General features: G+C 67.2%; 47 protein-coding genes and 2 pseudogenes. 20 read left to right on the forward strand and 29 right to left on the reverse strand.

The window, feature by feature from the left end; all coding sequences use genetic code 11:
* Positions 1 to 1000 (reverse strand): hypothetical protein (locus WD271_15695; protein MEX1009264.1); only part of this gene is annotated, 1000 nt, incomplete at its 3' end.
* 528 nt (positions 1001 to 1528) lie between these two features.
* On the opposite strand from WD271_15695, the gene WD271_15700 reads away from it, so the two are divergent.
* On the forward strand, positions 1529 to 1936 hold the full coding sequence (locus tag WD271_15700) for a hypothetical protein (protein ID MEX1009265.1): 408 nt from the start codon (positions 1529 to 1531) through the stop codon (positions 1934 to 1936).
* 139 nt (positions 1937 to 2075) lie between these two features.
* Here WD271_15700 and WD271_15705 read toward each other — a convergent pair whose 3' ends face one another.
* The 9 genes from WD271_15705 to WD271_15745 form a co-directional block, all read right to left on the reverse strand.
* Positions 2076 to 2630 (reverse strand): AAA family ATPase, encoded by a 555-nt coding sequence (locus tag WD271_15705; GenBank protein MEX1009266.1) that lies wholly within the window; start codon positions 2628 to 2630, stop codon positions 2076 to 2078.
* Between the two features lie 230 nt (positions 2631 to 2860).
* A complete protein-coding gene (locus tag WD271_15710; protein MEX1009267.1) occupies positions 2861 to 3685 on the reverse strand; it encodes an aminoglycoside 3'-phosphotransferase in 825 nt (274 codons plus the stop codon).
* Positions 3686 to 4112: 427 nt separating this feature from the next.
* Positions 4113 to 5552 (reverse strand): phosphoribosylaminoimidazolesuccinocarboxamide synthase, encoded by a 1440-nt coding sequence (locus tag WD271_15715; GenBank protein ID MEX1009268.1) that lies wholly within the window; start codon positions 5550 to 5552, stop codon positions 4113 to 4115.
* 419 nt (positions 5553 to 5971) lie between these two features.
* A complete protein-coding gene (locus tag WD271_15720; protein ID MEX1009269.1) occupies positions 5972 to 7525 on the reverse strand; it encodes a FadD3 family acyl-CoA ligase in 1554 nt (517 codons plus the stop codon).
* A gap of 135 nt (positions 7526 to 7660) precedes the next feature.
* Complete coding sequence (locus tag WD271_15725; protein ID MEX1009270.1) at positions 7661 to 8617, reverse strand: TIGR03564 family F420-dependent LLM class oxidoreductase; 957 nt, start codon at positions 8615 to 8617, stop codon at positions 7661 to 7663.
* 7 nt (positions 8618 to 8624) lie between these two features.
* Positions 8625 to 9062 (reverse strand): nuclear transport factor 2 family protein, encoded by a 438-nt coding sequence (locus WD271_15730; GenBank protein ID MEX1009271.1) that lies wholly within the window; start codon positions 9060 to 9062, stop codon positions 8625 to 8627.
* A 22-nt stretch (positions 9063 to 9084) separates the two neighbouring features.
* Positions 9085 to 9843: an SDR family NAD(P)-dependent oxidoreductase gene (locus WD271_15735; GenBank protein MEX1009272.1), complete on the reverse strand. Its 759-nt coding sequence runs from the start codon at positions 9841 to 9843 to the stop codon at positions 9085 to 9087.
* A 26-nt stretch (positions 9844 to 9869) separates the two neighbouring features.
* Positions 9870 to 10277, reverse strand: coding sequence for a cobalamin B12-binding domain-containing protein (locus tag WD271_15740; protein MEX1009273.1), 408 nt, complete (start codon positions 10275 to 10277; stop codon positions 9870 to 9872).
* The gene (locus tag WD271_15745) at positions 10277 to 11869 is read right to left on the reverse strand and encodes a methylmalonyl-CoA mutase family protein (protein ID MEX1009274.1); all 1593 of its coding nucleotides are present in this window, start codon (positions 11867 to 11869) and stop codon (positions 10277 to 10279) included. Before WD271_15745 ends, WD271_15740 begins: the two co-directional genes overlap by 1 nt.
* A 23-nt stretch (positions 11870 to 11892) precedes the next feature.
* Between WD271_15745 and WD271_15750 the strand changes: the two genes are divergently transcribed.
* Entirely contained in the window at positions 11893 to 12678 is a 786-nt protein-coding gene (locus WD271_15750; protein MEX1009275.1) for an enoyl-CoA hydratase/isomerase family protein, read from the forward strand.
* 114 nt (positions 12679 to 12792) lie between these two features.
* Here the strand turns inward: WD271_15750 and WD271_15755 are convergent, their stop codons facing one another.
* From WD271_15755 to WD271_15770, 4 genes are all read right to left on the reverse strand, one after another.
* Positions 12793 to 13974: a CoA transferase gene (locus WD271_15755; GenBank protein ID MEX1009276.1), complete on the reverse strand. Its 1182-nt coding sequence runs from the start codon at positions 13972 to 13974 to the stop codon at positions 12793 to 12795.
* Between the two features lie 2 nt (positions 13975 to 13976).
* The gene (locus tag WD271_15760) at positions 13977 to 14726 is read right to left on the reverse strand and encodes a GntR family transcriptional regulator (GenBank protein MEX1009277.1); all 750 of its coding nucleotides are present in this window, start codon (positions 14724 to 14726) and stop codon (positions 13977 to 13979) included.
* 51 nt (positions 14727 to 14777) lie between these two features.
* The gene (locus WD271_15765; GenBank protein MEX1009278.1) at positions 14778 to 15815 is read right to left on the reverse strand and encodes a ferredoxin--NADP reductase; all 1038 of its coding nucleotides are present in this window, start codon (positions 15813 to 15815) and stop codon (positions 14778 to 14780) included.
* Between the two features lie 116 nt (positions 15816 to 15931).
* Positions 15932 to 17206 carry an amidohydrolase family protein gene (locus WD271_15770; protein ID MEX1009279.1) on the reverse strand — a complete coding sequence of 425 codons (1275 nt, stop codon included), beginning with the start codon at positions 17204 to 17206 and terminating at the stop codon, positions 15932 to 15934.
* 72 nt (positions 17207 to 17278) lie between these two features.
* Here WD271_15770 and WD271_15775 point away from each other — a divergent pair, with 72 nt between their 5' ends.
* The 4 genes from WD271_15775 (at position 17279) to WD271_15790 (ending at position 21853) form a co-directional block, all read left to right on the forward strand.
* The gene (locus tag WD271_15775; protein MEX1009280.1) at positions 17279 to 18496 is read left to right on the forward strand and encodes a CoA transferase; all 1218 of its coding nucleotides are present in this window, start codon (positions 17279 to 17281) and stop codon (positions 18494 to 18496) included.
* A gap of 314 nt (positions 18497 to 18810) precedes the next feature.
* Complete coding sequence (locus tag WD271_15780) at positions 18811 to 19104, forward strand: hypothetical protein (protein MEX1009281.1); 294 nt, start codon at positions 18811 to 18813, stop codon at positions 19102 to 19104.
* The gene (locus WD271_15785; GenBank protein ID MEX1009282.1) at positions 19101 to 21011 is read left to right on the forward strand and encodes a cupin domain-containing protein; all 1911 of its coding nucleotides are present in this window, start codon (positions 19101 to 19103) and stop codon (positions 21009 to 21011) included. The genes WD271_15780 and WD271_15785 overlap by 4 nt, the downstream gene beginning before the upstream one ends.
* A complete protein-coding gene (locus WD271_15790) occupies positions 21008 to 21853 on the forward strand; it encodes a serine/threonine-protein kinase (GenBank protein MEX1009283.1) in 846 nt (281 codons plus the stop codon). The genes WD271_15785 and WD271_15790 overlap by 4 nt, the downstream gene beginning before the upstream one ends.
* Before the next feature lie 15 nt (positions 21854 to 21868).
* Here the strand turns inward: WD271_15790 and WD271_15795 are convergent, their stop codons facing one another.
* From WD271_15795 to WD271_15815, 5 genes are all read right to left on the reverse strand, one after another.
* On the reverse strand, positions 21869 to 23614 hold the full coding sequence (locus WD271_15795; GenBank protein ID MEX1009284.1) for a B12-binding domain-containing radical SAM protein: 1746 nt from the start codon (positions 23612 to 23614) through the stop codon (positions 21869 to 21871).
* 280 nt (positions 23615 to 23894) lie between these two features.
* Entirely contained in the window at positions 23895 to 24305 is a 411-nt protein-coding gene (locus tag WD271_15800) for a type II toxin-antitoxin system VapC family toxin (protein MEX1009285.1), read from the reverse strand.
* A gap of 13 nt (positions 24306 to 24318) precedes the next feature.
* Entirely contained in the window at positions 24319 to 24561 is a 243-nt protein-coding gene (locus tag WD271_15805) for a hypothetical protein (GenBank protein ID MEX1009286.1), read from the reverse strand.
* A gap of 62 nt (positions 24562 to 24623) precedes the next feature.
* Positions 24624 to 26246, reverse strand: a complete 1623-nt coding sequence (locus tag WD271_15810; protein MEX1009287.1) for a fatty acid--CoA ligase family protein — start codon at positions 26244 to 26246, stop codon at positions 24624 to 24626.
* A 36-nt stretch (positions 26247 to 26282) separates the two neighbouring features.
* Positions 26283 to 27110, reverse strand: a complete 828-nt coding sequence (locus tag WD271_15815; GenBank protein ID MEX1009288.1) for a slipin family protein — start codon at positions 27108 to 27110, stop codon at positions 26283 to 26285.
* Between the two features lie 185 nt (positions 27111 to 27295).
* Here WD271_15815 and WD271_15820 point away from each other — a divergent pair, with 185 nt between their 5' ends.
* A complete protein-coding gene (locus WD271_15820; GenBank protein ID MEX1009289.1) occupies positions 27296 to 27829 on the forward strand; it encodes a DUF4193 family protein in 534 nt (177 codons plus the stop codon).
* On the opposite strand, the gene WD271_15825 is transcribed toward WD271_15820, so the two are convergent.
* Together WD271_15825 and ftsH are read right to left on the reverse strand one after the other, a co-directional pair.
* Positions 27733 to 27981 (reverse strand): DUF1918 domain-containing protein, encoded by a 249-nt coding sequence (locus WD271_15825; protein MEX1009290.1) that lies wholly within the window; start codon positions 27979 to 27981, stop codon positions 27733 to 27735. The genes WD271_15820 and WD271_15825 overlap by 97 nt on opposite strands.
* Before the next feature lie 44 nt (positions 27982 to 28025).
* A complete protein-coding gene (ftsH, locus tag WD271_15830) occupies positions 28026 to 30080 on the reverse strand; it encodes an ATP-dependent zinc metalloprotease FtsH (protein MEX1009291.1) in 2055 nt (684 codons plus the stop codon).
* A 94-nt stretch (positions 30081 to 30174) separates the two neighbouring features.
* Here ftsH and WD271_15835 point away from each other — a divergent pair, with 94 nt between their 5' ends.
* Entirely contained in the window at positions 30175 to 30651 is a 477-nt protein-coding gene (locus tag WD271_15835) for a universal stress protein (protein ID MEX1009292.1), read from the forward strand.
* A 434-nt stretch (positions 30652 to 31085) separates the two neighbouring features.
* Here the strand turns inward: WD271_15835 and WD271_15840 are convergent, their stop codons facing one another.
* Entirely contained in the window at positions 31086 to 31286 is a 201-nt protein-coding gene (locus WD271_15840) for a DUF1918 domain-containing protein (protein ID MEX1009293.1), read from the reverse strand.
* A 191-nt stretch (positions 31287 to 31477) separates the two neighbouring features.
* On the reverse strand, positions 31478 to 32539 hold the full coding sequence (nadA, locus tag WD271_15845) for a quinolinate synthase NadA (GenBank protein ID MEX1009294.1): 1062 nt from the start codon (positions 32537 to 32539) through the stop codon (positions 31478 to 31480).
* A gap of 480 nt (positions 32540 to 33019) precedes the next feature.
* On the opposite strand from nadA, the gene WD271_15850 reads away from it, so the two are divergent.
* Positions 33020 to 33958: a ribose-phosphate pyrophosphokinase gene (locus WD271_15850; protein ID MEX1009295.1), complete on the forward strand. Its 939-nt coding sequence runs from the start codon at positions 33020 to 33022 to the stop codon at positions 33956 to 33958.
* 32 nt (positions 33959 to 33990) lie between these two features.
* Here WD271_15850 and WD271_15855 read toward each other — a convergent pair whose 3' ends face one another.
* Positions 33991 to 34230: a hypothetical protein gene (locus tag WD271_15855; protein ID MEX1009296.1), complete on the reverse strand. Its 240-nt coding sequence runs from the start codon at positions 34228 to 34230 to the stop codon at positions 33991 to 33993.
* Between the two features lie 148 nt (positions 34231 to 34378).
* Between WD271_15855 and WD271_15860 the strand changes: the two are divergent.
* Positions 34379 to 36157: pseudogene (locus tag WD271_15860) on the forward strand (adenosylcobalamin-dependent ribonucleoside-diphosphate reductase).
* A 55-nt stretch (positions 36158 to 36212) separates the two neighbouring features.
* Here WD271_15860 and WD271_15865 read toward each other — a convergent pair.
* A pseudogene (locus tag WD271_15865) lies at positions 36213 to 36341 on the reverse strand (adenosine-specific kinase).
* 105 nt (positions 36342 to 36446) lie between these two features.
* Between WD271_15865 and WD271_15870 the strand changes: the two are divergent.
* The 7 genes from WD271_15870 (at position 36447) to WD271_15900 (ending at position 43122) form a co-directional block, all read left to right on the forward strand.
* Entirely contained in the window at positions 36447 to 36875 is a 429-nt protein-coding gene (locus WD271_15870) for a CBS domain-containing protein (protein ID MEX1009297.1), read from the forward strand.
* A 25-nt stretch (positions 36876 to 36900) separates the two neighbouring features.
* Complete coding sequence (locus WD271_15875; protein ID MEX1009298.1) at positions 36901 to 38256, forward strand: phosphoribosyltransferase; 1356 nt, start codon at positions 36901 to 36903, stop codon at positions 38254 to 38256.
* Positions 38253 to 38564, forward strand: a complete 312-nt coding sequence (locus WD271_15880; protein MEX1009299.1) for a hypothetical protein — start codon at positions 38253 to 38255, stop codon at positions 38562 to 38564. Before WD271_15875 ends, WD271_15880 begins: the two co-directional genes overlap by 4 nt.
* Positions 38565 to 38590: 26 nt before the next feature.
* Positions 38591 to 39571 (forward strand): CapA family protein, encoded by a 981-nt coding sequence (locus tag WD271_15885; GenBank protein MEX1009300.1) that lies wholly within the window; start codon positions 38591 to 38593, stop codon positions 39569 to 39571.
* 200 nt (positions 39572 to 39771) lie between these two features.
* Positions 39772 to 40212: a universal stress protein gene (locus tag WD271_15890; protein ID MEX1009301.1), complete on the forward strand. Its 441-nt coding sequence runs from the start codon at positions 39772 to 39774 to the stop codon at positions 40210 to 40212.
* A 9-nt stretch (positions 40213 to 40221) separates the two neighbouring features.
* Positions 40222 to 40407 carry a universal stress protein gene (locus tag WD271_15895; GenBank protein MEX1009302.1) on the forward strand — a complete coding sequence of 62 codons (186 nt, stop codon included), beginning with the start codon at positions 40222 to 40224 and terminating at the stop codon, positions 40405 to 40407.
* A 12-nt stretch (positions 40408 to 40419) separates the two neighbouring features.
* Positions 40420 to 43122, forward strand: coding sequence for a cation-transporting P-type ATPase (locus tag WD271_15900; GenBank protein ID MEX1009303.1), 2703 nt, complete (start codon positions 40420 to 40422; stop codon positions 43120 to 43122).
* Here the strand turns inward: WD271_15900 and WD271_15905 are convergent.
* Positions 43045 to 43986, reverse strand: coding sequence for a cation-transporting P-type ATPase (locus tag WD271_15905; protein MEX1009304.1), 942 nt, complete (start codon positions 43984 to 43986; stop codon positions 43045 to 43047). The genes WD271_15900 and WD271_15905 overlap by 78 nt on opposite strands.
* A 459-nt stretch (positions 43987 to 44445) precedes the next feature.
* On the opposite strand from WD271_15905, the gene WD271_15910 reads away from it, so the two are divergent.
* The gene (locus WD271_15910) at positions 44446 to 45021 is read left to right on the forward strand and encodes a nucleoside monophosphate kinase (protein ID MEX1009305.1); all 576 of its coding nucleotides are present in this window, start codon (positions 44446 to 44448) and stop codon (positions 45019 to 45021) included.
* 184 nt (positions 45022 to 45205) lie between these two features.
* Here the strand turns inward: WD271_15910 and WD271_15915 are convergent, their stop codons facing one another.
* The gene (locus tag WD271_15915) at positions 45206 to 46633 is read right to left on the reverse strand and encodes an RtcB family protein (protein MEX1009306.1); all 1428 of its coding nucleotides are present in this window, start codon (positions 46631 to 46633) and stop codon (positions 45206 to 45208) included.
* Positions 46634 to 46723: 90 nt separating this feature from the next.
* Positions 46724 to 47158: an archease gene (locus WD271_15920; GenBank protein MEX1009307.1), complete on the reverse strand. Its 435-nt coding sequence runs from the start codon at positions 47156 to 47158 to the stop codon at positions 46724 to 46726.
* A gap of 207 nt (positions 47159 to 47365) precedes the next feature.
* Between WD271_15920 and WD271_15925 the strand changes: the two genes are divergently transcribed.
* Positions 47366 to 47794, forward strand: coding sequence for a CBS domain-containing protein (locus WD271_15925; GenBank protein MEX1009308.1), 429 nt, complete (start codon positions 47366 to 47368; stop codon positions 47792 to 47794).
* Between the two features lie 2 nt (positions 47795 to 47796).
* On the forward strand, positions 47797 to 48198 hold the full coding sequence (locus WD271_15930) for a CBS domain-containing protein (protein MEX1009309.1): 402 nt from the start codon (positions 47797 to 47799) through the stop codon (positions 48196 to 48198).
* 34 nt (positions 48199 to 48232) lie between these two features.
* On the opposite strand, the gene WD271_15935 is transcribed toward WD271_15930, so the two are convergent.
* Positions 48233 to 48634 carry a hypothetical protein gene (locus WD271_15935; GenBank protein MEX1009310.1) on the reverse strand — a complete coding sequence of 134 codons (402 nt, stop codon included), beginning with the start codon at positions 48632 to 48634 and terminating at the stop codon, positions 48233 to 48235.
* Positions 48635 to 48930: the final 296 nt, after the last annotated feature.

The following is a 48930-nucleotide window of genomic DNA, read 5'->3' on the forward strand; positions in this document are numbered from 1 at the left end:
CGCGGCCCGTTGCCGCGACCCCCGGCGCGCGGGTCGCGGCAACGGGCAATCCCTCGAGCTCGCGCAGCGCCGCAAGCTGCGGCACTGCCGCTTCGATCGAGAACGCCTCATAGCCCATCGCGCCGATCTCGGTCAGCGCGATCACCGCGCCGAGCGCGGTGGCCAAGCGAGCTGTCGAGAGGTCCCCTGCCAACGCAGCACGAGTCAGCACCACGAATGGGACCCCCACAGCAAGCGTTGACAACACGAACGTGATCCACTGACGCGGCAACGCACTCCGGTAGAGCTGCTCGCGCACGGCGGCGACCTCTCCGCGGCGCGCGTTGAATGCCTCCAACACGAACCCGTCGAAGCCGAACAGCCGAACCTCCTTACCTCCCGTCGGCGTCACTGCCAAGGACCGCCAGTACTCAGCCTCCCGAACCGCGTTCCCTCTCTCGCTCGCCCCAGGACCCACCACACGCGCGTACTGGCGACGCAGAATCGCCCGCTGCGTCAGCAACAGCACCAGTGAGAACAACGCCAGGAGCGGCGAATACAACGCCACCAACGCCGCCGATGCTCCCGCACCCACGAACCGGGTCATCAACCACAGCTGCCCCTCGGCTGCCGCTCCCATGTTGAACAGGTACTGGTCGTAGACCGGCAACGCTGCCGCCCGCCGAATCGCTTGATCATCGAGATGATCGACACCCGGAACGGCCACCACCGCCCGTCTGACCTTCTGGCGGATCCTCCCATTCACCCGCAAAGCCACCGCATCACGAAGAGGACTCAGCAGACTCCACGCGACGAGATCCAAGACCAACAGCACACCCACCGCCAAGAGCGGAACAACGACCGAGGCCGCGTCCTCGCCCCGAGCGGCAAGAGTCGCGACACGCGACACCAGCACACCCACCGCCGCTGCAGTGATCGCAGGCAACAACCCCACGACCACCTCGACCGACCCGAGGCCCGCGACCCGCCACCAACCAATCCCGCCTAACAGTCGCAGCAAGCCAACACGATCTCGCACGAGTTCTCGCACCGACAGCTACCTCCAGCACCACCGGGACGCGGAGTCGAACCGACGCATTCAACCAGCAACAGAGAACCCCGCGTCGCTCCTTTTGGATGAAGCCTCTCTATCCGTGGTGGTTAGCAACGTCGGCGATAGAGATGCGACACGCGGAGCGCCAGAACGCGCGCTCTATATCCCATAGTCCAGGGCCCTCAAGTGGATACCGATCGGCACGTCGCTGCGGCCTTGATGCGGCCGTAACGGGCGAACAGCGACCGCTCCTGGGAGACTGGTACATGTGGATACGTGGAGATGCGGTAGCGCCCGCGGCGGCAACCGTCGAAGCCTTTCCCTCGGCCCTGCGGTCGCTCGGACCGACGAGCCATGACGCGCTGGATCGAGCTCCGTCGTCACTCGCTGACCAAGAAAGACGCGGGCCGCGGCAGAGGATCGCACCTGTCCCAGGAAGGAGTCGAACTCGCTCGATCGGAGGGCGAGAGGCTGCGCCATGTCCGCTACGTCGCCGTGAGTGAGTCTCCACGCACTCTCGAGACGGCGATTGCGATGGGGCTTGCCGTCGATGACGTCGTGGGTATCGCGGGGTCGAACGTGACGGGAGAGGTCGACTTCCACGAGTGGTGGGAGTGGCCCGATCCGTGGGCTGTCTACGCCGAACGGATCGCGACCCGGCCACGGCTCGCTGCCTACGCCGATGCCCAACTGCAGATCGTCAAACGGGCAGTCGATCGCGTGCGCGATGACGACACAGCGCTCCTGATCGGCCATGGAGGCTGGATCGAGCCAACCGTCGTCGCGGCCGTTGCGGCCGATCAACTGCAGAACTGGGGGCCACCGTTCGATCACCTCGAAGGTGTTCGCCTTTCCGAAAACGACGGGGTCTTCGCGATAGCCGCGGTCTACCGCCGAGCATGACGGACTAAGGCGCGGCGTCAAGCGGATCACCGAACAAGCGCCGGCCATGCGCACACCCAAGAACGTGCGCTCAAGATCCCGCAGCCAGGACACGACCGGCGCGCAGCGATCGGCACGTCGGTGTGCCGATGATCCGGCGTCAAAGGGCAGGGAGCCTGGCGATGACTTTGCCCTCGCCGCCAGCCGTTCGTTCCGCGACCTGAGCGATGGTGGCTTCGGGGCTGAGCTCCGTGTTGTCGATGCAACACGTCCACGATCGGTATCGAGCTCGCATCCACTGGACGTGGTCGGCGAGCCACTCGGGTGTTTGGTCGCCGCCTCGGTTTGCCACCCGGCTCTGGATCTCCGTGAGTGCTGGGTCGAGCGTCACGTGGAAGACGTCGCCGACGTCGAGCAGCAGCGCGATCAGATCGTTGATCTCGTCTGGTGTGTGAAGTCCGTTGCCTCCGATGATGACGCACTGGAACCCCGCGTCGAGGAACGATCGTGCGAGCAGGAAGCACTGGTAGCCGGCCAGGTCGAGTCGTCGCTCCTCGTGGGAAAGCTCCCAGCGAGGGTCCACCATCATCAGGACAGTGTCCGTGTCAATGACCGCCGTCGGACCGAGGTGCCGCTCAAGGGCGCGGTACCCGAGGTTCATGAGCGTCGACTTGCCGGACCCGCACGCGCCCGACAGCAGAATCGTTCTCGCCACTGGTGCCGGTCCCTTCATGCCCTCGTGCACACCAGGCTAGGACGCTCCGTTCCCCTTCCATCTCGAGTTCGTCGTGGCACGACGCGACGGCTTGTTCCACGAACGATGATCCATACAGCCGACAGCCGACAGCCGACAAAGAGGCTTGCACCGTGCCACCTGGTTGGGACGCCGCGGGTAAATCGCCGCGCGTCTCTACGGATTTGCACCCACTGTTGGTCGCGCGGTGGCTATCGACCTGTGACTCGTCGTAGCTCGTCTTCGTCACCGATGTTCCAGAGCAAGCGGTAGAAGCGTGTTCGTTCGGCGTCGGCGGCAATTCCGTACGCGTCGAGAAGCGCGTCTTGCCATACGGGTCCGTAGTTCCATTCGGCGGCCATCGTGGCGACCGCGAGATCCGCCCACGGGGCCGCGATCCCGAGGTCGCCGAGATCGACGTGCCCTGACCAGTGGCCATCGTCGGCGATCAGTGTGTTGGGTGAGCAGGCGTCCCCGTGACACACGACCAGCTTGTCGATCGGCGGCGGGGCGGACAGCAACGCCAGTGCTCCGTCGACTCCGAGCTGTCGATCCTCTGGCGCCCACGTTGCGGGGTCGAGCATCCCGAGCGCCGCGAGCTGTCGCGGAGCGACGATCCGATCCTCGACCGACCATGAGAAGGGGCAGGTGTCGACCGGTAGTGCATCGTGGAGTGCTCGCAACCCCAACCCAATCTGCGCCACCGCCGTCTCGGGCTCCTGCTTCCAGCGATCTGACACCGCGCTCTCCCCCGGCAGAGCTTCGGTCACGATCCAGCCGGCGTTCTCATCAGCGCCATGTTCGATGACGCGTGGGACGGACGCGTACATCACCGCCCACTGAAGCCGGGCGATCTCCTTCGAGAGATCAATCCCGCTCGCGTGCGGCGACCACTTCACGAAGTAGCGATGCGCGCCCCCGACCTCGTAGGTGCACCCACCGAGTTCGTTGCTCCAAACGAGTCGCAGAGGCCTACCCTCCGCGCGCCTGAGGACGGCTGCCGGCACTCGGTGATCGTCTGGTCCGGTATCAGTCACCGTAGGCGAGTGTGTCACGGCACCGGTCAATCACGGGCGCTCCTTCGCCGTTTCACCCGCCCACGATCTGCCGATCCGCGACACGCTGGCGATGCGCAGATCCGCTCAGAACGCGACGACAGAATGCTCAACCGGCACGATCGCAGAAGCGCTACAGATCGCACTCGGTCGCGCGGAGCAGGGGTTGGAGGGCACCTCGCACGGGCTTCGCAGCCGCGCGTCCTGCGACACCCGGTGACGATGACGACCTCGAGCAGACGGCCCATCCGCAAGCCCCAAGAGACGCGACGGCGCCAGGGGCCTTCGTCGCCAGAGCGGACCCCGCTCGCGCCGCTTGTCTGCGTTGACGTTCGCGGCGGCTACGCATCTTCGCCGCCGCGCGAGCGGGCACCTGGTCGCCGGTGGTCTGTGCCCAGGACTGTGTTCCTCAGACGAACTGCTTCGTGAGTTCCGCGACCTCGTCGAAGTTCTTCTTGATGTCGGGCAAGGACTGGCTGCCGTCGCGGTAGGCCTGTTTTGACATGTCCTTATCTCCGAAGCGAAGTCGCCCGGAGTCGCTATCTATGACGTCGGCGACCAACAGAGCGCCGGTCTCGTGGTCGAAGCCGCATTCGATCTTGAAGTCGAAGTACGTGCCGCCGAGTCTCGCCCACGCGTGCTCGACTATCTCGAATGTCCGGACGGTGAGGTCGCGAAGTTGGCCAAGTTGCTCAGAGGTGACCGTCGCATAGCGACTGTGCGACAGCATCTCCTCGCTGATGAGGTCGCCGGCGGCGTGGACGTCGCCGAGCTGAAGAGCCGCCTTCGTGTTGGGCACGAAACGCCGCAACACGTCGCGCGCGAAGTCGAATTCAAGGAGCGGATCATGGTTCGCGTCGTCCTTCTCGAAGACCTCGAAGACGAGATCGGCAAAGACGGTGCCGTCGGCGATGTCGGCATTCCGGTCTAGAAAGCTGCCAGTCGCGATCCGTCGAGCGACGAGTTCGAGAGGGATCATCTCGACCTTGCGCGCCCGAAAGGTGACTGCGTCGAGCCGCTCGACAAAATGAGTCGGCACACGATTGTTGTTGAGTAGTCGGAAGATGTTGCAGGTCGTCGTTGTCGACGACGCCGCCTTGCCCTCGATGACATCGTGCTTCGCTCCGTCGCCCGCCGTGATGTCGTCCTTGCTCCGGATCAACACGGTGCCGTCGCCGGCGTCGATGATGATCTTCGTCTTGCCTTCGATGGCCTGCATGAGCTTCTCCTTCTCTCGGGTCAGAACGGTCGACGTCACGTCGGGGATCGTCGTCAGCCGATCGGGGCGCACCGACCGGATCCGGTCGATCTCATCCACGCCGGCGCGCAGTCGGCGTCGGGTGCGGTTCAGCCGTGACCGCACCGTGCCGACCGGGATGTTGAGCGCATTCGCAGTCTCCTCGTAGGTGAGCGCCTCCCACGCGTGGAGCAGCAACACGTCGCGTTCGCCGGGTGGGAGCTCGTCGAGCAGTTTCGCCATCGCTCGCACCTGAAGTTGAGCGTCGATGACGTCCGCCACTGCGTTGCCGTGATCGTCCGGCTCGCTCTGCGCGACGAGGCGGTCCAACATCCTGAGTTCGCCGGCCCGCCGCCGAAAGTGCTTCCGCAATAGGTTGGACGCGATTCCGTACAGCCAGGGCAGCGCCGTCGAGAAGTCCGAGGCGTAGCGGAACCGGGCCTCGAACGCAGCGAGAAATACGTCAGCCAGCAGGTCGCTCGCATCGTCCGGACCGATCCGCCGGGCGAGATACCGGAAGACCGTCTCGGCGTGCCGATCGAAGATCTCGCCGAACCGAGCGGGTTCGTCCAGCGATTCGATTATGAGTTCAGCATCCGACCGGCTGATCACACCTCATCTTTACCGTCAAGCCCGACTTCGGTTCGCGGGATCGTGCCCGGCCTCCCCACGTGACCGCACCCGTAGCGAACCTGCAACCGGGAGAACGGCGGACGACCCGAACGCCGGTTATCTCTCGCGCCTGCCGAGAGACGCTGGACTGTCCCGAACGCGCGGACATATCGACGTGGGAATCGCCCCGAGGTGCTGGTCGAGGACGCGCCAGAACGCTCGCACCGAACATCAGACCGCGGCCGTCAGCCACGAGCGCAGATCGGCACCTCTTTGTGCCAGTCGCGAACGACGCCCAGGAGAAAGATCTCTCTCAGGGATCCTTCGCGGTGGCACTGCCGGGCGGCGTAGGCGCGAGACGGGCGACTGTCTCTCTGGGCGGTCGAGCGGTCGCAGGCGCGTTCAATGCACCGGCTCGCTCACGCTCGCTCGTGGCGCTCCGCGGCGCGGGCGCGGAGAACCTCCTTCTCGACCTTGCCTGCGGCGTTCACCGGAAGACTGTCGACGATCTCGACCGCGCGGGGCACCTTATAATTGGCCATCGCTGCACGCGCCCAGTCGATGAGCTCCTCCGCGCGCACCTCCGCGCCGGGGGCCGCGACGACGAAGGCCATGCCGACCTCACCGAGCCGTTCGTCCGGCATTCCCACCACCGCAACCTGGCCGACGGCAGGGTGGCCGAGCAACAGGTTCTCGATCTCGGCGGGGTAGGCGTTGAAGCCGCCGACGATGAACATGTCCTTCTTTCGTCCGACGATGCGGAGACACCCGCGCTCGTCGAGGGTCCCGAGGTCACCGGTGTGCAACCAGCCTTCGGTGTCGACGGCCCGCGCCGTCTCCTCCGGATCGTCGAGGTAGCCGCGCATCACGCTGTAGCCGCGCACCAGCACCTCACCCGGCTCCCCGACGCGTTGCACCACGCCGTTGTCGTCGGCGACTCGGATCTCGAGCCCCGGTCGGGCACGACCGACGGTCGTCGCGATGGTCGTGAAGTCGTCGTCGGGTGCGGTGCCGGTCACCGTGCCGGCTTCGGTCAGCCCGTAGCCGGTGATGATCGTCTGGAACGGCAGCTCTTCCTTCACCCGGCGGATCAGTACGACGGGAATGTCGGCCGCACCGGTCACCGCGACGCGCAGTGACGACAGGTTGAAGCGATCACGGTCGGGATGATCGAGGATCGACTGGTAGATCGTCGGCGGGCCGGGCAGCACCGTCACCGATTCCTCGGCGACTGTGCGCAGCACGTCGTCGACGTCGAACACGGCCTTCGGGATGATCGTCGCACCATGCATGAGTGACGCGAGACAGCCCGCCTTGTACCCGAACATGTGGAAAAACGGGTTGACGACGAGGTAACGGTCACCGGTCGCGAGGCCGACCATGTCGCACCAGTCGGAGAACTGCCGGAGCGTCTGTGCGTGCGTCATGAGCACACCCTTCGGCGCGCCCGTCGTTCCCGATGTGAACAACACGTCACAGACGTCGTCGGCTTGGACTGCGCCGATGCGAGCGTCGAGCGCGGCATCGTCAACCGAGTCGCCGATCCGCAGGAACGCGGCAAGCGAGTGGTCGACGCTGGATGAATCGTCGAAGCCGACAACGAGGTCGAGGTTCGGCAGGCGAGGTCGAAGGTCGGCCAGCGTCGCGGCGTAGTCCATGCCGAGGAACTCACCCACCGAGAAGACGACGCGTGCGCCACTGCGCTCGAGGATGTACTGCACCTCGTTGCCCTTGAAGCGCGTGTTCACGGGAACCACCGCGGCGCCCGCGCCGAGCGTGCCGAGCGCGGCGACCAGCCATTCGTAGCGGTTGGGCGCCCAGACTGCGACGCGCTCCCCCCGCTCGATGCCGGAGGTCATCAACGCGGCGGTCACGCGGCGGAAGTCGGCGACCAGCTCGGTGAAGGTGACGCGCCGCTCGCCGTCGACGACCGCCTCGGAGTCACCGAAGCGGGTGGCGGTGGAAGCGGCCATCTCCGGGATGGACGCCCACAGGAGATCGCCTCTCACGCGCTTCCGCTCATACTTGTCCGCTCTCGGTGCTGCGCACCGGGCCGCTCGGGCCCCGCTCCGCTGCGGGCCGGGGTACCCGGCCCGCGGTCACTCCGCTCACGTGAGCTCGGGCGCGAGGGTCGCGAGGAACTCCCGCGTTCGGCCGCCCGAAGCCACGAGCGCGTCGCGACCCTGCCCGGTGGGCAGGACCCGCACCGAGAGGTCGGTCGCACCCGCGTCGGCGAAGGAACGGAGCCGCCGCTCCACGTCGGCTTCTGTCCCCACCGCCGCGATGTCACCGACGTCGGTGGCGTCGCCCTGCTCGAGAAGCCGCTGGTAGTTGGGTGAGAACTCGGCGTGACCGAGGATGCGATTCGCCCGTTCGCGCGCCGCATCCACCTCGTCGGGAGCGCACACACCCACCGGCACGCCGGCGACGACCCGCGGCGAGGGTCGACCCGCGGCCGCCGCTGCCTTCGTGATCCGCGGCGCGACGTGCTCGGCGATGGCGCGCTCGTCGGCCATCCACAGGATGGTGCCGTCGGTGCGCTCTCCTGCAATCCGGAGCATCACCGGACCGAGGGCGGCGAGGAGCACCGGGGTGGGCACGATGTCGGTGATGTCGAGCGGGTTGTGAATACGAAAGCGGTCGTTCTCGACGTCGACCGGGCTCGGTCCCGCGAACATCGCGTCGAACACGTCGATGTAGTCCTCGACCAACTGCGCCGGACGCTCGTACGGCAACCCGAGCATGGTGTCGATGACCCAGTGGTGGGACGGCCCGACGCCGAGCGTGAAGCGCCCGGCGCACACCGCCTGGACCGACAGCGCCTGCTGACCGAGCGCGATCGGGTGGCGCGATTGCAGCGGGACGACCGCGGTGCCGAGCTCGATGCGACTCGTTTCCCGCCCCATCAACGCGACCGCGGTCATGGCGTCGAAGTCCTGCGGGAGTTGGGGGATCCACGCAGTTGCAAAACCTGCGAGGTCAGCCTCGCGGGCATCCTCGCAGAGGCGGTCGACCTTGCCCGCGTAGTTGCGGGTTTCGGGCCCGATCATGATCCCGATGCGCACGACCGGCCTACTCGATCTCGCGACCCGCGACGAAGCGCGCCGGATCATGAGCATTGCCGGCGTCGAACCCACCGCTGCGACGCATGAACGTGGTGGAGCGCCGGTGGATTCGCCATCCATCGGCAGTCCTGCGGTACTGGTCGCTGTACCAGGCCAGGCGCATCTCGTGGGTCCCCTGTTCGATGAAGACGTAGTGCTGGATGCCGGTCGCGGTGTCACCGTCGAACTCGACGAGCGGCACGTTGCCGATGTACTGCCCGGGTGGCGCGCTCTTCAACAGGCCCGGGAAGTCGTCGAGCGTGTACGGCGTCCCGAACGCGTTGTACTCACCGTCGGGGGTGAAGACCTCCAACCAGCGGTCCTCCTCCTTCCGTGCGCTGAACGACATGTAGCGCGCCGCGAGCTGCTGGATCTCGAGCAGATCCGCCATCTCCTGCTGGTTCATTGGCTTCTCCTCGATGTGACGGTCACGTGACCCGTCCGCCGTTCACCCCGATGATCTGCCCCGTGACGTAGCCGGCCTCGTCCGACACCAGGTACGCGCACGCGGCGGCGATGTCCTCGGGGACACCGATGCGGCGAACGGGCAGAGTGCGAGCGACGTCGTCCAGGGTGCCGCCGCCGAATCGTCCGGCCTCGGCCGCGCGCCGACTCATCGGCGTGTCGATGGCCCCGGGCGGGATGGTGTTGACAGTTATGCCACGCGGTCCGAGCTCGAGCGCCAGCGTCTTCGTGAGGGCGATCACGCCGCCCTTCGACGACGCGTAGTGGGCCATCAACCGCGCGCCCGTCTGCGCACTCGACGACGAGATGTTGACGATGCGGCCCCATTTGGCCTCGAGCATGTCGGGCAACACCGCTTGCGTGCAGTGGAAGGTGCCCGTCAGGTTCACCGCGATGATGCGTTCCCACAGCTCCGTGCTGATGTCCATGAACTTGTCGAAGCCATCCTTGCCCGCCCCGTTCACCAGCACGAGCACCGGACCCAGGGCGCGTCGCGTCTGCTCGACTGCCCCGTCGACCTGCGCGCGGTCGGAGACGTCGACCTGACACGCGATCGCCTCGCCGCCCGCGTCGCGGATGTCCTGCGCGGCTCGATCGGCCTGCTCGATGTCGAGGTCGAACACCGACACCTTGGCGCCATCGCGCGCGAGACGTTGACTGATCGCGAGGCCGATACCCGATGCGCCACCGGTCACGACGGCGGTGGACCCTGCAAACGACATGCCCACTCCTGTTGCGGATACGAACGTCAGGCGACAGCGCCCGTGAGCTTACGGACCTCCGCGACCAGCGTCTCGATCGGTGTGCCGGTCGCGAACACCGCGGCGACGCCCATGTCGAGCAGTGCCTGGACGTCGGCTTCCGGCACCGTCCCACCGACGACGACCTTGATGTCACCGACGCCGTAGTCGCGCAACGCCTCGACCGTCTTGCGAGTGAGGCCCATGTGCGCGCCCGAGAGGATCGAGAGGCCGACGAGGTCGACGTCCTCCTGCAACGCGACGGAGGCGATCGCGGCGGGCTTCTGGCGGATGCCGGTATAGATGACCTCGAAGCCGGCGTCGCGCAGCGCCCGGGCCACGAGCTTCGCGCCACGGTCGTGCCCGTCGAGCCCGGGCTTCGCCACGAGCACGCGTACCGGCAACGGCGCGGGCATCAGAACACCGCCGGCTGCTGGTACTCGCCCCACACGTCCTTGAGCTCGCGGGTGATCTCGCCGACGGTGCAGTACTCCTCGACACACTCGACCAGGTGCGGCATGAGATTCGCTTCACCTTGGGCGGCGTTGCGCAACTCGGCCAGGGCCGCGAGCGCGGCCCGGGTGTTGCGCGTGCGACGAACCTCGGCCAAGCGGTCGAGTTGAAGCTTGCGTGCGGCGTCGTCCATCGAGGGTGGCGCGAGCGACGGAGCGGGTTGGTCGCTCTCGTACCGGTTCACTCCCACGATCACACGCTCACCGGTGTCGATCTTTCGCTGAACCGCGGCCGACTCGTCGGCAATGAGCCGTTGGACATAGCCGTCTTCGATGCAACGGACCATGCCTCCGCGACCTTCGAGCTCGGCCATGATCCCGATGATCTTCTCCTCCATCGCGTCGGTCAGCGACTCGACGAAGTACGACCCGCCCAAGGGATCGACGGTGCGCACGATGCCCGTCTCATGGGCGAGGATCTGCTGCGTGCGGAGCGCGAGCGTGGTGCTCTCCTCGGTCGGCAGCGCGAACGGTTCGTCCCACGCTGCAGTGAACATCGACTGGACGCCGCCGAGCGCCGCTGCCATCGCCTGGTACGCGACCCGCACGATGTTGTTCTGCGGCTGCTGAGCCTGGAGCGTCCAGCCGCCGCACACCACGCCCGTGCGGAACATGGCGGAGCTCTCTTTCTGCGCGCCGTAACGCTCCCGCGCGATGTGCGCCCAGCGGCGCCGCCCGGCGCGGTACTTGGCGATCTCCTCGAAGAAGTCGTTGTGCGTATAGAAGAAGAACGACACCTGGGGTGCGAATTGATCGATCGTCATCCGCCCTCGGGACACGATCTCGTCGCAGTATGTCACCGCGTCCTGCAGGGTGAACGCCATCTCCTGCGCGGCGTTGGCCCCCGCATCACGGAAGTGCGCGCCGGCGACGGACACTGCGTTGAAGCTCGGCACCTCAGCGGCGCAGAATTCGATCGAGTCCGCGATCAGGCGGATCGATGGCGTGGGTGGCCAGATCCACGTGCCGCGCGCGACGTACTCCTTGAGGATGTCGTTCTGCACCGTGCCCCGCAATTGCGCCCGCGGCACGCCCTGCTTGTCGCCGACCGCAACGTAGAAGGCGAGCATGATCGCGGCAGTCCCGTTGACCGTCCACGAGGTCGAGATGCGATCGAGTGGGATGTCGCGGAAGAGGATCTCGGCGTCGGCGAGCGAGTCGAGGGCGACGCCGACCCGACCGACCTCCTCTTCGACGTCGGGGTCGTCGGAGTCGTAGCCGATCTGGGTGGGCAGGTCGGCCGCCACCGAGAGCCCGGTGCCACCTTCCTTCAGCAGGAGCTTGTAGCGCTCGTTGGACCATTCGGCGGTCCCGAACCCCGAGTACTGCCGGAACGTCCAGAGCTTGTCGCGGTAGCCGCCCGGGTGGTTGCCCCGCGTGAAGGGGAATTCGCCCGGCGCGCCGATCCGTTCGAGGTGTCGCGGATCGAGATCCTCGGGTCCGTACGACTGGTTGACAGCGAGCCCGGCCTCGGTCGTGTACTCCTCGGGTGTCACCGAGATATCGTATATTTTCCCCGATGACCGCGGCGGGCGACGTACGGCTCGAGCGCGACGGGCTCGTCACGGTGCTCACGATCGACCGTCCCGAGGCTCGCAATGCCATCGCGCGGGCGACCATGCGAGAGCTCGACGGCGCGCTCGACGAAGTCGAGGCGTCGGCGGCCCGCGTATTGGTGGTCACCGGTGCCGGTACCCGTGTGTTCGTCGCCGGTGGGGACCTGAAGGAGCTGGCGGCGGTCCGCACGCACGAGGACGCGACGGTCATGGCCGAGACCATGCGCGGCGTCCTCGACCGGCTGGCGACGCTGCCCGTTCCCGTGCTCGCTGCAGTCAACGGCGACGCGTACGGCGGAGGAGCCGAGGTGACGGTCGCCTGCGACATCCGCATCGCCGCCGCCGACGTGCACTGCGCGTTCAACCAGGTGGCGCTCGGGATCATGCCGGCATGGGGCGGCATCGAGCGGCTCACCGGGCTCGTGGGTCGCGGGCGGGCATTGGCCCTCATGACGACGGGCAGAGTGCTCGACGCCGAGGCCGCACTCGAGCTGGGGCTGTTCGACGAAGTGGTTCCACGCTCGCAGTTCGACAGCCACTGGCGTGAAGTCGCCCAGCAGATCGCGTGCGCTCCGCGCGACGCCCTCGTCGGCATCAAGGCAGCGCAGCGGGCCGCGTTCCCCACCGCGCGGCCCGACCTCGCCGCACCCGCGATCGCGTCGTTCGCGAGCACGTGGGTCGCGGAGGATCACTGGCGGATGGTCGAGGAAGCAGACCAACGCCGGCGCGCCGCCCGCGAGCGCGCCTGAGTACTCGTCGCTCGCTGCTCGTCGGGATACCCACCTCGCGGCCGCTCGCTCCTGGCGAGCGACTCACTCGCTTCGCTCGTCGTCGCCGCATCTGCCGGAGTTCGTCCCAGCTTTTCAGCAGACGATGCCGGCTTCTCGCAGTGCGCGGACTCGCGCCGGCGCGTAACCGAGGCCCTCCAGTACGTCGGTCGTGTGCTCGCCGAGGAGCGGCGCCGGACGGAGTGAGTCCCGCGCCTGAGTCGGCAACGGTCCTCGAACGTGCTCGTACCGGCCGTACGCCGGATGTTCGTTCTGCACGACGAGCCCGCGAGCGCGGGATTGCGGCTCCACGAGTGCGCGGGCGACGTCGTTCACCGTGCCGCATGCCACGCCGACTTCGCCGAGGCGCGCTTCCCACTCGCGACTCGATGCGGTGAGGAGCACGCGCTGGACGCGCTCGATCACCTCCTCGCGTTGAACGAGTCGTCCCTCGCGCGTTGCGAAGCGCTCTGCCGCCAACGCCGTATCCCCGACCGCGTCGACGAACCGACGCCACATGCCGTCGTTCCCGACGAACAGCGCGAGATGGCCGTCGGCGGTGCGGAAGTTCTGCGCCGGCACCAGCGTGGGGTGCGCAGAGTTCGCGGTGCGCGCGAAGCCGGCGTCGCCATTTCGCTGCCACGAGGCGAGGTACGTGAGCATGGAGATCTGCACGTCGAAGAGGCCGACGTCGACATGCGTGCCGATCCCCGTGCGCGACCGTTCCACGAGCGCGGCGCAAACGCCGAGCGCAGCGCTGATACCACCGCTGTGGTCGACGTAGGAGATTCCGGCCTTGGTCGGCGGTCCGTCGGGCTCGCCGGCGAGGCTCATCACGCCCGCCACAGCCTGGATCGTGTAGTCGTACCCGGCACGTTGCGCGTCGGGGCCGGTCTCGCCGTAACCCGTCAGGGAGCACGTGACGACCGCAGGGTTCACCGCGTGCAGCGGGTCGTGGCCGAGCCCGAACTTCGCCAGCACGCCGGGGCGGTAGTTGTCGATCACGACGTCGGCGTCGCGCACGAGATCCTCGACCACCGCACGGCCCTCGTCGGTCGCGAGCCTCACGCCGATCGAGCGCTTGCCGCTGTTCAGCGCCAGGAAGTACAGCGACTGCTCGCCCTGGAAGTGCGGGCCCATCGACCGCGCGTCGTCGGGATGCGAAGGATCCTCGATCTTGAGCACGTCGGCTCCGAGGTCGGCAAGCACCAGCCCCGTGTAGGGCCCGGCCAAGAAGTGGCAGAGCTCGAGGACGCGAATGCCGTCGAGTGGTGGCACGCCTAGGCCGCGCCGGGCTCGCTTGCTTCCAGCGGCTCGCCCGTATCGCGGTCCCAGTAACCCATCTCTTGGAGGATTTCCACGGCGAGGTCACCGCTCTCCGCGACGTGGTGCTCCAGCATTCGCTGTGTCTCGTGCGCGTCGTGTACCTCGAGCGCGCTCAGGATGCGGGCGTGGTGCTGCGCGGAGATGTCGGCCCACTGCGGGACGAACTCGAAGTAACGGACGGGCAGGCTGCGCGACAAGAGCCGGAGCACGGAAGCCAGCCGACGCGAACCGCCCGCCTGGTTGATGATTTTATGGAAGTCGTGGTTCCACTGCGTCTTGTCCTCCGGGTCGGTGCAAGCGACGAACGACTCGTGGATGCGCCGCAGCTGTGCAAGCTGATCGTCGGTGAGCGAGGTGGCGGCCCGACTCCCCGCCAGTCCGGCGATGAGCCCGAAGATCCGGTAGTGGTCGACGATGTCCGCCCGTTCCAACCGCGCCACGAACGCGCCCCGGCGCGGCACCGCATCGATGAGGCTCTCCTGCGCGAGCTCGATGAGCGCTTCTCGCACCGGCACGCGGCTCATCCCGAGCACCTCGCTGATCTCGTCCTGATCGACCTTGGCCCCCGGGCGTAGCGTGCCCGTGAGGATCTGCTCACGCAGGTAGGCGGCCGCAGTGTCCTTGAGGCTCGGGTGGTTGATGGGTCGGGCGCGCAGGGTCGCTTCTTCGACGATCTCGATCTCGGCCATCTCGTGGTCTCCCATCGATATACAAAGTAACCGCGTCGCGGTCGCGTACGGCGCACGACGCGCACGTCACGGCTCGTAGACCACCGTGACCGCCGAAGACGCCGGGAAACCTTGGCAGGTGAGCACCCAGCCCTCGGCGACCTCCTCCGGGGTCAACGCGTTGTTGAGGCGCATCGTCACCTCACCATCGACGACACGAGCCATACAGGTCGCGCAGCTCCCTGCTTCGCACGAAAACGGCGCACGCAGTCCGGCCCGACGCGCGGTCTCGAGAATCGTCTCGCCGGCGCGGTACTGCACTGAGTGCGTGGTCCCGTCCAGCACGATGACGACGGATTCAGTCCCCGCGTCGTCCCCCGGGAGCGTCGCGGGCGGTTCGTCGCGGCGGGCCGCCGCTGCGTTGGCGAAGCGCTCGATGAACACGCGATCCGGCGACACGTGCAGCACGGCGAGCGCGTCCTCCACGACGTCCATGAACGCTGCTGGACCACACACGTAGAAGTCGGCGTCGATGGCTGTGTTCACGAACTGCGTCACCGAGTCGGAGTGGACGAATCCGTGCTCGACGTCCAGGTGGTGCACGACCTCGACCCGGTTCGGGTACGTGCACGCGAGCGCGTCGAGCTCGTCGGCGAAGATCACTGATTCGGCATTGCGGTTGGCGTAGAGCAACCGCACCGATCGGTCCGCGGTGGTCAGCGCGCTCTTGATCACCGAGATCACCGGCGTGATGCCGCTTCCGCCGCTGAACGCGACGAGGGGTGCGGAGCGGGGACGCAGGGTGAACACGCCTGCGGGGCGGGTCAGGGCGAGAACGTCACCCTCGGCGACCTCGTCGAGCATCCAGTTCGAGACGCGGCCGCCGGGCACCCTCTTCACGGTCGTGGTGAGGTCGGGGTCGGTGTGCGGCGAGCTCGACATCGAATAGCAGCGGAGAAGGTCCTCGTCGCCGATCCGCACGCGGAACGTGCAGAACTGCCCGGCCTCGTAGGCAAAGTCGTCGCGCGCCTCGGCTGGTACGTCGAAGACGAACGACTTCGCGTCGTGCGTCTCCTGCACGATCCGCTTGACGCGCAGCGGATGGAACCCGTGGTCGGGGCTCATCGGCCGGCCGTCCGGCCACACCTCCGCTGCATCTCCATCACATGGGTCGATTCCGCTTCGGCGTCCCGGCCGTCCGGCCACGCCTCCGCTGCATCTCCATCACACAGGCGATTCGATCAGGCGGCGGCGGGCACCTTGTAGACCACGCCACCTTTCATCACGAACTGCACGTCCTCGGTGACCGTGATGTCGTCGGTGGGGTCGCCGGGCACCGCGATGACGTCGGCCAGGAGGCCGGGCACGAGCCGACCACGATCGTCGACGTCGACGAGCTCCGCGCTGGTCACCGTCGACGCCACGATCGCATCGACGGGCCGCATGCCGCGCTCGACCAGCGCCCACAGCTCCTTCGCGTTCTGGCCGTGCGGGATCGCCGGCGCGTCGGTGCCGGTGGCGATCTTCGCACCGGCGTCGATCAGGCGCGCGATCGTCTTCTTCGCGATCGGGAAGACCTCCGCCGCCTTGGCCTGCAACTCAGGTGCCGCTTTCGAGGTGTCCATGGCCTCCGACAGGTACGAGGTGGGGACGATGAAGGTGCCGCGCTCGAGCACGAGCTCCTGCGTCTCCTGACTCATCAGGGACGCGTGCTCGATGCAGTCGATCCCTGCCTCGACCGCGGCCCGGATCCCGTCGTCGCCGTGCGCGTGCGCGGCCACCCTCAGCCCGCGCCGATGGGCCTCGTCGACGATCGCACGCAGCTCTTCGTCGGAGTAGTGCTGCGCGCCGGCCGTGCCCGTGAGCGACATGACACCGCCCGACGCGCACACCTTGATGAGCTTGGCGCCGTACTTGATCTGGTAGCGCACTGCGTGGCGTACCTCGCTGACCCCGTCCGCGATGCCCTCCTCGACCGTGAGCGGGAGCACCCCCGGCGCGAGGCCGGCGAACATCGTCGGGTCGAGGTGACCGCCACTCGGCGTGATCGCGTGTCCGGCAGGGAAGATCCTCGGACCCGGGATCCATCCCGCGTCGATTGCCCGCATGAGCGTGACGTCGAGCAGGAGGCCGCCAGTCCGGACGAAGAGACCGAGGTTGCGCACCGTCGTGAAACCTGCCAGCAGCGTCTTGCGACACGAGGGGATCGCGCGCATCAGCATCATCCCGGGATCGTCCTGGACTCCACTCATGAGCGTCGAGCCCGCTCCTCCCATCAGGAAGTTGAGCTCCATGTCCATCAGGCCCGGGAGCAACGTCACGTCGCCGAGCTCGATCACCTCGGCGTCGTCGGGCAGCCGCTCGGGCGACACGTCGCGGATGTGCTCGCGCTCCACCACCACGACGCCGGGCTCGACGAGCGCACGCGTATCGACGTCGACCATCCGGTCGGCGCGGAGGACGACGGGGTGGTCAGGAGGCTTCGGCCGGGCGCCGGCCACCATCGTCGCGGTCATGAGTCACGTCCCCTGAAACGCGGAAAAATATACAATATCGCGACGCGCGCGGCGTGCGTCGGGAGGAGATCCATGACTGCAGTGATGGAGGGCGTACGGGTGCTCGAGGTGGCGGAGCATACGTTCGTGCCCGCGGCCTCCGCGCTGCTCGCCGACTGGGGCGCCGAGGTCATCAAGATCGAGCACGTCGAGCGCGGCGACGCCATGCGTGGTCTCGCGTCGAGCGGAGTCGTCGACATTCCCTCCGACGTACACGCGCTGCTCGAACACTCCAACCGCGGCAAGCAGAGCCTCGCCCTCGACCTCACCACCGACGAAGGTCTCGACATCCTCTACAAGCTCGCCGCGACCTCCGACGTCTTCCTCACCAACAAGCTCCCGAGCGTCCGAAAAAAGCTGCGCATCGAAGTCGACGACATCCGCGCGCACAACTCGCGCATCATCTACGTGCGGGGCACGGGCCAGGGCGCCCGCGGACCCGACGCCGACAAGGGCTCCTACGACTCGCTGGCGTTCTGGTGCCGCTCCGGCATCGCCGTCGGCATCAAGCGCCCCGAGTACGACCACGTGCCCGTCCCGCCGGCCCCCGGCTTCGGCGACTCGATCGGCGCCATGACCATCGCCGGCGGGATCATGGGCGCCCTCTTCCACCGCGAACGCACAGGCGTTGCGACCATCGTCGACGTGTCGCTCTTCGGCACCGCGATGTGGGCCATGGGACAGGCCTTCGCCCTCTCGCTCCTGATGGAAGTCCCCTGGACCCCGCCGCCCGAAGCCAACGTCAGGGCCAACCCCCTCACGGCCAACTACCTCACAAAGGACGGGCGGTACCTGTCGTTCACGTGTCTGCAGGCCGGCAAGTACTGGCCGCCCCTCTGCGACGTCATCGGCCGGCCCGAGCTCGCGTCGGATGCCCGGTTCGCCGACCACGCGTCGCTCATGGCGAACAACGTCGAGGCCGCCGAGGTGTTGCGCGACGCGTTCGCCGAGCGGACCCTGGAGGAGTGGCGCGAGCGGCTTGCCGACTTCATCGGTCAGTGGACCGTCGTCCAGGACACGCTCGAGGCCGCTGCAGACCCGCAATCCGTCGCGAACGGCTATCTGCAGGAATGCCACACCGCGGCCGGTGTCCCCTTCCGGCTCGTCGCCGCACCCGTCCAGTTCGACGAACAACCTGCCACCCCCCGGCGCGCGCCCGAGTTCAACGAACACGGTGACGCCGTCCTCGCCGACCTCGGACTCGACTGGGACACCATCGTCGACCTCAAGGTCCGCGGCATCACCGCCTGATCACGTCAGAATCACGTCGTTTGCGCTGCTCACACGGCAGTTCCCGTGTGCGTCAGGTCGCCAAGTGATGCGAGCTGTTCAAACCCCACCGGCTCTTACAGGGGCGCGAGATGCCGATCTGTATTCCTTCGTCTGGCTTCGCGCGCGTGTTGAGGGCCAGCAGGCTGGTCGGGGCGTGGTAACGGGCACCGGCAAGTCCGGCTGACACCAACAGCGCACCGACCTCGTTTGCGGGCCAGGCCGTCGCGTGTAACCGTACGTACGCGCTGCCGTCATGAGGGACGTAGGGGTAGCTGCCTCAAGAGGAGACGACCATGGTCGACGACGCTGCAAACGAAGACACCGAGACCGTGAACTGCACGATCCTCGAGGGACCCGATGGGTCCCTGTACGTCCTCTCCGACGAGAACCTGGCGGCGCATCGTCTTCGGGACGACGTGGCCGAGGCCCTCCGCTCGGCGTACGAAGAGAAGCCGGAGGTGTCCGGGTTCAAATTCCTCGCCCAGGCGCCACCGCCAGCGTTTCAAATCCTCGCTCAGGGTCCAGTCGTCCGGCGGACTGGGTTGACCGCACCGACCCAGGACGGATGGTTCGACATCTACGCATGACCCGGACGCCGGAGCGGTCTCGTCACGGCGGCCACCGGAGCGACAGTCCGTCTGGCGGTGCGGTCGATCACGCGGGCGACAGCCTCGGTGCCGTCCTCGACGAGCTACGCCTCGATCCCGAGTGGTCGAACGTGCGCGCCGCCGCGGCCTGCCAAGCACTGGCGAGGCGGCTCGCGGAATGTGTCGGGGTCAGCTTCGACGTCGACGCGCTTTCGTCGATCTCTGGGCAGATCTGGCACGACCGGGGAGTGAGCACCCGAGAGGACCTGGAGGTGTGGATGCGCGAACGTCGCCTCGACGACACGCGAATTCGCGCCCTGGTGCACAGCGAAGCGGTTCGTCGATGGGGAGCGGACGCCGTCAGTGTGCCGATGTCTCAGGACTTGATCGACCAGCTCCTGCTCAGCGCCGAGTACCCACGGCTCTTCGCTCGCGCCAAGGATAAGCATGCACAGCTCGCGCAACGAGGCCTTCTGGACCTGCCGACGGCCGTCGACATCAGCTACCAGGATCTCCTGACCTGGTGGGCTCGGCACCGACCTCATCTCGCCCCATCGCACCTGGCGGATGACGCGGAGAAGGACCCGTTTTCGAATTCCGCCCGGTTCCGGCAAGCCGTGATCAACGAGTACCACTACGTCACGCGCTGCCACGACCGAGCAGCCACAACGTCCGAAGCGTCGTGGGGTGGTCTCTGCGATGCCCACATCGTGAGCATGCCGGCCCCGTGGTCGCACACCGGAACATCAGCGTGGGACCAATTCGGCGACCTCGACGAGTTCGGTTGCCGCTACTGGGATCGCGCACCGCTTCATCGCTGTGCCGGCGCTGCGTTCGATGCCACGCCGATCATGAGCCTCGAAGCGCTCGACCGCCTGATCACGTCGCGGCACGCGAACGTCCGGTTGCTCGACCGAGGCATGTACCTCGGCGACGAGGGCCACCGGGAGGGCGGTCTCGTGCGGTTCGACCAGCGCACGTGGCTTTCGAACCCGGCGGCGCTTCTCGGAGAGTTCCGCAGCGGGAGGACGATCATCGTTCCTTCCGCCGATGAGCTCTGGCCGCCGATCGACGTGCTGGCGAGTCAGTTGGCGACACTGCTCGATGCGTCGGTCAGTGCCGCGTTGTGGGTGACTCCGAGTGGATCGTCCTCCGACTGGCACGCAGACACCACACACGTCGTGGCACTCCAGCTGTATGGGACGAAGCGTTGGCTCGTCGAGCGCGACGGTCCGGGCGGCACCGCGCAGGTCAACCCGCCGCTCGACGTCACCCTCCGGCCGGGCGACGTGCTCTACGTGCCGCTGCGGTTCATGCACCGTGTTCAGGCCCACGAGGGACTCTCGGTGCACATCACGTTCAGTTGCTCGACCACGACGTGGTCCGAGCTGGCGAAGGCTGCTCTGGCCGTTCGATTCGACGCCGGGCCCGAGGAGTGGGTCCACCGGAGCCTGATCAACCCCAACCTGGGGCCCGCCTCGAAGGCCTTGTGGAGCGAGCAATTGGATCGGCTGATCGACGCGCTGCAGGAGGCGATGGAAGGCCTGGATGCCGATGCCCTCGCATCGTCGAGAGCTGCGCACCAGCGCCGTCACTCCTCGCAGGAGGGAGCGTTCCTCAAGACGTGCGACGCATTGTCCGTGACGTCTCGATCGGTCGTTCGGATTCGGCCGGGACTTCGGGTCCTGCTGGAGGAGCGGCCAGACGCACTCGAGCTGCGGTTCGACGACCGCTGCGTCCACCTTCCCACGTGGCTGTCTCCCGCCCTCGAACGGCTCCTCGACACCCCGGATCCTCTGGAGCCGAGCGCGCTTCCGCTCGACCCCGCCGACGCGATCGTGCTCGTTCGCCGCTTGGTCGCCGAGGGACTCCTGGAGGTGTACGCCGCAGACACCGGTGCACCATGAGCCTCCTGCCCGAGTCGCGCTGTCAGGCCCTTCGCGACGCGCTGCCCTTCCTGACGATCGGCGAGGTACTCGGCGGCGGAGCGGGCGGTTGGGTCCTCGCGGCCTTCGACGAATCGAGCCACCAGCGTCTCGCGGTGAAGGTGCTGGCCGAGGGACCGCTCCGCGACCCACGCGCCCGCGGCCGCATGCGAACAGAAGGCGAGATCCTGACGACGTGTCGCCACCCGAACCTGATTCATGGGTTCACCTTCGACGAGTTCGACGACATGTCGGTCCTCGTGATGGAGCGCGTCGACGGTGAAACCGTCCTCCAGCGAAGTCTCGGGTCGAGGCTGCCGGTGACCGACGCATGCGGGATCTTCTCGGCGACCGCCCGAGCTCTCCACCAAGTACACGAGCACGGGTTCCTCCATGGCGACGTGAAGCCCGAGAACGTGCTCTTCGACCCAGCCGGCCGGCACCGACTCATCGATTTCGGGCTCGCCAGACGATGGCCCTTCCCCGTCCAACAACAGGTGGCCGGCACGCCTTGGTACATGGCGCCAGAGACGATCCTCGCCGGCGGTGCGCTCGTTCCCGCGACCGACGTCTACGCACTCGGCATGATGGCGTACGAACTCCTTGCCGGCCATCTCCCGTACCCGCCGGCTGACGGGCCGATCGGGATCATGCGACAACAGCTCGAAGTCACTCCGATTCCGCTCGCGGCGGCTGCCCCTCACCTACCGCTGGCACTCATCGTTCTGGTCACGGCTGCGATCGAGAAGGACATCGAGCAGCGCATCGCGTCGGCCGAGGAGTTCGCCGACCGTCTCGAAGAGATCGATTTATCCGCCATGTAGGCGAATGCCGCCCGTTCATCGTTTGGTCGCCGCAATAGCCCCTCGGAGTCTCGGCGGAAAGCGATGCCGTTCCATCGTGACGAAGTCGGTCAGTAGCAGGCCTTCGGGTGCATCGAGCACGTCGATGTATCGGCGATGGTCCGTACCATCGACCGAAGGTCGGTCTCCTGCATTCACACGCGCCGCGAAGGCTCGGTAGTCGCGGAAGGTCGCCTCGCGCTCCGAGTCGGTCATGGCCGGGTCCTTTGCAGGCAGGGTGTTGATCGCCAACTGCGCCTGACCAACACGCGTGACCCGTTCGAGCCGGGTGAGACCAAACGACGACGGGGAATGTCCGACTCTGGAGGATCTCGTCGGTTCGAAATCGAAGATCTTCACCACGTCGATGCAATCAGCGAGCGCTTCGAGATCTCGGAGTCCTTGCAGTGCTTCCTCCCTCGTTGTTGTAGGGAGGTTTGGAATGAGATTGACGTGCATACGGATTCCGGCCGCCCGCGCGTCAGTCAGGAAGCGGAAGTTCTCCTCGCGATCAGCGGACTTGTGCACGAGTTGCAGCACTCGGGTGACCATCGATTCCAGTCCGATTACCAGGTACTTGCATCCCGATGCCGCCATGCGCCACAACAGGTCGGCATCGAAGCGCCGGTCCACCATGGCGAACGAGGTCCATCCGATTGCCAGATCACTCTCGCACAAGAGCTGCGAGAAGTGGTTCGCGAACGCGGGGGGGATCGACTCCGTGATCACTCGGTATCGACGCAGGCCCGTCTGCATGACCAACTGTCGGATGTCTTCCACAACGAGCTCCGCCCGCCGTCCCCGATAGGAAGGGCTCCCCTTGTAGACCTCGACAAAGTCGCAGTAGTCGCATTTTCCCCAGTAGCAGCCACGCGCTTGCGTCACACCGAGCATCGCGTTGGGCGCGCTCGCGATCATCTCTCTGGTGTAGATGGGGGTGGGCAGCGTGTTGAGCTTGGGGCCCGGTTCCGGCGCGACATGTGTTGCCACATGGTCTCTCGAGGAGGACGTACCAGGCAGCTCGTGCGGCGCCCATTCACCAGCAGCGAACTGTTCCGCGAGCGCGCTGAGGGTGCGTTCGCCGTCGAAGCGGACGATGCAGTCCACGGCCGAGTGGTGCTCGAGGAGTCGAGCAAGCTCCGGCTCGCCGAGAAGGCTCAACGAAGGACCGCCGAGCACGATTCGGCATACCGGATGCTCGGTCGCCGCGCGCACGATCGACGCCAGCAGCAAAGTCGGCAGCAGCTGCGGACCCATCGGCACAGACAGACCGAGGAGCGTGTCCTCTGATCCCTCGGGAACCAAGTCCTGCAGGTGCGCCTTGAAGAACCGGGAATAGCTGGCGAGCAGTAGTCGATCGTCTGTCAAGCCGTCGAGGACGCGTTCGTCTGGGTCCACGGAGTAGGGCGACGCGAGGAGCCTCAAGATATTGGTGAGCGGGTGCTTCGCGTGTCCTTGGGCGGCGATGAGGTCGGACCTCGAGAGGGAGCCATGCTTCAGGCTGCGGCGAGTCCACCGCGCCGCCGCGAGACTCGACGGCCGAGAGCGCGAATAGATCCCCTCACTGCTCGCGGTCAGCTCTTCGTCGCTGAGAATGTGGTCGAGAAACCTCGCGTTGAGGTCGACCTGAACCGCGCCGAATCCTCTTGGTTCCAGGTATGCGGCGAGGACGGCCGTCGAGGGGTAGATCTCCCCGAAGTTCATCTCGACCAGCGGCGGAAACGCCAGCACTACCGTCGCCATCATTCGCCCTCCCTCGTTCAGCACCAGACGGCGCTGGAGGCGCGGGGTTACGGATCCTTCCATTACGTACACCAGGCCCACCGCGACATCGCACTTCAGTCGCCACGCCATCTTTGGCCAGTACGAGAACGTCGTGATCGATGTCTCGGTCTCTGCGCCCACCGACGAGTTCGCCGCGCCGTCGGCGGCGATGCACATGGCGGTCCGCGACGCGGTCGCCCTGGCCGATTGACAACAACGGGCCGGATCAGTCGCCGATCACACCGTCGACGTGCTCGGGTCACGGAGGACGACTGGCTCCCACCCAGCGCACCGAGCAGCGCGGTCCGGACGCGGCCGCCAAGCGTTCGTCGGCAGTGACGAATTCGGTGTCGAGCCATTCCGCGAGCGCCACGTACCAGGCGTCGTACACGGTCAGGTTCTCCCGCAGCTCCCACAGGCGATCAGCGAACGGCTCGAACGAATATTGGATCGTCCTCGCGCTCTGGACCTGGTGCAGAGCGACCACCGCGCGGTCGGGGCTGAGCACGCCGCGGAGCACGAGCCCCCGCAACGCTGAGGTCGCCTCCGCTCCGAAGATCGCAGGCACCTCGATGATCGTCTGCTCGCGGAGCTCTGCCCGCGCGGACTCTCCCGGTTTCCCGACGCCGACCAGCGCGTCGACGAGGACCGACGCGTCGAGAACCGTCAACGTCGTCCCGGTGTCAATGCGATTCGCGGTCGGCGCGCACCAGGTCGGCAGACGACACCTGCGAGAATCCCTCGTCACCCTCCGCCTGCAGTCGCTCCTCCACCTCGGCCACCAGCTCGGCGGGAGTACGCAGGCTCGCGTTGCGAACAAGCTCGGACCGCACGTACTCCTGCAGGCTCATCCCGGCAGCCGCCGCCCGGGCCGCGTAGATGCGATGGACGGCCTCCGGGACGTTGCGGACTTGGATCGTCGCCATAGCGCTACTTTAGCGCTCCCCCCCGCTGCACATGCGCGCGCCGCTCGGCCGCTCGGTACTGCTCACGACGCGTCGCTCGCCCGTGTGAGGATGTCGCGGATCGAGAGGCGGTCGGGCTTCCCGCTCGCGAGCCACGGCACCTCCTCGTCGCGCAGCAACACGAACTGGCGCGGCACCTTGTACGACGACAGCTCGGCCGCGAGGCGACGCCGCAGATCGTCGACGTCGAGCGCCGCCGGCCCGGCCGGCACGATGGCGGCCGCCACCTGTTCGCCGCGGTCGGCGTCGGGCACGCCCATGACGAACGCCTGCGCGACGTCGGGCTGCGCCTCGAGCACGAGCTCCACCTCGCGGGGAGACACGTTCGCGCCGTGCGTCTTGATCATCTCGGTGAGACGCCCGGTGAAGAACAGATAACCGTCGCGGAAGAAACCGCGGTCGCCGGTGTGATACCAGCCGTCGCGGTCGAACACCTCGTGACGCTCGCGCTTGTAGATCCGCGTCATCAGGCAGTACCCGCGCACGCAGATCTCGCCCTCCTCGCCGTCGGCGAGGTCGTCACCGGACACCGGATCGACGATCTTGTGCCCGATGAACGGCAGCGGCGCGCCCCATGATCCACGCAGCCGTTCCGGAAGCGGCGTAGCCAGCTCCTCCGGTGACGCGCCGGGACGCGCGAAACCTGTGTGCGGACCGACCGTCTCGGTCATCCCGAGCGAGTTGTGACGGAGTTCCGGATCGCCGGCAGGCATCGTGAGCTGCGGGATCGCGCTCAGGTCGCGCGTCGCGAACGACGGATCGGCGCGGAGCCGCTGCGTGGTGTTCGCCCACGCGATGACCATGGTGGCGCGCGTGCGCTCGATGAGCGCCAGTGCGGCCGCGGGATCGGGCCTCGGCTGACACACGATCGTGGCGCCGCTCTGGATCGCAGATCCGAGATTTTGGAGCCCGCCCACCCAGAAGAACGGCTGCCCGACGAACACACAACCACCGGGCGGTGGTATGCCCGGGGTCGGCAGCGAGGTCTTGCGGAAGACTGCTCCCTGGGTGTGCACGACCGCCTTGGGTTCGCTCGTGGAACCGGACGTGAAGATCACCACCATCTCGTCGGCGGGGACGACCTCGTCCTCGACCGCGCCGAGCAGGTCGTCGGAGACGCGCACCAAAGGCTCGGATGACTCGCCGTCGGCCGGCGTCGCCCACGCGCGCGTGCGGTCCCCCAGCAACATGACCGACCGCAGATACGGCACCTTGGGAAGGAACAGCGAGCCGGCCTCGCTCGACGCCAGTCCCGGTATCGAGCGCTCGAGGAACTCGGCGTGATCGCGGCCGAACATCACGCTCGGTGCCAGCAGCAGGTGGATGTCGCCCATCCGCAGCGCGCGACCCAACTCGCCCGGGGCATAGAGCGTGCTGAACGGCATCACCAGCGCGCCGATCCGCGCCGCCGCGGCCCAGGCGACGACCCAGTCGTTGCCGACCGGGACGTGCATTCCCACCCGGGTCCCCTTGCCGACGCCCACGGCGAGGAGCCGCTTCGCCAGCTGCCGGGACCGTCGTTCGAGGTCGACGAAGGTCGTCGTCTCCTCGTCGGTGACGATGTACGGACGGTCGCCGAACAACTCGGCCGCGCGCCGGACGACCACCGGCATCGTCGGTTGGTAGTCGAGCTCGGGCTGTTTCACGCCCGCATCATTATCCCCCACCTCGTCGAGCGTCGGCTACGTGTCGGATACCTCGGAGCGGCCCTTGTTGCCGAGATCCTCGGTGTCGGCCCCTCCTTGGGATGCTGAGGGTTGGGTCTCGTCGAGAGGTACGCGTCCCGGCACGCTCGCACGCTCGCCTCCTATGAACTGGGAGAGGGCGCGCAGACTGTCGAGGAATTGGGCGGGGAAGATGATCGTCGAGTTCTTCTCGATCGCGATCTCGGCCAGCACCTGCAGATTGCGCAGCTGCAGGGCGATCGGGTGAGCCAAGATGACGTCGGCTGCTTCCGCCAGCTTGCCGACGCTGAGCGCCTCACCTTCCGCGGCGATGATCTTGGCGCGCTTCTCGCGTTCCGCCTCAGCCTCTCGAGCCATCGCCCGTTTCATCGACTCCGGCAGCTCGATATCTTTGAGTTCCACCAACTGCACGAAGACTCCCCAACGTTCGCTCGTCACATCCAAGATGTTCTTGATCGACTCGTTGAGCGTCTCTGTCTGGCTGAGCACCTGATCGAGACTCGAACGCCCGACCACGTTGCGCACAGTCGTCTGCGCGATCTGATCGATCGCCACCTCCACGTTCTCGATCTCGACAATGGACTTCACCGGATCGACCCGCCGGTAGTAAGCAACCGCGGCCACCCCGATCGACACGTTGTCTTTCGTGATGATCTGCTGAGACTGGATCGGCTTGGTCACGGTCCTCAGCGTCACCTTCTGCATCCGATCCACCAGCGGAATCATGAACCGCATCCCCGGATCACGGACGTTGCGGATCTTGCCCAGCCGAAACACGACACCCCGCTGATACTGACGAACGATCGCAACACCAAGACTGGCCATGTAGAGCCTCCGTCACCGGCCGACTTCTCGGTCATCAGCTCGTCCCCGACGCTCGTCCCGGCAGCATGCACCGCCACACCGCGCGAGAGCAGAGGCCGAAGTCCCATCATGCGTCGAGGGACCTTTGCCTCTCCCACGCGGTTGCTCCGTTTCGTACGTTGACTGCGACCCGTTGGAGGTGAGTGATGAGTCGAACAACACCGCCAGACCCACCCGACGACCTCGCGACGTCTGGCCGCGAACGGCCCGAGGAGATCGAGCTGCTGGGCGACGGGGAAGAGATCGACGCCACGGAGAAGGGCTGGGCGCCGGGTGAGCCGTCTCCCGGCGAGCCGCTCGACGAAATTCTGCACGTGCATCCACTGACCGAGACCGAGCCCCCGGCCGATCTTCTCGAGATCCCCGAAGACGGCTTGGAGCTCCCGCAGCCCGACGAGGTCGAGGAGGTCGAGGAGGTGGAGGAGCTGGAGACGACGCTCGAGGCCACCCTTCCGCGCACGGTTCTCGCCGGTCACGACCTCGAGACGCGCTACGAGGAGTTCGATGAGGAAGGCGCCGCCCTGGCGGCGCTGCAGCGCCCCACCGCGCCCGGAGCACCGGATGAGTTCGTGTGCTCTCGCTGCTATCTCCGAAAGGATCGGGCGCAGCTCGCCGACCCGAAGCTCCGCGTCTGTCGTGATTGCGCGGAGCTTGGGTCTCGGCGACCGGAGACGGCGTGACGCGACGGTCCTGAAGGTCGGGGACTCGAGTGGGCGGTGCCGGCCGGGTAGAAGACCGACTCGTGACCATCGTCCCAGCGCACGACGTAGTGCTCGTGACCGGGCTCGCCGCGCACCTCCAAGACGGTCCCTCGTCTCGGTGGTACGCCCACTTCGGATCACCGCGACAACCGCGCCAGGGCGGTCCGAGCGAGCTTCAGGACGGGCGGTGGTTCACCGAAGACCTGACCTGGTCGCGTTGGTCGTGCGCGGCCCGCGGCAGGCCGGCGGCATCGTAGGCTTCGGCCTCTTCGAGCGTCTCCGCGTCGAGGAGGCGTTCGGCGAGCCGGTCGAGATTCTCTCGGTGGGCGCGGAGCGTCTCGATCGCATCCGTGTAGCACTCGTCGATGATGCGGCGGACCTCGACGTCGACGATCTCGCGCGTGGCCGGTGCAGGACCGTTGCCGTCGAAGACGAACTGCTCCTGCCCGGGCGGCGGAAGCATGCTGACGGGACCGATCGCCGGCGACATGCCCCAGCGCCCGACCATCTGGCGGGCGATCGCGGTCACGATGTCCAGGTCGGCCTCGGCGCCGGTGGTGAAGTCGTCGAAGACGAGTTCCTCTGCGGCCCGCCCGCCGAGCGCGCCGGTGATCCGACCGCGCAAGTAGCTCGCCGAGTATCCGTACCGATCAGCTTCGGGAGTCTGCAAAGTCGCGCCGAGCGCCTGGCCGCGCGGGATGATCGAGACTTTGCGTACCGGGTCGGCCCCGGTTGTCAGCATGCCGAGCAGCGCGTGACCCGACTCGTGGTACGCGGTCCGTCTCTTCTCCTCGGGCGAGATCATGATCTTGCGTGCGGTCCCGAGCACGATCCGTTCGAGTGCGTCGGCGAAGTCGGCGCTCTCGACCTTCTCGTGATGGAGCCGGGCAGCCAGCAGGGCGGCCTCGTTGACGAGGTTCTTGAGTTCGGCACCGACCATGCCGGACGTCGTGGACGCAACGCGGTCGAGCGATACCGAGGCGGCCAGCGGAACATCGCGAGTGTGCACCTCGAGGATGCGTCGCCGGCCTTCGCGGTCGGGTGGGTTCACGACGATGCGTCGGTCGAACCTCCCCGCCCGGAGGAGGGCCGGGTCGAGGATCTCGGGCCGGTTGGTGGCAGCCAGCACGACCACACCCTCGTTGCCGGTGAATCCGTCCATCTCGGTGAGGATCTGGTTGAGCGTCTGCTCGCGCTCGTCGTGCCCGCTGAAGTTGATCGCCCCGCCACGAGCCCGGCCGATCGCGTCGAGCTCGTCGATGAAGATGATCGACGGTGCGACCTTCTTTGCCTGCTCGAAGAGGTCGCGCACCCGGCTCGCGCCGACGCCGACGATCATCTCGATGAACTCCGACGCGGAGATCGACAGGAACGGTACCGCCGCTTCGCCCGCGACGGCCCGAGCGAGCAGCGTCTTCCCGGTACCCGGAGCACCGGTGAGGAGCACACCCCGGGGGATCTGCGCGCCGAGCCGGCGGAACCGATCCGGATCCCTGAGGAACTCGACGATCTCCATGACTTCGGCCTTCACCTCGTCGATTCCGGCAACGTCTTCGAAGGTCGTCCGGCGGCTCGTTTCCGGCTCGTACAGGCGCGCGCGTGAGCGCCCGAAGCCGCCGAGCCCGGCGCCCGCCGCCGCCATCCCGCGACGGAAGAACCACACGAGCAGGCCGATGATCAACAGCGTCGGTGCGAAGGCGAACACGATCGCGGTCCACGAGGATCCGGTCGAGGGCGGCTCGGCCGTGACCTTCACCCCGCTGTCCAAGAGCTGTTGCACGAGACGGTCGTTGGAGAACGCGGGACGCTCGGTCTCGAAGTCCGTCACCTTGGTGGCGGACTTGCTCTTCGCCGGGTAGGGGACCTTGTGCTCGAACGTGCCGGTGATCGAGTCACCGGTGGTGGTGACCTCCGACACGTTGTGCGCAACCACCTGCTGGTGGAAGAAGGAGTAGGAGACCGTCGTCCGGGGTGTCGTGCCGCCGCCGACGAGCCACGACACGATGAGCCAGTTCACGATGAGCAGAAGGATCAGGGGCAACCACAGGCGGCGCAGGACCTCTTTCCAGTGGGGCCGCCGGTGCCCGTCCTCGCCCTCGTCGTGATCCTCGGGCATTCCCTCCACGCGCCACGGCTTCGACCGACCGTGGTGCCGGTTGCCTTCGGACGACGAGGACGGCTGCCGCGAAGGAGCAGGCGGCTGATCCGATCCGTTCGATGCGGCGGTCATCGGATCAACATGCTCGCGGGCCGGTGCTCCGAGGGGTAGGGGCGGAAGTCCTTGTCGAGAACCGGTGCGAGTCGCGTCGAGACAGAATGCACGTGTGCCGGACGTACCAGTGCTCGACGAGCAGCGACAGCGGGAGGAAACAGGAATGCAGCGAATCGTGGTCGGGGTCGACGGGTCGGAGAACGCCCGGCGTGCCTTGAGCTGGGCCGTGGAAGAGGCCCAACTACGGCAGGCCGGCGTCGAGGCGGTGCACGCGTGGGACCTCCCCATGCACGTCGGCTTCGGCGGTCCCGTCGCCATCGATCCGGCACCGTACGAAGAGGGCGCGCGCGCCCTCCTCGACGAGGAGATCGCCGCAGTCCCGGTCACGGGTCTCGCGGCTCCGATCACAAAGGTGGTCGTGCGGGGATCACCGGCCTGGGCACTGCTCGAGATCGCGAAGACCGCCGACCTGGTCGTCGTCGGTTCCCGCGGGCGGGGCGGTTTCGCGGGCCTGCTCCTGGGTTCGGTGAGTCAGCAGGTCGCGCAGCACGCCGGATGCCCGGTTGTGATCGTGCCCCACGCTCGCTGAGTTGGTGAACGGGCGCCTGACTGAGGTCGAGGCGTGCCGGCGAACCGCACCACGCGCGCGATGGCGGCAGGGATCGCGCGTGCGCTGTGGTCGCTCACGCAGCTCGCGGAGCTTCTCGACTGAGAGCTTCGGCCTACCATTCAAGGGCTGTGGGCTCCGCAGGGATGAAACGCAAGGGTCCGTAGGCGCTTGGCCAAGGTCAAAGGGACGTACCGGCGCAGCGCGGGGGTCACGCAGCACTCCGGCGGTCTATGGGGACCACCCATGAGCATTGTCGATGGCGGTCGCGATGAGCATCTCTCGCCTCGGCGCCGACTTCTGTTCATCGGTGTCTGCGCGGCGCTGTGCCTGGTAGCGGTTGCCGTGCTCCTCACAGCTCGCTGAACTCAAACTGGGCCATGGTTCCAGATGTCCTCCCAATCCCGCGGTCGGCCTCACCCGGCGCCGGGGCCGGCCGGGTGGACCGCATGCGCGCTACTGCTCGGGAAGAAGACCGACTCGTGGCCGTCGGACCAGCGGACCAGATAGTGCTCCTCACCCGGTGCACCCCGTACCTCGAGGATCGTCGCACGCCGAGGCGGGACACCCACCTCGTTGCTGTCGACAACCAGCTCGTCACCCACTTCTGCATGCATCGTTTGCCTCCGTTCTCCGACGAATCGTCTGCCACGCCGCAGCGCTTGCCCAGGGCACAAGGACCCGGATCCGTACGGAACTGGGCTCACGGGGACTGATGCCGAGCAGCTGACACCGCCCGAACGGTGAGGTCTGGCGCGCGTTCGGCCACCCGCGTCCGGGTCCGCGTCCGGGTCTCGGAGCGAACGGCTCAGGTGATGGCCATCATGCGTTCGATCGCGAGCCGGGCACGGCTTGCGGTGGGCTCGGGCACGGTCACCTCGTACACGTCGTCACGCAGCGTCCGGTAGAGCTTGGGCAGCGTGATCGTCTTCATGTACTCGCAGATGGCGTCGTCCTTGAGCGGGATGAAGGTCTTGTCGGGCGCTTCCTTGCGCAGTCGGTGCAGCATGCCGACTTCGGTGCCGACGAGATCGATCGGCGCGGAGCACTCGCGAGCGTGCTTCACCATGCCCCCCGTGCTGAGGATGAAAGTACGATCGGCAGGGAGCTCGCCTTCGGCGACTGCGAACATGCACTGGCTCACGCACCCACACTCCGGATGCAAGAGAAGGTCTGCATCGGGATGCGCATCCATCAGCGAGGTGACGTCCTCGCTCCGAATCCCCGCGTGCACGTGGCATTCGCCGAGCCACAGGTGCAGCTTCCGACCCGCCATGTGCTCGATGTAGAGCCCGAGAAACATGTCGGGCAGGAACAGGATCTCCCGATCTTCCGGGATCGACCGGACGACCTTGACCGCGTTCGTCGACGTGCAGCAGTAGTCCGCTTCGGCTTTCACCGCCGCGTCCGTGTTCACGTAGGCGACCACGACCGCGCCGGGATGGTCGGCCTTCCACGCCTGCACCTGTTCGACGGGTGCGGTCGCGGCGAGCGAGCAGCCCGCCTCGAGATCGGGGATGAGGACCCGCTTGTCGGGACACAGCAGCGCGGCGGTCTCGGCCATGAAATGCACCCCGCAGAACGCGATGAGAGACTTCTCGGTGGCCGCGGCCTGCTGCGAGAGCTGCAGCGAGTCGCCGACGAAGTCGGCGAGGTCCTGGATCTCCGGGATCTGATAGTTGTGCGCGAGGATCACCGCGTCGCGTTCGCGGCGCAATCGCTCGATCCCGTCGAGCAGTTCCGGCTCCGTCAGATTGCGAAGTTCCTCGTCGGCTTCGATCGCATCCGTCGCAGCCGTCTGCGCGACCGAAGACCTCGGCCGGGCAGGCGGCCGATAGTCGTGGCTGCCGTCGCGCTCGTTGTTGGCCATGACAACCTCCGCTCCGTCACAAAGCAAGTCTGCGGCACGATCGTCGGCTCAGCTACGGCCGAAAGACCCGATCGTGTCGGCGATCTCCGGCCGCCGCTCGTGATCGAGGAGCCCGACGTGGAGGTCGCGCACGCCGAGGGCGACGTCGTGCTCGAACGCGACGACCATCCCGATGATGGCTGGTTTGTCGGCCCGACCGTTGTCGCTCTACGAGGCGCTCAACCTGTGGCCTGCTTCGTCCCCTGGGCCGATCGGGACTTTGGACCCTGGAGAGACGCGGCGGTCGCGTTGCACACTGTCGTCGTCGCGGTTGAGCGGTTGAGTAGCGCTTCAGCCTGGAGGCTCGATGAGCCGAGGCCACCGCGGGCAGGCGCTGGGTCGAGATGACGCTGCTACTTCCCCCCAGCAGCGGGATACTCGGCCCAGCCGCCGACACCGCGGCCGTCATCGACGGCGGCGAGCCCGAGCACGGAGGACGCGATGGACCTCACGTTGGTGCCTGGAAGTGCGATTCCGAGACTCGGGGCGGCCATTGCCGCGGTGCTCGAGGCGGACGTTGCCGAGACGATCATCGAGCGCTTTCCCGACGGTGAATGCCATGTTGCGGTGCGTCACCCGATCCGCGGCGACGACGTCTACGTCGTTCAATCCACTGGTCCGCCCGTGGACGAGCACCTTGTGGAGCTCCTCATGCTCGTGGACGCGTGCTGGCGAGGCGGTGCCGGGCGGATCACTCTCGTCATCCCGTACTTCGGCTACGCACGCCAGGATCGCCGCCGCGCAACCGGGGAGCCCGTGGCAGCGCGGGTCGTCGCCGATCTGATCGGGGCCGTTCGGGCCGACCGAGTGCTCACCGTCGACCCCCACACGGCCGGCCTCGAAGCCCTCTTCGGGATTCCGGTCGAAGCAGTGAGCGCCGCTCCCCTACTGGCGTCAGGGCTCGCGACGCTCCTTCCTCTTGATGCCGTCGTCGTCGCCCCAGACCTCGGCGCAGTCAAGCTCGCCGAGCGGTACGCCGCCCTGCTCGGTCGTCCGACGGTCATTGTCCGGAAGCGCCGCCTCTCGGGAAGCACGGTCCGCGTCGAGGAAGTCGTCGGTGACGTCGCGGGCCGCACTCCCGTGATTGTCGACGACATGATCACCACCGGTGCCACGATCTGCGCGGCAGCGCAGGCGGTGCGCGACCAGGGCGCTCATCCATCGCTCCTGGTGGCGGCGACGCACGGGGTGCTCGTGGGGCCGGCAGTCCAGCGCCTACGCGACCTGCCGGTCGAACATCTCGTGGTGACCGACAGCTTGCCGTTGGCCGCGGACCTCCCGTTGCCGATCGACATCGTGAGCATCGATCGACTACTCGCGGATGCGATCACCCGACTTCACAACGACAAGCCGCTCGACGATCTCGTGCCATACGCGTGAGCCCGTCGATCCCGCGCTTGCACGCGTCACTGTCAGGCTTCGACGCGATCACGGGCGCCACTCACGCCGCTCGCAGCAGCGCAGCTCGCGCAGCAGAACATCCGGTTGTTCGCTTCGACTCCGTGGCCGATGATGCGACACCCGCAGTGCGCGCACAAGGGCGCGAGCGCGTGGACGGCGCACTCGAAGCTGTCGAACACGTGGCGCTCGCTTGCCAGGATCACCTCGAAGCTCTTGTCGTAGTCGTTGTGGCAGACCTCGCACTGTGCCATGGAATCACGCTCCTTCGTGCTGTGACGCACGGGTCGTGCTTCGTATCGTGTGACCAATCGTGCGGACGCCGCCAGGGTCGATGGTCCCAACGTCCTGACCCTCTCGACGAGAGACCGGCCGGTGAGACAAGACATGGATGATTCGAGCGTGCGCGATGAGCTGGGGCTGACGGCCGGCGCGCGCACGGTCCTGAGCGAGCGGTATCTGCGCCGTGACGAACGCGGCCGGATCATCGAGTCGACCGGTGAGATGATGGATCGGGTTGCTCGGCACGTCGCCGCTGCCGAAGACCAGCACCGCCCGGGTTCGTCGGGTCGCTGGGCCGAGGAGTTCGCTCGGAGCTTGCGGAGCCTCGAATTCCTCCCGAACTCGCCGACCCTGATGAACGCGGGGACGGGCATCGGTCTCCTGTCGGCGTGCTTCGTGTTGCCGCTCGAGGACTCACTCGAGTCGATCTTCGGGACGCTGGCTGACACCGCCTTGTTGCATCAGGCGGGAGCAGGGACGGGATTCTCGTTCTCGCGGCTGCGCCCCGCCGGCGACGTCGTGACGACCACGCACGGAGTGTCGAGCGGACCGGTGCCGTTCATCCGCGTCTTCGACGTCGCCACCGAGGTCATCCGCATGAGTGGACGACGGCGCGGCGCGAACATGGCCGTGCTCGACGTCAGCCACCCCGACATCTTCGACTTCGTCACCGCGAAGTCCACGCCCGGGGTGCTGTCACATTTCAACCTGTCGGTAGGGGTCACCGCGAGATTCCTCTCGGCCGTGAGAGCTGACCGCACCCACCGCCTCGTAAACCCGAGAACGGGTCGAACCGTCGCGCACGTGTCCGCACGGGAGCTCTTCGACCGCATCGCCGAGGAGGCGTGGCGCACCGGCGAACCAGGGTTGTTGTTCCTCGACCGGATCAACCGGGCGAACCCCGTGCCGTCGATGGGGCGACTCGAAGCGACGAACCCGTGCGGCGAGGTCCCGCTCCTGCCGGGCGAGTCGTGCAACCTCGCATCCGTGAATCTTGCGCGCCTTGTCAGCGAACGTGGAGTGGACTGGGAACGCTTGCGTGCCGTCGTCGGGTTGGCAGTGCGCTTCCTCGACGACGTCATCGAGGTGAACGACTACCCGACGCCTGTGCTCGCAGACCGCGCCCGGCAAACCCGCAAGGTCGGCTTGGGCGTGATGGGGCTCGCTGAGCTGCTGGCCGCGCTCGGCATCCCCTACGACAGCGACGAGGCGCCGCGTGTCGCCGCCCGGGTTGCTCGTGAGATCCGCGCCGCCGCGCGATCCGCCTCCGCGATGCTGGCGACCGAGCGAGGGCCGTTTCCTCGCTTCGCGGAGAGCGTGTTCGCGGATGGTGTCCCACTGCGCAATGCCCAGCTCACCGCGATCGCACCGACCGGCACGATCTCGCTCATCGCGGGCACGACCGCGGGCATCGAGCCGTTCTTCGCGATCTCATATGTCCGCAACGTCCTCGGGCATCATCTTGTCGAGACCAACCCCCTCTTCGAACGAGTCGCTCGCGACCGCGGCTTCTCCTCCGACGAGCTGGTCACGAGCATCGAACGCACCGGCCGCGTGCGACAGCAACCCCGCGTCCCGCATGACGTCCAACAGGTCTTCGGCACCGCGCTCGACATCGCGCCTGGTTGGCATCTCCGCATGCAGGCTGCCATGCAACGCCACGTCGACGCGTCGGTCTCGAAGACCGTCAACCTTCCCTCCGACGCCACCGTCGACGCGGTCCGTGCCCTGTTCCTCGACGCGTGGCGGCTCGGCACAAAGGGAATCACCGTCTACCGGTACGGCAGCCGCCCCGATCAGGTGTTGACCTACACCGAAGGCGCCGACGGGACTCCCGGACCTGTCAGCGTGGACCTCGCCTTCACCGGCGGATGCACCGGATATCACTGCGAGTTCTGACCGGCGGCGCATCAGAGCTTGTAGCCGATGCGGCGGAGCAGCTCGTGGCGCTGACGAAGCGAAGCTGGGGCGACGCCCCGGCCAGTACCTCGTCGAGATCCTCGAGGGTCTTGATGAAATGCGACTGCCCGAGGATCACGTTGAGCCCTTCGGGCTTGTCGATCGTCACGGAATGGATGTCCACTTCGGATTCCTTTCTTATGGTTCGAGGGCACATGGGACTTCCGTCCCTGGCCGAGACCCGTTCACGGGTGCACACTCGGAGTCAGGTGGCGAGGAGGACGGACGAATGCGTGAGCTCGTGAGGTCGCGTGTGGTGTCGTGCCGGTGGAGCGCAAGCCTCGAGGCCGTGTGCAAGCTCATGGCCGAGGAGAACGTCGGTTGTGCCGTCGTGCTCGACAGTCACGGAAAGCTCTGTGGCATCGTCACCGATCGCGACCTCGTTGTCCACGGCTTCGCCAAGGGACACAGTCCCGACACAGTGGTCGAAGCCGTGATGACGCGTGACGTGGAGTGGGCATCCGAGGACGTCGACGTGTTCGAAGCAGCGACGCGCATGGCCGAGCACGGTTTCCGCCGCCTTCCGCTGCTCGATGCGCACGGCCTCGTCACCGGGATCCTCACGCTCGATGACCTACTGACCCTGTTTACGCGCCAGCTCGACAAGGTCGCGCGCACCGCGGGTTCGGAAACCCGCGGACCGATCGGCCCCATATGAGCTCGGTCTGCACCGGAGGTGCTCGATGAGACTGTTTCGAGATCGCGTAGAGGCGGGGCAGCGGCTCGCAGCTCGGCTCGCACCGCTCGCGGAGGAGCATCCGGTGGTACTCGGGTTGCCGCGCGGTGGTGTGCCGGTTGCCTATGAGGTGGCTCGCGCCCTCGACGCCCCGCTCGATGTGATCGTGGTACGCAAGCTCGGGGTCCCGTTCCAGCCCGAGCTCGGGATGGGCGCGGTCGGCGAGGACGGCGTGCGGGTACTGAACGAGGATGTGTTGCGCATCGCCGGCGTGGGACCCGAGGAATTGGCGCGAGTGGAGACGCGTGAGCGAGCAGAGGTTGAAGCGCGCGCGCGACGGTTCCGTGGCGGCCGCCCACGAATCGACCTCACGGATCGGACGGTCATCGTGGTGGACGACGGCATCGCCACCGGCGGCACGGCGCGCGCCGCGCTGCAAGTTGCCCGCGGGCACGGCGCGAAGCGCGTGGTACTCGCGGTGCCGGTCGCCCCACCCGACACACTCGAGGAGCTCCGCTCGCACGCGGACGAAGTCGTGTGCTTGGAGAGTCCCACTCTGTTCTTCGCAATCGGTGAGTGGTACGGAGACTTCTCCCAGGTCCCGGACGAGCACGTGATCTCCCTGCTCGCCGAGGCGGCCGAGATCCCGGTAGCGGATGCCACGACCGCGAGCGGTGTCGCGGACCCGCCGGAGCACCCGCGCGACGAGGAGGTGAGCTTCCGTGTGGACGACGCAGTGCTTGCGGGGCATCTCACCATGCCAGCCGGTGCAGTCGGTCTGGTCCTGTTCGCGCACGGCAGCGGCAGCAGCCGCCACAGCCCTCGCAATCAATTCGTCGCCCGGGCGCTGAACGATGCGCGTGTCGGCACGCTGCTCTTCGATCTGCTCTCTCCGCACGAGGAACTGACACGCGCCAACGTGTTCGACGTCGAGCTGCTCGCCGATCGGCTCATCGGCGCGACTCACTGGGCCGCAACCGAGGTCGACGCCCTACCGATCGGGTACTTCGGCGCCAGCACCGGGGCGGCCGCCGCGCTCTGGGCGGCCGCCGAACCGGGATCGACCATCGCGGCGGTCGTTTCACGAGGTGGACGGCCCGACCTCGCGATCCCGCGACTCGGCGACGTACGCGCACCCACCCTGCTCATTGTGGGCGGTCACGACGACGTCGTCATCGAGTTGAACCGCGAGGCCGCGAGGCACCTGCGCTGCGAGCATCGACTCGAAATCGTGCCGCGCGCGACACATCTCTTCGAGGAACCCGGCACCCTCGAGACCGTCGCCACGCTCGCCGCAGACTGGTTCACGCGTCACCTCGCGCCGTTGGATTCGTCCCACGCATCGAAGCTCGGCACGCCATGACAACGCAGCCCTTCGACCCACGCTTCGGCGAAGCGGAAGCCGCCGACGAGAAGCTCCACACGGAGTTCGAAGCCGAAGAGAACTTCGAAGAGGCGGAGGAGATGCTCGCCACCGAGACCTCGGAGCAGCTCCCGTTGACCGAAGCGGCGCTGGAGATCATCGACGCCGAGGAGGGCGAAACCGAAGCATTCGCTACAGCCGCCGTGGGCACGGACCGCGACGCCGAGCTCGAGGAGCTCGTCGGCAAAGCAGACGTCGAGCCCAGCCTCGACGAGATACTTCGCCTGAGGACCCGAGGCGAGGGCTGATCGGGCCCGGGCGGAGTACGCGAGCTGTGGTCATCCTCGGTTTGGCCGGCGACACGATGCTCGGGCGGCTGGTGGGAGAGCGGCTCGCAGCCGACGGGCCCCGGTCGCTCGTCGCACCCGAGGTCGTCGCGGTCGCGCACGAAGCAGACCTCTTCCTCCTGAACCTCGAATGCTGCATCTCCGATCGTGGCGAACCATGGCCTGCGCCCGGCAAGCCATTCTTCTTTCGCGCACCGCCGGCCGCCGTCGAGGTGCTCGACCTCCTGGGTGTCGACTGCGTCACGCTCGCCAACAACCATGCCCTCGATTTCGGCCCCGCTGCGCTGCTCGACACGTTCACACATCTCGCGCGCGCGGGCATCGCCTGGGTGGGCGCCGGGCCCGATGTAGCCCGCGCCCACGCACCGGTATCAGTCGACGCCTGCGGGTACCGACTCATCGTTGTCGCCGCCACCGACCACCCCGCGGACTTCGCCGCCGATGTCGAGCGGCCCGGCGTTGCCTGGGTCGACCTTCGACACCGTGCCCCCGCCTGGCTGCTCGACACCGTCAGGAGCGCGGCAAGCGACATCGCCGCCTCGTCGATCCCGGGCGGGGTGCTCGTGACACCGCACTGGGGCCCGAACATGGTCGCCGATCCGGTACCGCACGTCCGGCGTGCCGCACGCGCGCTACGCGACGCGGGAGCGACGCTCGTCGCAGGACATTCCGCGCACGTGTTCCAAGGCGTCGACGGGACGGTGTTGTACGACCTGGGTGACTTCCTCGACGACTACGCAACCAACCCGCTGCTGCGCAATGATCTCGGACTGCTCTTTCTCGTCGAACTCGACCAGCTCGGGCCGAAGCGTCTCCACGCCGTTCCTCTCGCGCTCGACTTCTGCCGTACCCGCCTCGCGTCGGGCGACGACGCCGCGTGGATCGCTGACCGTTTCCGACGCGCGTGCAGTGCGTTCGGCACCGCTGTGCACATCGACGAGGATCGTCTCGTCATCAACTGGCGCTGACACCCAACTCGGTGACGATGGCTCGCCACGTCAGCACCTCCAAGCAGGTTGCTGTCCACGGTCCCGGGGGTGCTCGTTTCGGCAACCGCCGGCTGGATATCTCCGGTAGGCCGCGGGCGGAGCTTTGTGGGTACATGCGAGAAGACACGCGGGGACCTTCGGCTCTGCCGGGTCGGGCAACCCTGCGAAATACTTGAGCCATGTCCGCTACACAGGCGCTTCTTGTCGTTATGGCGGTCTGGGCGCTGATCGGTCTCGTGGCCGCGGTGGTGATGCGGCGTCGAGGCCACCATCTGTTCGCGTGGGGTGCTCTCGGGGCTCTGCTGGGGCCGCTGGTCATCCCGTTGGCGATCTCGTCGGTTCGGTCCGATGCACCTTCGGAGCGCGTGATCGAGGCGGGCGACCGAGGTGCCGGGCCAATCGACGTGCTGATCGCGGTCGACGGGTCGCCGGAAGCGACTGCGGCGATGTACTCGGCGGTCGAGCTGTTCGCAGAGCGCCTCGGGCGGGTCGCGCTGGCTGCGGTGCTCGACTACGACACGTTCGGGTCCACGGTGCGCTGGGATGAGCGAGACGAGGCGTTACGTGAGCTCGAGCGTGACGGCGTCGAGATCTCGCGCCGGTGTGGACGGCGACCCTAGACTGTCCTGTTGGGGGGCGTGCCGGCCGAGGCATTGCAGCGATACGCGCTCGAGCACGAGTTCGACGTCCTCATCGCCGGACGCCGTGGTCACGGAGCAAGCCGAGCGCTACTCGGCAGCGTTGCGAGCCGGCTGGCGCGAGAGTCGCGCTTGCCCGTGCTGCTCGCCGGGCCCGCGTTACCGGAAGCCGCCTGAGGAGCTGATCCCATGGTCGGGATCACCTTGCAGAACACGCATCATGGTCTGGCGACCCACGAGGTCGTGCTGCTGCTCGAGACGGACGCCCAGCGCGGGTTGAGCGACCACGACGCCGAGCGGCGGCTGCAACGGTTCGGACCCAACCTCCTGCCGCAGGCGAAGACGTCCGGGCCGCTGGTTCGGTTCGCCCGGCAGTTCAACCATCCGCTCATCTACGTGCTGCTCGGCGCCGGGATAGTGACGCTGGCCCTGGGCGAGCTGGTGGATGCGTCCGTCATCTTCGGCGTGGTTCTGATGAACGCGGCCGTCGGGTTCGTCCAGGAATCGAGAGCCGAAGCCGCACTGGATGCGTTGCGAGCGATGGTGCAGACCAGCGCGAAGGTGCGACGTGATGGCCGCGTGAGGAGCCTGCCATCGGAGCAGCTGGTGCCGGGTGATCTGGTGCTCATCGAGGCGGGCGACAAGGTCCCCGCGGACCTGCGGCTTCTGGCGATCGGCGAGCTCCAGGTCGACGAGTCGGCGTTGACGGGCGAGTCGGTGCCGGTCGTCAAAGACGAGGTGGTGCTACCGGCCGCGACGCCGGTCGCGGATCGGCGGAACATGGTGTACTCGGGGACACTCGTCACGCACGGCTCGGGCACAGGAGCGGTGGTAGCGACGGGCGCGGAGACCGAGCTCGGTGAGATCCATCGCCTTGTGGGCACCGCGGACACCTTGGCGACGCCGCTGACACGCAAGCTGACGTGGTTCAGCAAGGTGCTCACTGTGGCGATCCTCGTGTTGGCCGGGGTCACGTTCGGAGTCGGTGTGCTCCGGGGCGAGCGCGCGAGCGAGATGTTCACGGCCGCGGTCGCGTTGGCGGTCGGCGCGATCCCCGAGGGGCTTCCGGCCGCGGTCACGATCACGCTCGCCATCGGCGTGAGCCGCATGGCCCGGCGTCGAGCGGTGGTCCGCAGGCTCCCCGCGGTGGAGACCCTGGGCAGCACGACCGTGGTCTGCTCCGACAAGACCGGCACCCTGACCGAGAACCAGATGACGGTGCGGGCCGTGTGGACCCCCGATGACTCCTTCGAGGTGACCGGATCGGGATACGCCGCCGAAGGCGGCGTGCTCCATCACGGTCGACCGGCGACGGTGGACGCCGACGGCGCGCTGCGCTGGACGCTACTCGCCGGCGCGATCTGCAACGACGCCCGGCTGGACCCTTCCGATGGAACGTGGCGGGTCATCGGCGACCCGACCGAGGGAGCCATGCTGGTCGTCGCCGCGAAGGCGGGCCTGGACCGAGACTCGGTTCGCGCTTCGCTCCCGAGGGTGGCGGCCAACCCGTTCAGCTCGGACCGCCAGTACATGGCGACGCTGCACCAACCCGCGGACGGCAGCTCGTCGGTCATCTTGGTGAAGGGCGCTGTCGAGCGCGTGCTCGAGCTGTGCGAATTCGAGATGGCGGCGGACGGACACGCGCGGACACTCGACGCCGACCGCGTCGCGCGCGCTGCCGACGAGCTCGCTCAGCAGGGACTCCGCGTGCTCGCCACGGCCGCGGGCCAGACCGACCACCCCGTGGTCTTCGAGCACGGATCGTTCGCCGGCACGCTCGTGTTCACCGGGTTGCAGGCGATGCTCGATCCCCCCCGACCCGCCGCGATTGCCGCGGTCCGTTCGTGTCACAGCGCCGGCATCGACGTGAAGATGATCACCGGCGACCATGCGGTCACCGCCACCGCCATCGCGACCCAGCTGGGTCTGCTCGACGACCGACGTCGAGACGGCGACGTGCTCATCGGTGCCGAGCTCGCCGCGCTCTCCTCCGAGGCCTACCCCGAGGCAGTCGAGCGCGCGTCTGTGTTCGCCCGGGTCTCGCCCGAGCAAAAGCTCCGCCTCGTCGAAGGGCTCCAAGCCCGCGGCCACGTCGTGGCCATGACCGGAGACGGTGTCAACGACGCACCCGCGCTGCAACAGGCCGACATCGGCATCGCCATGGGGCGTGGTGGCACCGAGGTCGCGAAGGAAGCCGCGGACATGGTGCTCACCGACGACGACTTCGCAACGATCGAAGCAGCCGTCGAAGAGGGCCGGGGTGTGTTCGACAACCTCACGAAGTTCATCGTGTGGACCCTGCCCACCAACATGGCCGAAGGTCTCGTGATCCTCGTCGCCATCGTGCTCGGCACTGCGCTGCCGATCCTGCCCGTACAGATCCTGTGGATCAACATGACCACCGCGATCGCGCTCGGTCTCATGCTTGCATTCGAGCCCAAGGAAGAGGGGATCATGCTGCGGCCGCCACGCGAACCGCACAAGCCTCTGCTCACGGGTGGGCTCGTCGTCCGGATCCTGCTCGTGTCCGCGCTCCTCGTCGGTGGTGCCTGGTGGCTCTACGAGTGGGAGCGGGCCAACGGCGCGCCGATCGCGGAGGCGCGGACCGCGGCGCTCAACCTCTTCGTCGCGGTCGAGGCGTTCTACCTCTTCAGCTGCCGGTCGCTCACCGTGTCGATGTGGCGTGTCGGCGTGTTCTCGAACCGATGGATCATCGGTGGAATCGCACTCCAGGCGATCGGTCAGCTCGCCATCACCTACCTGCCGGTCATGAACGAAGCATTCCAGACCGCACCCATCGCTGGCAGCGTATGGCTACGGATCTTCGCGCTCGCCACCGCCGCCAGCCTCGTGGTTGCGATCGACAAGCGCGCCCGGCGCGCGGCGCTCTGAGGGACGGCGGTCCCTGTGCGGGGCGCACGCGGTCGAGTGAGCCCCGATCGCGCTGGCAACCGATTGGCAACGGAGCTGGCCGCCACACACGGGCAGCGTGGATCGATCCAGCGAACTCCAGCGCTGTCCTGACCAGTACGCCTTCACCCGGACGCGATCACAAGACCCGGAAGCGTGGTGGGAAATTGCGCGGGTTAGCGCGGGAAGCGTGGTTCGGTGGGAGCCGACGGGCTCACGGCAGCCAACGTCCGCTGAGCTTTTTCGGTAACCCATGTTGTGCTGGGCCGCGAGAGCGCCCGGACTCACGTGCGGGAGGCTTGCCGCGAGCTTGGCGACGGGTTCGGACTCTCCCGTCATCGCGGCCTCGTTCACCTGCAACCCACGCACATCGGCAAGCCGGACATCGGCCGGGATCACGTCCCCGGTGATGAGCTCCACGACGTCGCCCGGCACCAGCTCCGTCGTCGCCTGGTCGCGGAGCGCGCCGTCGCGCAGTGTGCGCGAGGTGTCGGTGCTGATCCGCGCCAGCGCGGCGGTTGCGAGCTCAGCTCGGTGCTCCTGCAGGTAACCGATGACCGCATTGAGCACCACGATCACCGCGATGACGAGCGTGCCGGTCCAGTCTCCGATCGCGAGCGTCACCACCCCTGCCCCAATGAGCACCATGGTCATCGGGTTGGCGAGCTGGTGAGCAAAGAGTTGCCGTCGCGATCGGCGCGAGGGCTCGACCAGCTCGTTGCGACCGGAGGCCTCGAGTCTCCGTCCAGCTTCCGCCTGGGTGAGCCCACGCGCGAGATCCGTCCCGAGGGCGCGGGCGACCTCCTCGGTGTCGAGCTGCCAGGGATGGCAAGGAGGTGCCGTCACCCCACTCACGGATGCCCGTTCACCGTCACGGTCAGATCACGTCGACGATCAGCGCGCCCCGCAATGCTTCCGCTGCGGGTGTGATCAAGCGTCCAGTTCGCGCGCGACGCGTTCACGCATTTCCTCTCGAACGGTGATTGCCACCGACCCCTTGAACCCGCGTCATTCTGAACCGCACCAGACACACGGCCCAGAGTCCAAGGTCCTGCGGCTCGACCGGCACGCCCGCGCGGTCGCGCAGCTCGGCCCCGGGGCACGCCCGGGCAGGGTAGGCGCACTCGTCCGGGGCCGAGCTCACAGTTGACGCTCGGAAGGCCGTCGGTATTCCCGAGTTTCTCACCCGTGCGGCCGATCGCCGCGCGCGGGACTTTCGTCTCTTGCGGAATGTGCCGGCAGCAGTCGAGAATCGGCACGCCGCAGACGTCACCAAGACGACTGGGCTTGTCGAGGGAGCATTCCTTGTCTGCTTCAGCAGGTACGGATTGGGCCTCGGACGCCGATCTCGGTCGCGCGACCCGAATCGTCATGCTGGGCCGCCAGGGATCGGGGAAGGGGACGCAATGCGAACGGCTCGCGGAGCTCTTCGGTGTGGCGCACCTGTCAACGGGTGCGTTGTTTCGCGACGCGGTTGCACGGGACACGAAGCTCGGGCGCTCGGTGAAGACTCTCATGGAGGCGGGCGACCTCGTAACCGACGAACTCGTCCTTCGGGTGGTGGCGGAACGGCTGGCTCGCGCCGACGTTCGAACGCACGGCTTTGTCCTCGACGGCTTTCCGCGCACCGTCGAGCAGGCAGAAGCACTGGCGCTCCTGCTGGGATCACAGATCGACATCGCGATCAACCTCGCCGTGAATCCCCGCGTGGTGCTGGAACGACTGCTGCGGCGGCGCGTGTGTGGCGATTGTGGTCGGGCAGTGCAGGAGCCGGGCGGCAGCGACCCGGCGCGCTGTCCGGATTGTGGGGGTCCTTTGGTCCGACGCGACGACGACACGCGACCGGCGATCGCGCGACGCCTTGCGCTCTTCGAGCAGTAGACCAAGCCGATTCTGGCGTGGTACGCAAGCCACGGAGTGCTGGCCACGGTCGACGGGCACGGATCGCCGGACGAGGTCGCCGGCCGCGTCGACCGAGCGTGCACGGCGTGGCGACCCGCAGGTGAAGACGCCGGGATCACCACGAACACCGCCAGCTGAACCAGCGAGAGACGCGCTGGAGCTCTCAGGCCTTGACGACCCCCACCGGGCGCAGGCGCGCCACACGACGGGCAAGGCCGGCGCGTTCACACGTGAGCACGACCTCGTCGACGTTCTTGTAGGAGAACGGCGCTTCCTCGGCCAATGCCCGTGGGGAGTGGGAACGAACCGAGATCCCGGCCGCTTCGAGCTCGGCGGCGAGCGCCGCGCCACGAACCTGCTTCCGCGCCGCGGTTCGGCTCATCCTCCGGCCCGCACCATGACAGGTCGAGTGGAACGCTCCACCGCCCGCGACACCTGCGAGCACATATGACGCCGTGCCCATCGAGCCGGGGATCAACACCGGTTGCCCGGTCTCTCTCAGGTCGGGCGGCAGGTCAGAATGCCCGGGCGGGAGCGCGCGGGTGGCTCCCCTGCGATGCACGCACAAGAGGCGACGCTCACCCGAGACCTCGTGCCATTCGAGCTTGGCGAGATTGTGCGACACGTCATAGAGGAGCTCGAGATCGGCACCTTGGACGGCGCGCTGGAACGCGCGCCTGGTCGCCTCGGTGAGGAGCTGGCGGTTCGCGCGCCCGTAGTTCGCGGCTGCTGCCATCGCACCGAGATACGCGCGCCCGTCGGGCGAACGGACAGGCGCGCAGGCGAGCTGCCGATCGGGGACGTCGATCCCGTAGGCGCCCATGCGCGGCAGCATCGCTCGTACTTGATCCGAGCAGATCTGGTGGCCGAGCCCCCGCGAACCCGAGTGGATCATCACACATACCAGTCCCGGTCGTAGACCGAATGCCTCGGCAAGCGCGGCGTCGAAGATCGCATCGACGGTTTGCACCTCCAGAAAGTGGTTCCCCGCGCCGAGGCTGCCGACCTGACCGAAGCCGCGCGCCAACGCCCGCTCGCCGACGTCATCGGGTGCCGCATCTGCGAGCGCGCCGCCGTCTTCGCATCGTTCGAGGTCACGAGCGACTCCATAGCCACGCATCACCGCGTACCGGGCGCCTTCGACGAGTAGCTCGCGGAGCTCGTCCTCACTCGCGAGATGCCACACCGCTCCCGGGCCCAACCCCCTGGGCACATGCTGGTCGAGCTCGTCCATGAGCCGGCCGAGATCGGGAGCGAGCTCATCGTGGTGCACACCCGAGACGAGCAGCCGCACACCGCACGAGATGTCGAAGCCGACACCGCCGGGAGACACCACACCCTCACGTTCGACGTCGGTTGCCGCGACTCCCCCGATCGGGAACCCGTACCCCCAGTGCACGTCCGGCATCGCGTAGGACGCCTCGACGATCCCGGGAAGGGTGGCGACGTTGACAACTTGCTCCAGCGACCGGTCGCCGGCGACGTCGGGCAGCAGGGCCCGTGACGCGAACACGATGCCCGGCACGCGCATCGCCCCGCGTCGCTCGATCCGCCACCGCTCGGGCGTCTCTTCGACCAGCTCGACGGTCACCACCTCATTGAATCGCGACCCGGGCGAACGACCAAGGGTCGAAGGACCATCCCTGCCCCGGCATTCGGGGACGCTGCCGGCTTCGGTGGATCAGACGTCCACGAGCACATGGCAACGCCACTGTCCATTCCGCCGCTCGAACAGCAAATCGGATCGTGACACGCCCTTGGGGAGCGCTCCGATCGCTTCCACGCGCTCCGACGGGATCGTCGCGAAGAACCCTCCCACACTTCCGTCCGCATGCTCGGCGAGATCCACACCCAGGGGAACCTTGCCGAGCGCTTCGATGACGTAGATCACCTCCTCGAGCAGCAAGACGAGCACATCCTCGTCGCTGACCGCGCGGAGCGACACCGGGATGCGGTCGGTCGGCTCGATGTCTTCGATGTCCGCGAACGACTCGACCAGCCCGAGCGCCGCTTCTTCGAGACAGGCGACCCGCGTCGTCCCCCACGCTTCCAGAATCACATCGGCGACATGTGGCACGAGGCGGTGCCCTGCGCCTCTGGCCGATTGATCGCTCATGTCGCTCATGGTTCCCCACGGTTCGCCGCGCCACCAGCCGTCGCGTCGATCCCGCCGCATCGCGCGAACGGGACCTTGGACCCTGTCACACGCGCTGCGCGCGGGTACACGATCGCGGAGATCGCCTTCAACCGAGAAGCTGGCTCGAGTAGTCGGCTCCGAGATCGCCAACCCGCACCTCTCCGCGTGAGGACCGAGGTGGAAAACGTGAAGATCGAGAACGAAGCAATTCGCACATTGCTGCGGCGCGCCCCTGTAGCCGTAGATCCCCAGATGACATTGCGTGCAGTGGCCCAAATCCTCGCCGAGGAGTCGATCGGCGCAGTCGTGGTCCGGCGCGAGCGTCCACTCGGGACGCCGCACAGCTACACGATCGGTGTGGTGTCGGAACGCGACATCAGTCATGCCGTCGCCCGTGGCATGGACCCCGACACGACTCGGGCCGCGGACGTGATGACGGCAGAACTCGCAGACGCGGAGCCGGACGAAACGATCCTGCGCGTGGCCACACGCATGATGGCCAACGAGGTCCGTCATCTCCCCGTCAACGAGGGCGAGGAACTGATCGGTGTGATCTCGGAGCGAGACGTGTTGCGCGCCCTGGTGCAAGCGTTACACGACCAGAGCAAAGTGTGAGCATGGTCGGCGCGCGCGATCCAATCGGAGGCTTGGTGCGCGGCACACCGGTCTCGATCGCGGAGAAACTGACGTTGCGAGCAGTGGCCGCGGTGCTCACCGAGGAAGACATCGGTGCTGCACTCGTCGAGCGGATTGACGGGTCGCTGGGGATCATCTCGGAGCGGGACGTCACGCGAGCTCTCGCAGACGACGCCGACCCGGACCTCGTGTGGTCGGCCGACATCATGACCGAGGACCTCGTGACCGCCCGCGCGAGCGAGCCGGTCATGGGAGTGGCACTGCGCCTCATCGACGAAGGGATCCGCCACGTCGCGGTCGTAGACGACAACAGCCTCGTGGGAATCGTGTCGTCGCGAGACGTGTTCCGAGTCCTTGCGGAGGACCTGCTCGAAACGTGGTGAATGTGACACGGGAATGGACTTCTCGCGGCAGGAGCTATCTCGCCAACCGGGAGTCGGGCAACGGAAGACGGAACGGGGGATCGGCGGCCGTCGTTGCGTTCGCGAGCAAAGTTGACGTCCGCAGGTATCCGTCCCGGAAGGCAGACGGCTGGCGGTCGAGCCAATCCATCCCTCTCGACGACCCGAGCTCCAGATGCAGCACCTCTTCAGCCGCGGCTTCGACGCCGAGGTAGAACTGACGCTCGGGCGAGCTCGCTGACAACAGGGACCGTTCGGATCGCGCCTCTGCAACAAGACCACGGACTGCCACCAGAAGGATCGCCCGCTCGGAGCCGGCCATGCCGCTCAGTGGTGAGGTCATCTTCGAGCCCTCCTGTAACGGGGACGTACCACGACCGCCCGACTTGTTCGAGGCGGCGCGGATCTCGATTGTCATCTCGGAGGTAGTCCCACAGCCAGGGTCGAAGGTCACTCCCATCGAAGCGACCATCATGGACACTGCTCATCAGGCACCTTCTCCGGAGAGCGAAAGACGTGCCAGACGCGTTTTCGACCGGTGATAGGGGGTCAGTTTTCAGCCGGTGGCGACAGATCTGCCCTCCTGCCTCTACCAAGTCGTTCGACTGGTGGTCGCGTCGTTCTCGCGAGGACGCGCTCCGCGGTTCGACTCTCGCAGGGTCGAATGGCCCTGTCACGCTCGCCGTTCCCTCGCTACGTTCACCACGATGAACG

The sequence above is a fragment of the Acidimicrobiia bacterium genome (assembly GCA_040880805.1).
GTDB lineage: Bacteria > Actinomycetota > Acidimicrobiia > IMCC26256 > DASPTH01 > DASPTH01.

Bases quoted from the DNA above. Each gene is read 5' to 3' on its own strand.
- WD271_15720 (MEX1009269.1), bottom strand. From the start codon at position 7,525: ATGGCCGCTTCCACCGCCACCCGCTTCGGTGACTCCGAGGCGGTCGTC.
- WD271_15730 (MEX1009271.1), bottom strand. From the start codon at position 9,062: ATGAACCAGCAGGAGATGGCGGATCTGCTCGAGATCCAGCAGCTCGCG.
- WD271_15735 (MEX1009272.1), bottom strand. From the start codon at position 9,843: ATGTCGTTTGCAGGGTCCACCGCCGTCGTGACCGGTGGCGCATCGGGT.
- WD271_15740 (MEX1009273.1), bottom strand. From the start codon at position 10,277: ATGCCCGCGCCGTTGCCGGTACGCGTGCTCGTGGCGAAGCCCGGGCTC.
- WD271_15750 (MEX1009275.1), top strand. From the start codon at position 11,893: ATGACCGCGGCGGGCGACGTACGGCTCGAGCGCGACGGGCTCGTCACG.
- WD271_15760 (MEX1009277.1), bottom strand. From the start codon at position 14,726: ATGGGAGACCACGAGATGGCCGAGATCGAGATCGTCGAAGAAGCGACC.
- WD271_15765 (MEX1009278.1), bottom strand. From the start codon at position 15,815: ATGAGCCCCGACCACGGGTTCCATCCGCTGCGCGTCAAGCGGATCGTG.
- WD271_15770 (MEX1009279.1), bottom strand. From the start codon at position 17,206: ATGACCGCGACGATGGTGGCCGGCGCCCGGCCGAAGCCTCCTGACCAC.
- WD271_15775 (MEX1009280.1), top strand. From the start codon at position 17,279: ATGACTGCAGTGATGGAGGGCGTACGGGTGCTCGAGGTGGCGGAGCAT.
- WD271_15780 (MEX1009281.1), top strand. From the start codon at position 18,811: ATGGTCGACGACGCTGCAAACGAAGACACCGAGACCGTGAACTGCACG.
- WD271_15785 (MEX1009282.1), top strand. From the start codon at position 19,101: ATGACCCGGACGCCGGAGCGGTCTCGTCACGGCGGCCACCGGAGCGAC.
- WD271_15790 (MEX1009283.1), top strand. From the start codon at position 21,008: ATGAGCCTCCTGCCCGAGTCGCGCTGTCAGGCCCTTCGCGACGCGCTG.
- WD271_15795 (MEX1009284.1), bottom strand. From the start codon at position 23,614: ATGGCGACGGTAGTGCTGGCGTTTCCGCCGCTGGTCGAGATGAACTTC.
- WD271_15805 (MEX1009286.1), bottom strand. From the start codon at position 24,561: ATGGCGACGATCCAAGTCCGCAACGTCCCGGAGGCCGTCCATCGCATC.
- WD271_15815 (MEX1009288.1), bottom strand. From the start codon at position 27,110: ATGGCCAGTCTTGGTGTTGCGATCGTTCGTCAGTATCAGCGGGGTGTC.
- WD271_15820 (MEX1009289.1), top strand. From the start codon at position 27,296: ATGAGTCGAACAACACCGCCAGACCCACCCGACGACCTCGCGACGTCT.
- ftsH (MEX1009291.1), bottom strand. From the start codon at position 30,080: ATGACCGCCGCATCGAACGGATCGGATCAGCCGCCTGCTCCTTCGCGG.
- WD271_15840 (MEX1009293.1), bottom strand. From the start codon at position 31,286: ATGCATGCAGAAGTGGGTGACGAGCTGGTTGTCGACAGCAACGAGGTG.
- nadA (MEX1009294.1), bottom strand. From the start codon at position 32,539: ATGGCCAACAACGAGCGCGACGGCAGCCACGACTATCGGCCGCCTGCC.
- WD271_15850 (MEX1009295.1), top strand. From the start codon at position 33,020: ATGGACCTCACGTTGGTGCCTGGAAGTGCGATTCCGAGACTCGGGGCG.
- WD271_15855 (MEX1009296.1), bottom strand. From the start codon at position 34,230: ATGGCACAGTGCGAGGTCTGCCACAACGACTACGACAAGAGCTTCGAG.
- WD271_15870 (MEX1009297.1), top strand. From the start codon at position 36,447: ATGCGTGAGCTCGTGAGGTCGCGTGTGGTGTCGTGCCGGTGGAGCGCA.
- WD271_15875 (MEX1009298.1), top strand. From the start codon at position 36,901: ATGAGACTGTTTCGAGATCGCGTAGAGGCGGGGCAGCGGCTCGCAGCT.
- WD271_15880 (MEX1009299.1), top strand. From the start codon at position 38,253: ATGACAACGCAGCCCTTCGACCCACGCTTCGGCGAAGCGGAAGCCGCC.
- WD271_15890 (MEX1009301.1), top strand. From the start codon at position 39,772: ATGTCCGCTACACAGGCGCTTCTTGTCGTTATGGCGGTCTGGGCGCTG.
- WD271_15900 (MEX1009303.1), top strand. From the start codon at position 40,420: ATGGTCGGGATCACCTTGCAGAACACGCATCATGGTCTGGCGACCCAC.
- WD271_15920 (MEX1009307.1), bottom strand. From the start codon at position 47,158: ATGAGCGATCAATCGGCCAGAGGCGCAGGGCACCGCCTCGTGCCACAT.
- WD271_15930 (MEX1009309.1), top strand. From the start codon at position 47,797: ATGGTCGGCGCGCGCGATCCAATCGGAGGCTTGGTGCGCGGCACACCG.
- WD271_15935 (MEX1009310.1), bottom strand. From the start codon at position 48,634: ATGACAATCGAGATCCGCGCCGCCTCGAACAAGTCGGGCGGTCGTGGT.